At 36.5% G+C, this 57,671-nt stretch carries 45 protein-coding genes, 1 pseudogene and 3 riboswitches (2 of these 49 cut by a window edge); of the genes and pseudogenes, 8 read left to right on the forward strand and 38 right to left on the reverse strand.

The window, feature by feature from the left end; genetic code table 11:
• A protein-coding gene (gene nhaC, locus I2490_RS12410) for a Na+/H+ antiporter NhaC (protein ID WP_206460075.1) crosses the window boundary here: on the reverse strand, positions 1 to 155 show its 5' end (the start). 1,300 nt of this gene lie to the left of the window's left edge; only the first 155 of its 1,455 coding nucleotides appear in the window; it begins with the start codon at positions 153 to 155; its stop codon lies beyond the left edge, outside the window.
• Positions 156 to 545: 390 nt separating this feature from the next.
• Here nhaC and I2490_RS12415 point away from each other — a divergent pair, with 390 nt between their 5' ends.
• Positions 546 to 1,181: a GntR family transcriptional regulator gene (locus tag I2490_RS12415; protein WP_206460076.1), complete on the forward strand. Its 636-nt coding sequence runs from the start codon at positions 546 to 548 to the stop codon at positions 1,179 to 1,181.
• 91 nt (positions 1,182 to 1,272) lie between these two features.
• Here the strand turns inward: I2490_RS12415 and I2490_RS12420 are convergent, their stop codons facing one another.
• The 5 genes from I2490_RS12420 to speB all read right to left on the reverse strand — a co-directional run bounded on the left by I2490_RS12420 (position 1,273) and on the right by speB (position 7,127).
• Complete coding sequence (locus I2490_RS12420; RefSeq protein ID WP_206460077.1) at positions 1,273 to 2,772, reverse strand: trimethylamine methyltransferase family protein; 1,500 nt, start codon at positions 2,770 to 2,772, stop codon at positions 1,273 to 1,275.
• Positions 2,773 to 3,027: 255 nt separating this feature from the next.
• Complete coding sequence (locus I2490_RS12425; RefSeq protein WP_330634636.1) at positions 3,028 to 3,771, reverse strand: NAD-dependent protein deacylase; 744 nt, start codon at positions 3,769 to 3,771, stop codon at positions 3,028 to 3,030.
• Between the two features lie 77 nt (positions 3,772 to 3,848).
• A complete protein-coding gene (locus tag I2490_RS12430; RefSeq protein ID WP_206460079.1) occupies positions 3,849 to 4,616 on the reverse strand; it encodes a TIGR03915 family putative DNA repair protein in 768 nt (255 codons plus the stop codon).
• The gene (locus I2490_RS12435) at positions 4,600 to 6,039 is read right to left on the reverse strand and encodes a putative DNA modification/repair radical SAM protein (protein ID WP_330634637.1); all 1,440 of its coding nucleotides are present in this window, start codon (positions 6,037 to 6,039) and stop codon (positions 4,600 to 4,602) included. Before I2490_RS12435 ends, I2490_RS12430 begins: the two co-directional genes overlap by 17 nt.
• A gap of 161 nt (positions 6,040 to 6,200) precedes the next feature.
• On the reverse strand, positions 6,201 to 7,127 hold the full coding sequence (speB, locus tag I2490_RS12440; protein WP_206460080.1) for an agmatinase: 927 nt from the start codon (positions 7,125 to 7,127) through the stop codon (positions 6,201 to 6,203).
• A gap of 221 nt (positions 7,128 to 7,348) precedes the next feature.
• Here speB and I2490_RS12445 point away from each other — a divergent pair, with 221 nt between their 5' ends.
• Positions 7,349 to 8,242 (forward strand): GGDEF domain-containing response regulator, encoded by an 894-nt coding sequence (locus I2490_RS12445; RefSeq protein WP_206460081.1) that lies wholly within the window; start codon positions 7,349 to 7,351, stop codon positions 8,240 to 8,242.
• A 50-nt stretch (positions 8,243 to 8,292) separates the two neighbouring features.
• On the opposite strand, the gene I2490_RS12450 is transcribed toward I2490_RS12445, so the two are convergent.
• The 14 genes from I2490_RS12450 to I2490_RS12515 form a co-directional block, all read right to left on the reverse strand.
• On the reverse strand, positions 8,293 to 13,416 hold the full coding sequence (locus I2490_RS12450; protein ID WP_206460082.1) for an S-layer homology domain-containing protein: 5,124 nt from the start codon (positions 13,414 to 13,416) through the stop codon (positions 8,293 to 8,295).
• 107 nt (positions 13,417 to 13,523) lie between these two features.
• Positions 13,524 to 16,217, reverse strand: coding sequence for an energy-coupling factor transporter ATPase (locus tag I2490_RS17015; protein ID WP_330634639.1), 2,694 nt, complete (start codon positions 16,215 to 16,217; stop codon positions 13,524 to 13,526).
• On the reverse strand, positions 16,190 to 17,101 hold the full coding sequence (locus tag I2490_RS12460; protein ID WP_206460083.1) for an energy-coupling factor transporter transmembrane component T: 912 nt from the start codon (positions 17,099 to 17,101) through the stop codon (positions 16,190 to 16,192). The genes I2490_RS17015 and I2490_RS12460 overlap by 28 nt, the downstream gene beginning before the upstream one ends.
• Entirely contained in the window at positions 17,088 to 17,981 is an 894-nt protein-coding gene (locus I2490_RS12465) for a DUF4430 domain-containing protein (protein WP_245157179.1), read from the reverse strand. The genes I2490_RS12460 and I2490_RS12465 overlap by 14 nt, the downstream gene beginning before the upstream one ends.
• A 92-nt stretch (positions 17,982 to 18,073) precedes the next feature.
• Positions 18,074 to 19,729: an S-layer homology domain-containing protein gene (locus tag I2490_RS12470; protein ID WP_245157180.1), complete on the reverse strand. Its 1,656-nt coding sequence runs from the start codon at positions 19,727 to 19,729 to the stop codon at positions 18,074 to 18,076.
• A gap of 140 nt (positions 19,730 to 19,869) precedes the next feature.
• Positions 19,870 to 20,091: riboswitch (cobalamin riboswitch) on the reverse strand.
• Between the two features lie 132 nt (positions 20,092 to 20,223).
• Complete coding sequence (locus I2490_RS12475; protein ID WP_206460085.1) at positions 20,224 to 25,176, reverse strand: S-layer homology domain-containing protein; 4,953 nt, start codon at positions 25,174 to 25,176, stop codon at positions 20,224 to 20,226.
• 94 nt (positions 25,177 to 25,270) lie between these two features.
• Positions 25,271 to 25,993, reverse strand: a complete 723-nt coding sequence (locus I2490_RS12480) for an ECF transporter S component (RefSeq protein WP_330634671.1) — start codon at positions 25,991 to 25,993, stop codon at positions 25,271 to 25,273.
• Positions 25,986 to 27,689, reverse strand: a complete 1,704-nt coding sequence (locus tag I2490_RS12485) for an ABC transporter ATP-binding protein (RefSeq protein WP_206460086.1) — start codon at positions 27,687 to 27,689, stop codon at positions 25,986 to 25,988. The genes I2490_RS12480 and I2490_RS12485 overlap by 8 nt, the downstream gene beginning before the upstream one ends.
• Positions 27,662 to 28,543 carry an energy-coupling factor transporter transmembrane component T gene (locus tag I2490_RS12490; protein ID WP_206460087.1) on the reverse strand — a complete coding sequence of 294 codons (882 nt, stop codon included), beginning with the start codon at positions 28,541 to 28,543 and terminating at the stop codon, positions 27,662 to 27,664. The genes I2490_RS12485 and I2490_RS12490 overlap by 28 nt, the downstream gene beginning before the upstream one ends.
• Positions 28,540 to 29,100: a DUF4430 domain-containing protein gene (locus tag I2490_RS12495; protein ID WP_206460088.1), complete on the reverse strand. Its 561-nt coding sequence runs from the start codon at positions 29,098 to 29,100 to the stop codon at positions 28,540 to 28,542. The genes I2490_RS12490 and I2490_RS12495 overlap by 4 nt, the downstream gene beginning before the upstream one ends.
• Positions 29,097 to 31,016, reverse strand: coding sequence for a prenyltransferase/squalene oxidase repeat-containing protein (locus tag I2490_RS12500; RefSeq protein WP_206460089.1), 1,920 nt, complete (start codon positions 31,014 to 31,016; stop codon positions 29,097 to 29,099). The genes I2490_RS12495 and I2490_RS12500 overlap by 4 nt, the downstream gene beginning before the upstream one ends.
• 17 nt (positions 31,017 to 31,033) lie before the next feature.
• A complete protein-coding gene (locus I2490_RS12505) occupies positions 31,034 to 34,135 on the reverse strand; it encodes an S-layer homology domain-containing protein (RefSeq protein WP_206460090.1) in 3,102 nt (1,033 codons plus the stop codon).
• 148 nt (positions 34,136 to 34,283) lie between these two features.
• Positions 34,284 to 34,436 carry a DUF2292 domain-containing protein gene (locus tag I2490_RS12510; protein WP_206460091.1) on the reverse strand — a complete coding sequence of 51 codons (153 nt, stop codon included), beginning with the start codon at positions 34,434 to 34,436 and terminating at the stop codon, positions 34,284 to 34,286.
• A gap of 143 nt (positions 34,437 to 34,579) precedes the next feature.
• A riboswitch (cobalamin riboswitch) is annotated at positions 34,580 to 34,803 on the reverse strand.
• Between the two features lie 280 nt (positions 34,804 to 35,083).
• Positions 35,084 to 35,287: riboswitch (cobalamin riboswitch) on the reverse strand.
• Positions 35,288 to 35,301: 14 nt separating this feature from the next.
• Entirely contained in the window at positions 35,302 to 36,273 is a 972-nt protein-coding gene (locus tag I2490_RS12515; RefSeq protein ID WP_206460092.1) for a sugar phosphate isomerase/epimerase family protein, read from the reverse strand.
• A gap of 232 nt (positions 36,274 to 36,505) precedes the next feature.
• On the opposite strand from I2490_RS12515, the gene I2490_RS12520 reads away from it, so the two are divergent.
• Positions 36,506 to 37,837, forward strand: a complete 1,332-nt coding sequence (locus I2490_RS12520) for a prenyltransferase/squalene oxidase repeat-containing protein (protein ID WP_206460093.1) — start codon at positions 36,506 to 36,508, stop codon at positions 37,835 to 37,837.
• 140 nt (positions 37,838 to 37,977) lie between these two features.
• Complete coding sequence (locus I2490_RS12525) at positions 37,978 to 38,691, forward strand: SurA N-terminal domain-containing protein (protein ID WP_206460094.1); 714 nt, start codon at positions 37,978 to 37,980, stop codon at positions 38,689 to 38,691.
• Positions 38,692 to 38,779: 88 nt separating this feature from the next.
• Here the strand turns inward: I2490_RS12525 and I2490_RS12530 are convergent, their stop codons facing one another.
• From I2490_RS12530 to I2490_RS17025, 4 genes are read right to left on the reverse strand one after another with little or no spacing between them, the layout of a single operon-like run.
• Complete coding sequence (locus tag I2490_RS12530; protein WP_206460095.1) at positions 38,780 to 40,042, reverse strand: DUF2812 domain-containing protein; 1,263 nt, start codon at positions 40,040 to 40,042, stop codon at positions 38,780 to 38,782.
• Between the two features lie 17 nt (positions 40,043 to 40,059).
• Positions 40,060 to 40,551 (reverse strand): PadR family transcriptional regulator, encoded by a 492-nt coding sequence (locus I2490_RS17020; RefSeq protein WP_206460096.1) that lies wholly within the window; start codon positions 40,549 to 40,551, stop codon positions 40,060 to 40,062.
• Positions 40,520 to 41,815: a DUF2812 domain-containing protein gene (locus I2490_RS12540; RefSeq protein WP_206460097.1), complete on the reverse strand. Its 1,296-nt coding sequence runs from the start codon at positions 41,813 to 41,815 to the stop codon at positions 40,520 to 40,522. Before I2490_RS12540 ends, I2490_RS17020 begins: the two co-directional genes overlap by 32 nt.
• A 17-nt stretch (positions 41,816 to 41,832) precedes the next feature.
• Positions 41,833 to 42,333 (reverse strand): PadR family transcriptional regulator, encoded by a 501-nt coding sequence (locus I2490_RS17025; RefSeq protein ID WP_206460098.1) that lies wholly within the window; start codon positions 42,331 to 42,333, stop codon positions 41,833 to 41,835.
• Positions 42,334 to 42,521: 188 nt separating this feature from the next.
• Between I2490_RS17025 and I2490_RS12550 the strand changes: the two genes are divergently transcribed.
• Both I2490_RS12550 and ybaK read left to right on the forward strand, forming a co-directional pair.
• Complete coding sequence (locus I2490_RS12550) at positions 42,522 to 43,151, forward strand: superoxide dismutase (protein ID WP_206460099.1); 630 nt, start codon at positions 42,522 to 42,524, stop codon at positions 43,149 to 43,151.
• A gap of 70 nt (positions 43,152 to 43,221) precedes the next feature.
• A pseudogene (gene ybaK / locus I2490_RS12555) lies at positions 43,222 to 43,709 on the forward strand (Cys-tRNA(Pro) deacylase).
• Here ybaK and I2490_RS12560 read toward each other — a convergent pair.
• Positions 43,695 to 44,096, reverse strand: coding sequence for a metal-dependent transcriptional regulator (locus tag I2490_RS12560; RefSeq protein WP_206460100.1), 402 nt, complete (start codon positions 44,094 to 44,096; stop codon positions 43,695 to 43,697). The pseudogene ybaK and the gene I2490_RS12560 sit on opposite strands and share 15 nt — an antisense overlap.
• A 171-nt stretch (positions 44,097 to 44,267) precedes the next feature.
• On the opposite strand from I2490_RS12560, the gene I2490_RS12565 reads away from it, so the two are divergent.
• Positions 44,268 to 44,426, forward strand: a complete 159-nt coding sequence (locus tag I2490_RS12565; protein ID WP_206460101.1) for a FeoB-associated Cys-rich membrane protein — start codon at positions 44,268 to 44,270, stop codon at positions 44,424 to 44,426.
• 44 nt (positions 44,427 to 44,470) lie between these two features.
• Here I2490_RS12565 and I2490_RS12570 read toward each other — a convergent pair whose 3' ends face one another.
• The 12 genes from I2490_RS12570 to I2490_RS12625 form a co-directional block, all read right to left on the reverse strand.
• Complete coding sequence (locus tag I2490_RS12570; RefSeq protein WP_206460102.1) at positions 44,471 to 45,037, reverse strand: hydrolase; 567 nt, start codon at positions 45,035 to 45,037, stop codon at positions 44,471 to 44,473.
• Positions 45,038 to 45,259: 222 nt separating this feature from the next.
• Entirely contained in the window at positions 45,260 to 45,634 is a 375-nt protein-coding gene (locus I2490_RS12575; RefSeq protein ID WP_206460103.1) for a hypothetical protein, read from the reverse strand.
• 8 nt (positions 45,635 to 45,642) lie between these two features.
• The gene (locus I2490_RS12580) at positions 45,643 to 47,031 is read right to left on the reverse strand and encodes a citrate/2-methylcitrate synthase (protein ID WP_206460104.1); all 1,389 of its coding nucleotides are present in this window, start codon (positions 47,029 to 47,031) and stop codon (positions 45,643 to 45,645) included.
• A 64-nt stretch (positions 47,032 to 47,095) separates the two neighbouring features.
• The gene (locus I2490_RS12585; RefSeq protein ID WP_206460105.1) at positions 47,096 to 47,476 is read right to left on the reverse strand and encodes a RidA family protein; all 381 of its coding nucleotides are present in this window, start codon (positions 47,474 to 47,476) and stop codon (positions 47,096 to 47,098) included.
• 51 nt (positions 47,477 to 47,527) lie between these two features.
• Positions 47,528 to 49,561: an LTA synthase family protein gene (locus tag I2490_RS12590; protein ID WP_206460106.1), complete on the reverse strand. Its 2,034-nt coding sequence runs from the start codon at positions 49,559 to 49,561 to the stop codon at positions 47,528 to 47,530.
• Positions 49,562 to 49,585: 24 nt separating this feature from the next.
• Complete coding sequence (gene rsmA, locus I2490_RS12595; RefSeq protein WP_206460107.1) at positions 49,586 to 50,458, reverse strand: 16S rRNA (adenine(1518)-N(6)/adenine(1519)-N(6))-dimethyltransferase RsmA; 873 nt, start codon at positions 50,456 to 50,458, stop codon at positions 49,586 to 49,588.
• Positions 50,419 to 50,973, reverse strand: a complete 555-nt coding sequence (gene rnmV / locus I2490_RS12600) for a ribonuclease M5 (protein ID WP_206460108.1) — start codon at positions 50,971 to 50,973, stop codon at positions 50,419 to 50,421. Before rnmV ends, rsmA begins: the two co-directional genes overlap by 40 nt.
• Before the next feature lie 24 nt (positions 50,974 to 50,997).
• A complete protein-coding gene (locus I2490_RS12605) occupies positions 50,998 to 51,489 on the reverse strand; it encodes an FtsB family cell division protein (protein WP_206460109.1) in 492 nt (163 codons plus the stop codon).
• Positions 51,490 to 51,547: 58 nt separating this feature from the next.
• Positions 51,548 to 51,880 (reverse strand): spore cortex biosynthesis protein YabQ, encoded by a 333-nt coding sequence (gene yabQ / locus I2490_RS12610; RefSeq protein WP_206460110.1) that lies wholly within the window; start codon positions 51,878 to 51,880, stop codon positions 51,548 to 51,550.
• The gene (yabP, locus tag I2490_RS12615; RefSeq protein WP_206460111.1) at positions 51,877 to 52,155 is read right to left on the reverse strand and encodes a sporulation protein YabP; all 279 of its coding nucleotides are present in this window, start codon (positions 52,153 to 52,155) and stop codon (positions 51,877 to 51,879) included. Before yabP ends, yabQ begins: the two co-directional genes overlap by 4 nt.
• 50 nt (positions 52,156 to 52,205) lie before the next feature.
• Positions 52,206 to 54,032 (reverse strand): ATP-binding protein, encoded by a 1,827-nt coding sequence (locus I2490_RS12620; protein ID WP_206460112.1) that lies wholly within the window; start codon positions 54,030 to 54,032, stop codon positions 52,206 to 52,208.
• A 3-nt stretch (positions 54,033 to 54,035) separates the two neighbouring features.
• A complete protein-coding gene (locus I2490_RS12625) occupies positions 54,036 to 54,734 on the reverse strand; it encodes a response regulator (protein WP_206460113.1) in 699 nt (232 codons plus the stop codon).
• A gap of 145 nt (positions 54,735 to 54,879) precedes the next feature.
• Between I2490_RS12625 and I2490_RS12630 the strand changes: the two genes are divergently transcribed.
• Positions 54,880 to 56,067, forward strand: coding sequence for a S8 family peptidase (locus I2490_RS12630; RefSeq protein WP_206460114.1), 1,188 nt, complete (start codon positions 54,880 to 54,882; stop codon positions 56,065 to 56,067).
• Positions 56,068 to 56,167: 100 nt separating this feature from the next.
• Here the strand turns inward: I2490_RS12630 and I2490_RS12635 are convergent, their stop codons facing one another.
• A protein-coding gene (locus I2490_RS12635; RefSeq protein WP_206460115.1) for a peptidoglycan DD-metalloendopeptidase family protein crosses the window boundary here: on the reverse strand, positions 56,168 to 57,671 show its 3' portion. 662 nt of this gene lie beyond the right edge of the window; 1,504 of the gene's 2,166 nt are visible here — the last part of the coding sequence; its start codon lies off the right edge, out of view; its stop codon occupies positions 56,168 to 56,170.

The raw sequence follows: 57,671 nt of genomic DNA on the forward strand, positions 1-57,671 counted from the left end.
CACCCATTTAATGCACCTGCTGCTGCGGCTATAATTGCCGCCATTAGCAATGGCATATGGGACTCACCATAACTAAATACAATGGAGTAAATAATGACGCCTAGAGATAATACTACTACTAGAAATGTTTGCCACATAGGAATTTTTCTACCCATTTTTTGTCCTCCCAAAATAAAATAGTAAAAATAAGAAGATAACTTTGTTTATCGAGGCCCTACGATATAATCATTGTAACAAGGGAATACTAAAAAGTCAATGTATTCTGAAAATACATAAATACATAAATACATAAAATACAATAATACCATCCGACATAAAGATTCAAAATACAACAAAACCCCTAGGGACAGCATTCCTAAGGGCTTTGTTGTAATTGGGTAAATAGTAAACACATAGTATGGCAAATCTATGTTATTTGTTACTACAATTTTAAGTATATATGTATACATTGCATTCGTCAAGTCTTTTTAAAATTGTCTTATATTGCATCAATTTATCTTTTATGATATATTTATTAAAACAAACATATAAAAGGGGAACATATTATGGATTCATCCTTAAGAAATTTAGCGACTAAAATGATTCTGGAAAAAATACAGCGTGGCGATTTTGCAGCAGGCGATATCATTTCCGAATCTGAAATCTGTAAAATATTAAATATTAGTCGTACTCCTGCAAGAGAAGCTTTAATTGAACTTGTAGCAAATGGGGTCTTGGATAAAATCCCTAGAAAAGGATATCAAGTTGTTAACACCAGCCATAAACAAAAATTAGATGCCTATATTATCTTAGCGGATCTTGACGCCTTAGCAGGAAGACAAGCCTGTCCTATGATGACAGAGCAAGATATTCTTCACATGCAAGAGCTGGTTGACTTGATTGATATTGCAATTAAATATAAAAACTATGCTTCCTATTGCGAACTACAAGAAAAATTTCATCAAGTTTACATTAAACGTGCGGACAACCTATTGCTTTCTCGAATGTTAGATGAAATCAAGTCCAGTGTATTAAGATATACTTATTTTAGCGAAGATATTGACACACAGTTTGAAATATGCAGATGGATGAATGATGAACACAAAAAAATCATTGAGCTATTCCAAAGTGGTGATGCCGATGCTGTGAGTCAATACTTAGAATACACACATTGGGCGACCAAAGATTACGAGCTTATTTAATATTGATTCAAAAAAACAAGCACCTTTAGGTGCCTGTTTTTTTGATAGAAAATAAATAAACGAAGATGTACAGCAATGTTATTTGGCTGCCTTAAGCCTCATTGCACTTTGCAATCAGGTCTTCTGCAGTTTCCTTAGTCAATCCTGCCTCTAAACAAACTTCAATAAATGCTTTATCCAAACGTGAACTCTGCTCTTCGGATAATAGCATACCTGGAAGTTCTTTAATCTTAGCGACTTCATCTTTTGCTTTTTCAAAGATGGTTTTTCCGCCTTCCTTTTTCCAGCTTGCTCTTTCTTGATAGTTCATGACTAAGTTATCATAATTGTGTTCTTTCTTAAACCACTTTAACGTATGTTTTTCTTTCATATAATTTCCTGCAGGGCCAACCTTGCAAAGCAAATCATTTGCCAAAGTCTCATCATTGAAAGTGATTCCTTTTTCAAAATGTTTTAATGTTCCAATGTATTCAGCATCCATAACCAGCTTCTCTACACTCATTTCCGCAATAACATTCAATCCGCCTGCACCAGAAATATTATCAATTCCGAGTTGAAGTGCAATAAAACCACTTCTTGCCGTTTCACTACCCGCTTGATAATCGATTGCCTTAGAATCGGATAGTGCAGCATATGTATGTGTTGGAAGGCCGTAATATTTTCCCATTAGGGCATATCCGGCGGTTATCATATTTGATTCCATAGCAACCATTGGTGTGTACATAGTACGCATATTAAAAATACAAGGCGCCCCACCATAAGAAACTGCTGTACCAGGTCTGACAACCTGGGCTAAAATAAGTCCGGATAGAATTTCAACGGTATGCTGCAAAATGCAGCCTGCAATTGTAATAGGACCGGTTGCTCCTGCAATTTGAGCTGAAATTAATTCGATTGGAATATTTCTTTTTGCACAATCAATGATGTTTTGTGCACCAATATGCGACCAAGTCATCGGGGATGTAACGCAAATATCAAATATACTATATGGCTTTTCCATTACATTTTTTTCGTTTCCAAGCACTGATTCTAAAAGCTTAAAAGTACGAGGAACACCCAATGCATCGGTTGCTCCGCCAATAATTGGTTTATTGGAATATTTCATCTCAGTATAATACAAATATTGTGACCCTAAATCTCCAGGTGCTTCTTCACAAACAACAGAAGAAGATACGAAGTCAATTTGTGGTAAGTATTGTGCTACTTTTGAAATTAATTTTAAATCAGCCACGGTAGAAGGTCTAGCCGTTTCACCATCATCAGCTAACATAAGTCCAGAACAGCTTCCTGGATTAAATCTACTTTTAGAATCACCAAACTTACAATAATAGTTTCCATCTCTGTCATACAGATCAAAGGAACTAGGTGCTGATTCAATGCATCTTTCAATCAAATCTCTAGGGAATTTAACCTTTTGTGTCTCTCGATTAACAATGCAACCGGCTTCTTCAAGAATATCCAAGGCTTCATCGTATGCAAAGACAACCCCTGCATTTTCAAGAACACGAACAGCATTTTCATGCATCTGTTCAATTTCAGAATTCGATAATATTCTTAATTGCGGTAACGATTCAAATGTAAATTTACCCATAAATTTTCATATCCTCCTATATCGTTTATTGTATCCATATATATAAAATATACTTTAATCCAAACAAAGTCAAGCAAACAATTCAGAATACATAAAAAAATATTACAAAAACGTTGAAATTTTAATGTTTTAATATGTATTTTTTTGTTTTCTCTTTTTTACGTATACAGTATTCGTTAATTTTCATTGTTAAAGAATTTAAATCATTTCAAAAAACTAAAAAAGTGGCTTAGCCACTTTTTAATTTATATTATTTTAGTAGATCTCATCTACACAGGTACCCAAAACTTGTCCTATTGGCTCATGAATCACGAGAGTTGCTTGACGATCTTGGTCTGTGGTGGATTTATTAATCAATATTAAATTTTTTCCATTAAAGTAACGAATTAAACCAGCAGCAGGATATACTACCAAGGATGTCCCTCCAATGATTAAGGTATCCGCTTTTGAAATTGCACTCACTGCTCCATTGATACAGTCTTCATCAAGAGATTCTTCATAAAGCACTACATCCGGTTTTACAATCCCCCTACACTTTTCACAGATCGGTATCATATCTTCGCAATGTGATTCATTCATAATATAATGTAAAGGATAAGATGTATTGCACTTGCTGCAATAATTACGTAATACAGACCCATGAAGCTCATAAACTCTCTTGCTCCCCGCTAATTGATGCAATCCATCAATATTCTGAGTAACTACCGCTTTTAAAACTCCCTTTTCCTCTAATTTAGCCAAAGCATAATGTGCTTTATTTGGTTTCGCTTCTGAATAAATCAAATTATTCTTGTAATAATCATAAAAAGTATTTGTATTCTGTAAATAAAAAGTATGGCTTAACATTTCTTCAGGAGAATATCCATATTGCTGCCTTGTATGATACAATCCATTTTCTGATCGAAAATCAGGAACCCCGCTTTCAGTAGAAACTCCTGCCCCTCCAAAAAAAACAATATTTTTACTGTTCTTTATTATTTCTTTTAACTCGTCATACATTCCCATACTCCTTCCAACTTTCAAAAACATTTCTTTTATTTATTTTATCACCTTAATAGAAAAAGAAGCAAGAAACCTTAATGAAATTCCGTAAGATTTTTCCAATATCGTACGGGCATACATCTTTTTTGGCAAGCAGGATTTGTGCGTTCCAAAATTGCAATGGAATCAAAATATCTTTTCCATAAAGAACGGTACCCCAATTCATCCTCTGTAACGGTAAAACGAATATTACGGTTCAGATCCCCTAAATACCAATTACCATCTTGACAAAAAACAGCTTTTTCTCTTCTTAAATCATGCAAAATAAATGTTTCCATAGGCAAACGTTTTGCAAAATGATCTGCAATTAGCTCTAATATGTTATGATCCGGTTCGATTGGTGCATATAAAATCTGATGAGCTTTACTCTCTGAATTAGACCCCTCTTTGCTTTCTTCTATTGTAGAAAATCGTACCAGTCCTAATAATCTATGCTGTTCATTAGCAACCTTCTTTTCTATCTGCTGTACATTATAAACTTCGGATACCGAATGAAGAGAATCTATCATCCTTCCTTTTCGAAACCCTAATATCAAATAATGCAGAAGCTTGGTTTCCTTCTGCGGATCGTTAGAAAGAAAAGTTCGATAAACACGACGCAAGGAAGCATTTGATATTTTATTTTGAATGGCTTCATAGACTCGTTCTGCTTTTTCCGATTCGGTAGCAACTAAATAAAATGGATACAGCATTGACCTTTGATAATCCTCTTCTGGATAAATACCGTCAGCTTTTTCTTTATAATAATGAGCATACACGCAGCACAAAAACCCTTCAAAGCTGCCATCATACAAGTAATCCACGTTGTTCCTCCTTAGCTGCAGCAAGCAAGTGCGTACGCTCTGTACCAAACAAGGATAACTGTTCTTCTTTATTTGGTGGTAAAAGCCCGTATTTAATACGCTCTGCCGAAAGCATTTGCCCACGTATCTTTTCAGGAGCAATTTCTCCTTCACCATAATACCTTCCACAGCAAGTAATAAAAAACTTCGCTCGTTTTATAACCACACCGATTTTTTTTAAATCATCAAATTTCACTGCACTAAGCCGTCTCTGTCTCACAATTCGCATTGCTGATATATTTCCCACTCCCGGAATTCTTAACAATTCTTCCATAGAAGCCTTGTTGATTTCAATTGGGAACTGCTCAATGTGGCGAAGCGCCCAAGTAACTTTTGGATCCAATTCCAGATCAAAAAACGGGTTTTCTTCATCAAGCAACTCTTCTGCCGAAAATCCATAAAATCGAAGTAGCCAATCTGCTTGATAAAGTCGATGCTCTCTTAACAGAGGAGGTGGAGTTAGAAGTGCAGGAAGTTTTGAAGAAGAAACAACTGGAATGTAAGCAGAAAAATAGACACGCTTCATCTGAAACTTTTTATAAAGACTTTCTGACATTTTAATAATTTGCCGATCACTTTCCGGTGTTGCACCAATAATCATTTGTGTAGTTTGACCTGCCGGAGCAAAATTATATAGATCTCCTTTCTTATAAGGAAGAATTCCATACTTTGCTTCCTGCTCTCGTGTTGACACCGGAAGCTCTAAACCATTTAGCAGTAAATCTTCTCTTTGTTTTAACTTTGAAAATCGATTTCCGGCACCTTTTAAACTTTTCTGTTCTTCTAATGTATTAGTAATCTGCCTCATGGGATTTAAAATTCCTGCCGCTTTTTTTTGGGGGGCTAGTATTGCTAAACTTTCCTTCGTCGGTAGCTCAATGTTCACACTTAAGCGATCAGCTTGCAAGCCAATTTCTCTTACAAGTTCGGGCGATACTCCGGGAATGATTTTTGCATGGATGTAACCCGAAAACCCATATTTCTCTCTCAATAAAGAAAGTGCTTTTAAAATTCGTTCTGCTGTGTAATCCGGAGAATTCTCCACTGCAGAACTTAAAAACAACCCTTCAATGTAATTTCTTTTATAAAATTCTATGGTTAATTGGGCTAGTTCCTCCGGTTCAAATGATGCTCTTTCTACATCTGCAGAACGTCGATTTACACAATATTCGCAATCATAGACGCAACGATTGGAAAAAAGGATTTTTAACAAAGAAATGCATCTTCCATCTGCCGACCAAGAATGGCAAATCCCAGATACTGCAGCCGTCCCCATTTTTTTTGCTTTCGTTCGATCTGCTCCGCTGCTGGAACAAGAAACATCATACTTCGCACTGTCCGCTAAAATTTTTAATTTTTCTAACGTAACATCCATTCCCGGCATATTCCTTCTCCCTCTGCCTTTTTAGATTTTTGAAATCCTTTTCAAATTAAAAACATTGAATAATCAATAAAAAAACATTTGTTCTATTTATTATAACCAAAATAGAACAAATGTTCAATGTTTTCTATGATTTTTATTTCGTTTACTTTTTCTTTATAGTATTATTTAAGTTTTCCAATCTTTTTTGCTTGATGTCCCCAACATTCGGTTAAAAGTTTTCTTGCAGCAAACATAGAAGTGAGCGAAGGGTCCAATGGTGGTGCCACTTCAACAATATCGAACGCAATGATATTTAATTCCTCAAATAAAATTCGTAAAAGCTCAAGTGCATCTCTACTGGTAATCCCACCAAACTGCGGCGTTCCCGTACCGGCTGCATACGCAGGATCTAAGCTATCAATATCATAAGTAATATACACCTTATTATATTTAGACATTTTTTCTACGACATCCCTTGCAATTGCTTCCATTCCTTCATGATAGCAATCATATGCAGTTTTTACTTGAATCAAATTCTCTTTTTTAAATGCATATTCATCCGGTTCAATAGAACGAATTCCAATAAAGTATAAATTCTGAGTCCCTTCAATGTTAGAAAGTTCCAGAGCCCTTCTTTGAACCGAACCGTGCGATAATTTATCTCCACCCATATCGTCACATAAATCCATATGAGCATCAATATGAATAATTCCAAAAGGTTCTGAAATTGCATCGTTGATTCCTGCCTCTATTGGTATGGTTACAGAATGATCGCCGCCAATGGCAGTAAAGAAAATTCCCTTCTTCACCAAGTCAGTTACATATGATTGAATTTCCTGAAATAATACTTCACGATTTTCCTCTTTAAAATCGCCGGCATCGAATACGGATAATTCATCCATGTATTCCAATCGCTCTGTGCATGGTGTAGAAGTAAAAGTATTTTGCCGAAGCACACTTGGTCCCAAGCTTGCACCCGCACGATAACTTACACCTTGGTCAAATGGAATTCCAAAGAGAACGATGTCCACTTCTTCTTCCGCTTTGTTCGGTTGATTCAATCCACACCATGCTCTTGCATCATTTGCAAATTCATCTTTTACTCGCATTTGTTTCCACCTTTCCTTCCTTAGTAAAAACTTACAATAATATACAAATTGTTAAAACAATTTCATACCTTTAATAAAATTATAGCAAGTGTCGCATAAAAATGATATAATACATAAAATATTTTATAAACTTTATTTGATTTCCTCGGATAATTCGAATATGATTATAAATATTTTGATGCAAACCAATGTTGAGGAATTATAGAAAATGGTGAGATTAAATGGAAACAATTTTAGCAATTGATGATAGTGCATTTAATATACACACACTAACCTCTTTTTTGCAGAACGATTATCATATCATTTCAGCACAGTCTGGCAAAGAAGGGATTCAATTGGCAATGCAACATTTGCCGACTCTTATTTTGCTAGATATTGAAATGCCTGAAATGAACGGCTTTGAAGTATTAGAGGAATTACAAAAAAATGAAAGAGTGAATCGAATTCCAGTCATTTTTTTAACAGGGTTAGCCAATATAGAAACGGAAGAAAAAGCTTTACTCGCAGGCGCGGTTGACTATATTACTAAACCTTACAATCAAAATATTGTCAAAGCGAGAGTACGTACGCACGTAGATTCCTATTTATACCAAAAAACAATTGAAAACGAATTATTACTGGATGTCCTTACAGGCCTTCACAATCGAAGAAGCTATGAACGCTTTATGTTAGCCAAATGGAACGACGCGCTTGTAAATCAGACTCCGCTTTCCATAGCAATGATTGACATTGATTATTTTAAAAACGTAAATGATACCTATGGTCACCAAGAAGGAGACCGTATATTAAAGATGGTTTCTTCTACGATTCAATCTGCACTTCCTAAGTATAATAATTATGTAGCACGTTACGGCGGAGATGAATTTGTTATCATCTTGCCAAATGTATATGCAGAGGAAGCCGAGCAAATTGTAAACAAAGTATGCCAAAACGTTTTTAATCAATCTCTTCCAAATATACATTCTAAGGTTTGTGATATAGTAACGATTAGCATCGGAGGAGCAACAACTATCCCAAATGAATGTGAATACCTCCTAAACTTTATAAATTCTGCTGATGAAATGCTTTATAAAGCGAAAGCTTTTGGAAGAAATCAAGTGGTTTGGAAAAAATAAATTTTACAAAAACCCTCATACAATTGCATGAGGGTTTTCCTTTTTAGTAATCATTCTATATTATTTTTAATTAACGCAGAAATGATAACGGCACTTTCTGCTCTCGTTGCATTATCTTTTGGATTAAACGTTGTTGCCGTTTTCCCATTTATGATGCCTGACTTTTGTAACTGACTTACCGCAGTTTTTGCATAAGCTGCAATTTTTTGCTGGTCCGTAAACACAATCTCTTTTTTGACCACTGCTAATTCTCTTTTGATTACCTTACTCTGGTAATTTTGAATCATAACTGCCATATCTTGTCTTGTAATTTTAGCATTCGGTGCAAAATTCATTTTCCCGTCAATATCTTTTTGCCCTTTTACAACTTCGTTATCATAAGCCCATGCCACTGCTTTTGCATACCAATCTGTTGCTTTTACATCTTTAAATGTTTCAGCTGCTTTCGCCGCATCAATATTTTTTGGATTTTCCATTCCATATAATATCTGTGCGAATTCTGCGCGTGTTATATTGTCATTCGGTGCAAAAGTATTTACTCCCTTTCCACTAACTACTTCTCTGGCTGCTAAAAATGTAATGGGATTTTTTGCCCAATGTTTTTCAGCATCCTTAAATACAATTTTTTTATAACCAACAGCATAGTTTGAAAAATGATTCGTCAAGAAAGTTATCGTTTTTTTATTCTCATCATACTGACAATCTTTTATTATTTCCAGTTGCCCGTGATCATTAATATAATAAATAATGAGACTATTTAAATCTTCGCTTGCAGAAGCTTCATATGGCATCGATACCTGTATTTCTTCTTTAAAATCAGAAATTATTTTATCGCCTACCGACATATGAAAATCAAGGATTGGTCGGTTTCCGATTTCCTTTTCAAACTCTGCTTTTTCTGCCTTAGAAATTGTTTCGAGTTGAGCATAATCTACTTTTGCAACGGTCAATTTTAAATCACCATTTATATTCCTTGTAATATGAGAGAGGTTTTCCTTTGAAAGATTTAAATCTGCAATTGGTGTCTGCACCGTCAGCATATCTACATGCTTTTTTAATTCCAATAAGGATGTCTTTGGTAATTTCGTTTCTATACTTACGGCTTTTCGGTCTGTTTTTACTATAATTTGTACTTCTTTTCTTAAGTTCTTTTTCTTTTCAGCCGCTTTTATAATGGTATCAATCGCTTTGCTTATTTCCTCAGTCGAAATAGCAGCCGTTGCATGATTGTTTTTATCAATGCTTGCCTCGACTTCTGTTTTTCCAATTGCACTTCCCTTTTCCGTTTCTTCTATTATTCCTATGTTGTTTTTTCCACCTGCTGCTTCTACGGCTTTTTCATCCTTGGTCCAATCCTTCGTATAATAATATACAATGCTGTCTCCTTCTGACAGATCATATTTTGTCAGGCTAATTAGTGGTAATTCTTCATTTACCTTGTAAAGCCAACCGGAATTAGGACCTTTTGAAAATTCTTCTAATGTCGTTCCTGATTTATTAGTAATGGAAGATACGTAGCCACGACTTGCACCTTCATAGGTAAATCCCTTATCATCCAGCACTTTTGTAAATACATGGTATACGGTTGCATCCGATTTTACGGTAACCGGTGTCTTAGAAATCCAGGTTCCAGAATCAGATTTTAACGTAAAGTATACTTTAATTTCTTTTTCTCCGATTGGTTCAGATGGCTTTTCCTCTCCTCCACCAGCTTCTGTTGCGTATATTTCTGTTTTTTCTCCGGCGGAAAAATCATAAACATTAAATGGCTTATGTAAATCCATAACTTGTTTTGCCGCAACTAAGGCCATAAATCCTTGCTTTGTTGCATATAGATTATATTTGCCATCAAAAATAAATCCTTTTAAATCTTCCGTTTTATAATTTAAAAGACCATCTACTACACTTTGATTATTCTTGATAAAACGAGTATCTGTATAAGGGTTGATTCCAAGTTGTGCAAGAGCAATAATGACCATTGCATCACTTCCCACACCTCCGAAACTACCATTTTCACCTTGCTTTTCTGATATTTTTATCAGATTTTTATCGACTGCAATTTTTACATCTTCCCTATCATAATACGGAATCAGTCCTTGCAAAAGCATTGCCGGCCCATCTACACCCCAAGCCCAAGTGGATTCATCGTCTAGCATCTCCAGCATGTAGGCAATGTTTTCTTCAATGACGTTGCTTGCATCATAATTCCCTTGCGATAATGACAAAACCACATAAGGCGCAATCGTATTATAGTAACCTTGTTTTGCTTCTTCAACTGAAATTTGTTTTAATCCAGTTACCGTATTTATTTTGGCACGGTTAATTGTCCATAAACGAGTCGGATCATATCCCAAAGCATTCATAGAAAGAATGGTTGCGACATACGTGTTTGCATCTGTTGAAGCTTGATCTTTTAATTGAGTTAAATTGTAAATTGTTTTATTTACATAAGCCTGCTTTGCCTCTTTGGAAATTTCTGACTGACTCTCAGGAAATGCTCTTTTATAGGCTTGGAACGCAACAATGTTCCACCAGTCCGTCTCCGTTTCTTTCCAAAACCCAACATCTTTCGCTGCATAATCGTTTGCAATATTTGTTGCAAAATTATTTAAAAATACGACTTTATCACTTTTTACTACCTTAATTGAAAATGTTTTTTCAAAGGTCTGCACTCCTGCATAATTTTTAAATCTTGGACTCGTCAATGTTGCCGTTAACGTAACGTCTGTTTCCTCAAATTGCGGATATACTTCCAAACCATCCGTAATCACATTCGGATTGCTGCTTTTCCATATGATATTTGCTCCGATATGATGGTACTTCGATGCTTCTTGAAATTCTATACCACTCTCGCCTTTTACTGCCGCTTCTACTTTTTTTAGATTACTTTTCACGTTTTCTGCATCTACATTAATTTCTTTGATAACATCAAAAGTCAATGCATCTTGCACTTCTCTTAAAACAGTATTTTCCGCCTCTGCATCTTCTTCCGTAAAGGCTTTTACAATAGCAGGGAATCTCTTCTCTACATTACACCCAAGGTAAAAAAGTGTTAAAACGATATCCCCTGTCTGATCTGCATTTGTTCGTGTAATTTCCGCTCCGCTTGTTACTTCTTTGACACCCAAATTCTCGGAAGTCCACATAACTTGAATCTCTCGATATGCTTCTTTAAAGTTTTCATCCTCATCGACATAGTTCCAATTATACGGAATATCATTAATAGAATAGGTCAAATTGTTTAAATCAGCTTTTTCTTTTGTTCCCCGAACTGTAATATCATCCATCGAAAACAGTTGAATCGCCTCATTTAACAAATCATCCGCTTGTTGTTCTTCTTCTTCTGTAACAGCAGGGATCACAATTTGAAACGTTTTTTTCGTTTCACTTGGTACGGGCATTGGCCCTTTGGGCGCCATTCCATAATCCCAACTCGGACTCGGCTTAATTATTGCTGTCAATGTAACAGAAACATCTTTTTCTCCAACTGCTGGACGATAAATCGTTGTTTCATATGCTCCATTCACCGCATATTTTTCAATTTTCGTTACAGCAGGATGACTCGACTCCCATGTGGTTTCGGTATAACAGTTTAAAGGATCTTCCTTTGGTAAATAAATCATAGTTTTTATTTCATTTTGAGAAAGATTCTTTCCTTTCCATAAATCAAAGGTAAGCCAATTACCGCTTAATACTTCTTGTTTTGTAACAGCTCTTTTTGGCACTGTAACCGGAATTTTGTACTCTTTTTGCGTATCCCCAAGCGATAAAGTAAAACTTACTTCTTGATTCTCTATCGCTTCTTCACCGTAAACAATAGTTCCATCTTCTTGAATTTGCGTTTGGAGTAATGGGTCACAAGTACCTGCAACTTGAATATCAAGATTTTGTTTTCTTACTTTTTCTTCGATAAAATCAATAATATTTGTATCTTGTTTTACTTCACCGTTCCATTCCACAACTTCAATGGAATCAGGAAGGTTTGTAATCACAGCATTTAACGTATCTTGAATTTCTTGTTCTGAGTACGCTTTAATTGTTACGGAAAATACTTTTTCCTCAAAATATTCTCCATAAGAAACGGTTGCCGTAAGTTGCACTGTTTTGTCTTCTGTAAACGAACGTTTTACAGATCCATCTTTTAAAATCACAGAAGAATCCGAGCAAGACCATCGAATAAACGTTTCCCCGCTTTGACCCGTTTGAATTAAATTCAGCGGTTCTTTGATTTGATTCAGCGCTTCGTTTCCTCCCTTTATTCCATCAAAGGTAAGTGCCTCTTTATCTGCTGCAACGCACTGTTGCTTTTCGTCATCAGACAACCCTTCTTCTACTATGACTTTACAGTTAGAAGGGATTAAAATTTCACCTTCCTTTAACGCAGATAAGTAATACGTTCCTGCTTTTTCAAAGGACAAAACAGCTTGCCCATTTTTGTCGGTAACAATGCCTTTACTGTTATCAGAAGGAATATTGTGAGAAGTTTCATTTCCGATAAGAATTGTTGCATCTTCCAATGGAATGTCTGCGGATGCCCCGCTCATCATTCCGCCTTTCCAATCAGAGGTTGTTATTACATTATGCTTAAGTGTGACAGAAAACATTTGGTCTTCTTTCACATTCATTTCCGTCTCACAAAATCTTGTATATAAATCTGTGAGAAAATCCTTATAAATGGTACCTTCGATTTGATCACCATCTTTGACCTCAGCAGTTGTATCCATAACCATCATGCCGTTATTAAAATATCCGATATTATAGGTATTTTGTCCCCAAAATTTACTGAAAGATGTTCCATTGTATTCACAAGCAGAAAGCCCGTCTTCATGGTAAAGTTCATGTGCTTTTTGTAAAACATCAGCGACTGTGGATCCTTTTTCCACTTCCATCGGTACACAAATTAGGCCTGTAGCTCCATCGCATCCAAGTTTAAATTCTCCTTCCACACTGATGGTTACCAAAACTTCTACGGTCTCTGCCAACTCTCCTGTCGGTGCTTCTAAGTTTTGTTGATTGCTTTCTTCTTCTGTTTCCTCTTCGACACTTATAACTTCTGCCGCGGGATCTGTAAGTACTTCCTCTGCAGCAAAGGTAATTCCCGGAATCGATGTCATAATAAGCATCAACATTAAAATGAATGCTGTCACTCGCCTAAATCGTTTTCTTGTCTTCATTTTTTATTTTCCTCCTTGCCCTTAATGTTAAAATTGTTTGTCCATTATTTCTAAAACAGTTGATACTATTTTTCTATGACTCCATACGTCGTAAAACACATTTTTCGTCAAGTCGCTTCTCTCACCTTTAATTGCACAGGATGTTCTTCTTCAATCAATCCGTATTTCACTTTGATACGATCTAATTTTTCAAGCATCGGTTGTGAGCAAACATATAAGAAAAATACAGTTGATGTTGCATGCACCAAGTCGCAAGGAATTCCTCGCAAATATGCTAATAATATCATTTCCATTGTTGGATTTGGTTGGTGCATAATCACAGAAGCCGGATTTAAAATGCCTCCATATATGAAGAATGTCGCAAATCCACCAAATACACAAAGTGCTTTCTTATTTCGTTTTAACCAATTTTTTTGAAATAGAAATCCTGTTAAAAATCCAATGATTCCAAATCCAAACATTTGCCAAGGTGTCCAAGGTCCCTGCCCGAAAAATATATTGGACGCAAAGCCAGTAACCGCTCCAACAAGAAATCCCGTTTCTGCTCCGAATGCAACGCCAGCAATCATGACGACGGCAACAACTGGTTTGAAATGAGGCAGCATGAAAAACGCCCCTCTTCCCGCAACGCCAATTGCGCACAGAACCGAAATGACAATCAGTTCTTTTGCTTGCGGTTTTCGATCTTCAAATATCATTAAAAACGGAAGCATTGTTTCCAAAATAATTAACATGGAGATAAAATAATACTTGCGATCATTCAAATAATACACACCGATAAAGATCGTCAAAGGAATCCAAAGTAAAATAATTAAAGAGGCTAATAACGTTCTCTTTGAAATTTTCGGTTTAGCATTCAAACAAGTGACCACGCTGCTTTCTCGTTTTTGCTTTAAAAGTCCTTTCTCTTTTTCCTTCTTCTCCTTTAAAAAGTTTTTCTTCTTTCCAAAATCTACAATTGGATTTATGTTTTTCGTTTCCGAATCAACATTTTCTACTGTCTCATATTCCAAACCCTCTATGGATTCTCCGTTACAAACTGCAATTACATCACTTGCCGTAATTGCGTTCGGTATCAAATGTCTTGCCATACGATTTGCTTCAGTTGTATAAAAATTATTCCCTTTAAAGAATTCTCTCGGAGTTCCTTCTGTTACGATACCTCCATCAAAGAACATCGCACATCGCTCTGCGTAATTTGCACAAAATTCCACATCATGACTTACCATAATAATAGTAATGCCTTTTTCTTTTAGTCCTTCTAAAATCAAAGCAAAACGTTTTTTATAGTCGGCGTCCAAGCCTTTTGTTGGTTCATCAAGTAATAATATTTCCGGCTCCAACAGTAAAATTTTTGCCAATGCTACCCGTTGTTGTTCTCCACCCGACAAATCATATGGGTGTTGTTGCAATAAATCCTTTAAGTCGCAAAGAGAAATTACAGTATCTACTTTTCGTTTTTTCTCTTCTTTAGACATCTTGAATGCACGAAGCATTTCATATAAGTCCAACTCCACTGTTTTTTTCACAAACAAAGTCTGTGGGTTTTGTGGCAAGACGCCGAGCAGCCCTTGAAATTTTTCTTCATCTGTGATCTCACTTAACAAACGACCTTGGATTTTTACGGTTCCCCGATACGGACGATAAATGCCTGCGATTAAAGATAACGTTGTACTTTTTCCGGTTCCATTTCCGCCAAGCAAAGCAAAAAATTCTCCTTTTTTTACTTTCAGATCTACACCCTTTATAACATCTGGTAAATCTTTTTCATATTTAAACCATGCCTCATTAATTTCAATTGCATAGTCATCTTCCTTCTTTTCTTTTTTTATAGATTTCAATGTTTGTTCTAAGGATTGCTTTCCTTCTAAATCGAAAAATTTGGTTTGTTTTGAATGGTCAATTGGTGAATCATTTTCCTTCAAATCTATTTGTACTGCATTGTTTTGTTGGTTTTTATGATTATTGGATTGTTGAAAAAAGGATGTTAACCATTCCCGTCCTTCTCTTACGGTAATCGGACAATGCAAGGTATTTTTAACATTTGCATACACTTGCATCGGAATGGGCATTGCAGAAAACATTTTATCATGGCTTTCTGCAAGACTTTGTCCTACTTCTTTCGGTATCCCATCGGCAATGATTCCTCCCTGCTCCATTACGATTAAGCGATCGCTAATCGGTAGTACCTGCTCCAAACGATGCTCCGTCATAATTACCGTTGTTCCCAACTCACGATTAATCTTTCCGACGGTTGCCAAGAAATCCGAGGCTGCAATCGGATCTAACTGGCTTGTCGGTTCATCCAAAATTAAGACCGATGGCTGCATTGCCATAATTGCCGCTAAATTCAAAAGCTGTTTTTGCCCTCCGGATAATTCCGATACATTTCTGTAAAACCAACCTTGAATTCCGAAAAAGGAAGCCATCTCGGCGACACGTAATCGAATGGTCTTTGTATCATATCCCAAACTTTCCAATCCAAATGCCAATTCGTGCCAAACTTTATCGGTTACAATCTGATTATCCGGTGATTGCAATACAAATCCAATTTTTTCACTTTGCTCTCTTAAATCCATTTCCTCCAAAGGTTTCCCCTGAAACAAAATCTCCCCTGTCTTTTCGCCATGAGATGCCAATGATGGTTTTAGTTGACGTAGTAATGTCGTCTTTCCACAACCGGAGGCTCCACATAATGTAACAAACTGTCCAGGTTGAATGCTTAAACAAATATCCTTTAAAACCTGACGCTCTTGATTCGGATAAGAGAAATTTAACTGTTTAATTGTGTAGCTTTCCATTGTCTATTCTCCTTTACGTCAATCACAATCGGTACTATGCAAAGTGCAAAATACACAGCATAAGAAAACAGAAAAAAAATGGTAGATGGATTTCCTTTTACGGTTGGATAATATCTAAAATAATAGACTTTCATTAACCCACAAGCTAAAACGAATATCCCCAAAATACCAATATAAAGCAATGCTTTTTTATCTCTTCGATCGAATCGATAAATGGAAAATGCCGTTCTTCCCGGAAGTCCATATCCTCTGCTTTTCATACTTTCTGCCGTTTCAATTGCATTTTCCAATGCCCAAGTAATCATAATCGATAAAATCGTAATGCCGTTCTTCGCTTTTTGTATCCAAGAACCGTTTGATAAGTCTCTTCCGATACACTTTTGGGCGTAAGATATTTTTTTAATTTGTGCTTTAAATCGTGGTACAAACCGTAACACCATTGATAATATCAATGACAATGCCGGAATCACCCTGCCAAACAAATAAATAAATTTATCGGATGTCATTACTTCGTTATAGCAGGAAAACCAACAAATTACCGCTGAAAGCATCGTTGCTGCCGCAATTCCGTATAAAATCGATTCCAATGTCAATGGATTTCCATTTGAAAAATAAATTAAAATAGTTTGTCCTTCATGATTAAAAGCGGGATTTAAAATCGCTGTTACTATTAGCATAGGTGCTAAAAATCCGAAATTAAAAAGAATTGCTTTTTTCCCTTTTAAATAAATCGAATAGGTAAACGCAGCCACCAAGGAAATTCCCAGACATACGGGATGCATAAACACCATGGAAAATCCTAATACAAATGCGAAATACAAAAAGTTTACTAACGGATGATAAGAAGAAAAGGCATCCACATGACATTCCTTACTTTTGCTCATAGAAACCGTCTCCTACATCACGTCCCAGATCACAGGTATACACCCATACAATCACATCTTTGTCTTTAATCTGATACCGGCTGCATCCGTAATTCGGGAACCAATCATTAACTTTATACATCCAGCCGGATAATTCTCCGCAATCAAATTCATAAAGATTATGAATTCCTTCAATGTATGCCGAATTATAAATCGGTGTATTTTCAAATTCCATATGTATTTTATTCTTTTTCGTTTCTCGACGAAGCAAATTAAATACACTTTCCCCTTCATAGAAGGTCACTTTCGTCGGTGGCAAAATTACGCCGTCTTTTGGTACCAATTCCACTTTCTCCGGATCCAAATCATCCATATTGTCGAGGATGGTATCACAGACAATCGATATCGTACATGTCTTTGCGTTTTTTGTGATAATCGCCTCTTGTGGTTCTATTGGATGCGGTTTTCCTTCCGGAATCGGGTCAGTTAAATATTTGTCTTTTTCTCCTTTGCTTTCTTCGTCTATTCCTTGCAAACTCAAATGTTTATCACCTTGGTCACTTTCAGATTTGCCCTGCTTTGTTTCGCTTTCTTCACTTTCTGCTTTTTTCAAACCCGATTTTTCTGTTTCGCTTTGAGCTTCTGATTGATTATTCACTTTTTCGTCTTTTTTACTATCGCTGCTCTGTGATGTTTTTTCTATATCTTCTACACTAGAATTCTCGTCCTCGCTTTTTTCTAAATCCGTGATATTTTCACCATTTTCAGTTTCCTCTACCGAATAAGCGGGTTCGGAGTCCGCTTTTCCACCTTTGGCGTAATCACCGCCCCAAAAGAATGTTACGACAAGTAAAATACAAATAATCCCAATCCCCAGCCATTTATAATTCATTCTTTTCATTCTGCCATCTCCTCATATCATAAGTTCCCCGCTAAAAATAAGCAGTTACTTATTCATCGGTCTTTCTTCTTTATGCCATGTTTCAAAACTTGTTATAATAATTCGGATGCATTCAACATGCGATAAAGCATTTCTGCAATTTCGCAGCGTTTTACTGAAGTTTTCGGTGAAATTTCAATGGCACTCTGATCTATAATATTTTTTTGATAGCAAAATGCACATGCATCAGATGCCCAATCGGACACTTCCACATAATCCGTAAATTGTGATAATACATCTCTCTTTGATAAGGTATCAATTGTTGTATCCATTCCGCAAAGTTTTGCCGCTCTTGCAATCATACATGCCGCTTCTTCTTTTGTAATAGTACCGTTAGGATGAAATGTTTTTTCGGAAGTTCCGCTTACAATTCCGTTTTTATAAGCACTAGCTACATAATCATAAAACCACTGATTCTTTTTCACATCCTCAAAGTTTATGTCACTGCCATCCTTTAATCCCAATGCTTGTACCATAATAGTCGCAAATTCGGCACGACTCATTGTTGCATCCGGTACAAAATTGTCTTTTGTTTTCCCGTTGATAATTCCACGTTCCGCTAATGCTTCGATTGCTTCCTGGTTTTTATGATCCTTAATATCTTTAAAAGTTTTTTCTTCGAATGAAATTTCTTTTATCTTTACTTCGTTATTTACGTTTGAATCTTTTTCATCTTTATTTATTTCTTCTTTTGTAAATGCTTTAACATCATTCATTCGATACAAACTGTTTTTTCCATCAATAGCACGTTGAATGGATACCAAGGCATAAAACCCCTGTTCTGTAGCCATTTGATTTATATTTGAATCTTTCTTTGTATGTTGAAACCCCTTATTGTTCGTATAATAAGACAGCAAATTGTCCTGTAATGTATTCCCATTTTTGATAAAACGTTCATCATCTAATGAAACGCCCAATTCCGTTAACGCTACAATAACTTGAACGACACTTTCAGAATTTGATTCTCCCCAAGAATCATATCCTCCGCTATTATCCTGCATGTTTGATAAACAAAGTAAAGCTTTTTCGGTTGCCTCTTTTACTTTTGCTTTATCCTGATATTTAGCCAATGCCTGTAAGACCATGCCAGTCATATCCGGATCCGCCGTTAGGTCCATTAATTGTGCATCATCTGTTCCACCGGTTAAGGAAAAACCCCCATCCGAAAGCTGTCTGGCTAAAATCTCTTCAATGTATTTTTCTCTGGTTGCTTGTACTGCTGCTTTCTTATTTTCCGGCATCAGATAATTTTTACTGTCTAAGGCAATCAATGCCCAAACTGGACCATTAATTCCCTGCCAAATGGTCTTTTCATAATCGCCCAAAGGAGTAAGCAAGTTGTATCCAGCTACATTTCTTGGATCGTAGCCGATTGCAGTCAGCGCTAAAATCAAACGTGAATAGTCCGTATATTTTTTTTCATGCAATACACCATTGCATTCCTTAACATACTCCTCCACCTGTGTATAGTAATTGTCAAAGTAACTCTTTGGTACATCACACCCACTTCGTGCAAGACCTAAGATTGCCCATTCCCCACCAATGGAACCCACTTGCCGGTTCTTAACTGTTTCGTAAATGTAGTGCGCAGTATTATTTAATGCTTGCTTATGAATTGTATGATCCGTTGCAAACACACTAACTGCATTTCCCATTATCATGGTTACTACCAAGAATATAATCAATAATGACTTATTCCTCTGCTTCATTTCCATTCTCCTTTTCTTTTTTCGCAAAAAAATAAAAACTGCAGCATTTCTGCCACAGCCGTATTTCTGCGTTATTTGTACACTGAAAAAAGCGTCCTCTAAAATGGTAGACTTCGCCCGTCTTTCTCCAATTACCCGTGGATGTACTCGTATTTTATGTAGGTCTTCTGGCTTACGCTTCTGGAGTAATTCTCCTACATCTTCACTTACCTTCCCAGTTTCCCAGTGGCAAAACACAATATCTAAAGCAAAGATTCCACGATTACAGCGGCGGGACCGCGCAGGATTTTAACCTGCTTCCCTCTTAGCTGTCTACGAAATTTTTCTAATAAAATAACGTAAACAGACATAAAATTTCTGTATTAATTTTTACTACATTCTACCAACCACTTATTTTATTGTCAAGAACAACTTCCAAAAGGTTTTATATTTCTTATTACATAAAAACCCCTATGGACATTTAAATTCCATAGGGGTTTAAATAAATAATTAATTTAATTTTTTATTAATTTAGCAATCATTGTTGCAGCTTCCGCTCTTGTCGCATTACTCTTTGGTGCAAACTTGTAGGTACTGTCTGCTTGTTTTATTCCGCTAATAATACCTGCCTTCTGCATGGAGGTTACTGCTTCCTTTGCATAGCCTGCAATTGCACTTGCATCTGCAAAGTTTATTTCTTGATTGCTTGCAGTTAGTTCTTTCTTTGCTACCTTGTTTTGATAGTTTAGTATCATCACTGCCATATCCTGACGAGTAATCTTTGCATTTGGTGCAAAATTCATACTGCCGTCTGCATTTGTCGCGCCTGCTACTACACCTTGTTCTGATGCCCAAGCCACTGCATTTGCATACCAATCGGTTGATTTTACATCCTTGAATTTTCCCGAAATGCTACTTGCATCTGTATTGATTGTGCTGTCTGATGCTTTTGCCATTCCATAAAGAATCTGTGTAAACTCAGCTCTAGTAATGTTAGAATTTGGCTCAAAGGTTGTTGCTGTTTTTCCTTTTAGAATGCCCTTATTTACCAAGGTCATTATACTTTCAGCGTACCACTCCTTGTTTCTTACGTCACGGAATTGTGTTCCAGTTGCAACTTCTTCTTTATATCCAATCGCATAGTAGGAGAAATGATTGGTACGGAACTGGACTCTTTTCTTTCTGCTGTCATAAGTACAATCCTTCATTTGTGTTTTCTTTCCGTTGTCATCAATATAATACACACAGACATTTGCAGCTTTTTCATTTTTCTCCAAAGTATATGGTAAGGATACGAAAATCTCTCCTCCTTTGAAGTTTGTAATTTGTTTTCCGTTAGAAACCATCTTTAAGTCATACACTGGTCTTGTCAGCTCCGTTAATTCTTTCAATATTGCATTCGCTTTGCTATCAACCACTTCTACACTGACTTTTACTTCACTTCCTTGTGCATCTTTACCAATTGATTCCAATGCTTTCTGATCAAACGTCAAGTCTGCCATAGGAGTAGCTAAAGTTAACTGTGCTTTTTCTGCATTGGCTACTTCTTTCACTGATTTGACTGGCAAGCTGGCTTCCACAGCCTTTGCTTTACTACCTGCCTTTACCTCTACTCTAACTTCAGAAAATGTGTTCTTTCCTTCTTTTTTTGCCGCTTCTAGCGATTTATTTAAAGAAGTTGTAATGTCTTTTTCACTTACTGTTGCAGTTGCTTTTCCGTCTTTGTTTGTCTCTGCTTCTGTTTTAGTTGTAGTGGTTGCAGTTGGTTTTCCATCTGCATTTTTATTAATCTCTGCTTTATTTGTATTTGATGTTGTGACAGTACTTCCACCTCCACTGGAAGAGCCCCCTCCAGAATTCTTTTTCGTTACTGTAATCGCTTGTTCTGCGGTTTTATCTTTATAGGTAACGATGACTTTTGTGTCGCCTTTTGCTAACACGCTCTTATCAACTGTCCAGCCGGTTACAACTTCTGTTGTCTTATCATTATACTGTGCTGTAACTTCCATTCCAGCTACATTGAAGGTTTCTCCTTCTTTGTACGTTACCTTATCCGGCGCTTTGCTGATTGTGATTCCGGTTAAGGTCTTTTCTGTCGGAGGAATGCCAGTTGATGAGTTTTTAATTGCCATTAAATAACAAGAATCATTTTTATAGTAAAGAGTTCCATCATTATCGCAAACCAAACTGCAAATACAGTATTGCTCTAAATCTCCTTTTGGTACAAACAAATGGCCTCCCTTAGTGTTTACTATAGCAGCACCGTTTTCATCCAACTGTTCTGTTTTTTCCACTTCAATGACATAAATGCCACCAGGTTTATAATTGTATGTAGCATAGACATAAACTTTGTTTGTATCCTTTGCATAAGCAGTAGACAGTAAAGCACTTGTCTGTACATATCCCGGAATATCTGCCGTTCCTACAACAGTCATCGGGTTTGTTGTTACATCTATGATCTTATAGCTATGTCCTTTATCTGAAAATTGAGCTGGACCGGAAACACCCAGATAAGCAAGTCCGTTATAAACCAATGGTGTTCCTGTACACATTCCGCCTAAATCCAAGTATTTGATCGTACTCTCATCAAACGTTCCATCATTGTTTACCTTTACGGTATAGAACCATCCGCCTTTGGTGGAAAAATAAATGCGATCTGTCTCTTTATCATAAGAAACGGTAGAGCGTATATCTCCTTTAATTCCTGTAATGGTATCTAATACTTCTCCTGTTAATGGGTCGCAGGAATATAAAACTGCATTTTCGATATAACTGCCTTCCGAAGATCCATCATCAGAACCGAAAATTACATAATTATCCGTCGCATAAGCCCCCGCCCAGTAAAAGCCACCTTTATGATTTATCTTCCATGTGCATAACTTTGTTTCATCAGTCTTAGACGGATCTTCATCCGTTACCGATAAGCAAAAATAGTTTCCTATTTTATCTTCTTTGTTCCATGTGCCGCCATAAATATATCCATTGTTGTACGCTGTTGGGCAAAGTGTCTGACCGCCAATTTTTTCACTCACCCAAAGTGATTCAAGGGTATCTGCACGTAATGCCTGAATTCGACCGTATCCTACCGGAACAAACAGCATCCCCTCTGCATAGGTAATCGGATTCATTGCAAATCCCACATTATTTACCATTTCTTCACTTACTGCTAACTGTTCACCGGTTTCTTTATCTAAACGATAAACTTTCTTCCCTGCAGCCATGTATAGATCATTATTTAAAACAATTGGTGGTGTAGGTGCAGCAGACCAGCCTGATCCATATTTTTTACTCCATTTTAAAACGGCCTCATTTGCGGTAATTGGTGTTTTTGCCTCTGTAACACCCATATTGGCATCGTTTCCTCTAAAATTCACCCAGTCACCGCTATAAGGTGGCAATGGATTTGCAGGAGCAGGTGCATTAGAAAGTGTTACTTCTATATCTCCTGCTTTTGTTAACGTTCCAGTCTGTCCCACATATCCATTTTTCGTAATCGTATAAGTATACGTATCTCCTTCTAATAGATTGCTAAAACTTCCGTCGTTATTTCTTTCAATTCCTTCCCCTACAGAATCATACAAACATACAATTGCATCTTGCGGTGTTACGTTAAAGTTAATATTATAAGATTCTACCCAATTTAATTTAACTGTATAATGCTTGGTTAATGCAGCTTCACCTTCACTATAGGTTACGGCAATATCTATAGAGTCCTTACCATCTATATTAACGTCTGAAGATTCCCCTCCATTGTAGGTAACTGTATAACTGTCACTTTGTTTTTCTGCATTAACTTGAATTGTTTTAATACTATTAGCTACAGAAATATTATACTCTGCAGTTGCTGCATTAAAGTTTTTATCTAAATATAATTCCTTTGAACCATTTTTTAAAGACAAACCCTTTAAGGTTGGGTAAGAGTCAACAGCAAAGATATACGTAGTATTATTTTGTGTGTCTTTTGATGTAACAACCAAAGAAAATTGGTTTTTCCCTGCTTTAAGGCAATTTGCCCAGTTTGTTCCTTCATAAGCAGTATTTGATTTTAATACCTTTTCTCCTCCATCATAAACCACTTTTATGGTAGCTTCGTCTTGCTCTGCCAATGGTGTAAATCGTAACTGTCTCGTCGTATCAAGCATAGCTGGCAATGAATATTGGTAGTTTGTTGGTGAAAACACTACTCGATTCGGATAGCTTTCATTCGCTGCACCAAGTACAGCAGAAGCTTCCATATCACTATATCCTCCTGTAAATATAAGCAGTGAAGCAAGCCCTGACCCTTGATGTACTTGAATACTTTGCTCAGTATTTTTTCCCTCGTAAGTTACTGTAACTGCCACATCATCTTTGCTTAGAATGGATTTATCAACTGACCAGCCAGTCACCACTTTAGAGGTGTTATCACTGTAGTAAGCCGTAACTTCCATTCCGGTCGAATCAAATGTTTCTCCCACATTATAGCTGGTTTTATCCGGTGCTTTAGTAACGGCAATGTGATCTAGAATTGGATCTTGTGTACCAGGATCTATATTTTTATCAACAATTTTTAATGTATATGTTTTTTCATCTGTAGGTGGATTTCCAGCATACTCTGCAAAACTGCATTTTAGACGTATTTCATCTCCATCGGAAACTGGAATTTCCTGCATTACTTTATATTCTTTATCATTACGATCCAAATACTTTAATATAGCCCAGCTATTTACACGCATTCCACGTAGCTTTATGGAATGAACTCCTTCATTTAACTGAAGTTCATACTCATAAGTATCTGTCTCAAATCCCGGCGAAAGCGTTCCGCCATCTACAAAGATATCTTTTAATGCTGCCGTCTGATTATCCCAACTGCATCCGATATCTTTTCCCAAAGAACATGTATTCTGCCAACGAACATAATCTCCACTTTCTACTTTAAATGCAGAGGTACTCATATTGATAAACCAATCATTATGAGTGATCATCCAACCGCTTCCGCTTCCGGAACAAAATTCGCCGAAACTTTCAACGAATTTCCCTGCTATAGTAGTAAAATTGTTGATACAAGCTAAATAAAAACCATCATCTATCTTACCAGTATTTTCATATTCAATGCCAAGATGATTTAAAAGAGCCACAGTCGCATGCGAAATACGCATATCTTCATCTGATACATACACTCGAGTTTCCGGAATGAGAACCTGTAACGGCTCGGGAAAATCCACATCTTGGCTTTCACGAATTCCGTAATCCTCAAAACTTATTGTGATATACCCGAGTCCCTTATCTTCTCCGACATACTCTCCTATATACTCTCCCGAAGGAATGTCACCTTTATAATTGGAATACATTCCTGCTTCAATTAATTCTTGTTGGCTTACACCAGTTCCATCTTTGTAATCTGCATAAGAGATTGTTCCCAGTCCCCCAAAAATAGATAACAGCATCGCCACGGTTAAAATCCATGCTAAAAACTTTGTTTTCTTCATTTGTATTTCCTTTCTTTACGCATATTGTTTCTATCTTTATCGCCAAGGGTAACCCCAAAAGCGTTAAGAGAATATCACACTTCCGGTGTTCCGGTCAGTTTAAACCATATTTTTTCTTTACACGTTCCAACTTCTTCCCAATGGGCTTCGTTAACACCAATAAGAAAATTACGTTAGATACTGCATAAACTGCCATAAACGGTAGGGAGGAAAGAACTGCTGCTTGATATCGTAAAAGGTTGAAATTACCATCCATTGAAAGCACCGTCCATATATCCATCATCAGTGAAAAAGCCACTCCGGCAATGATACCATAAATAGCAAGCTGCCACTTTTTCTCCAACCATCCATTTTTCGCTAGAAGTCCAGCAATAAAGCCCAGAAATCCCCAAACAAACATTTGAAATGGAGTCCAGGGGCCTTGTCCGAAAAGGATATTGGATACCACTGCGGATAAAGACCCAGTTAAAAACCCTGCTTGCGGCCCAAAATATATGGCAGTAATTACAGTAATCGCCGTTACCGGTTTAAACCCCGGAATGGGCGCAAAAATAAAACGTCCTACGACAGAGATTGCTGTCATAACTGCAATTAAAATCATTTCTGTTGGCTTTGGATTCCTCTTTTCAAACGATAAGAAAAAAGGAATGCAAGATAAAAAAGCAATTAATATTGATATTAAGTTATATTTTCTATCATTAAAAAGGCTAACACCGATTGCAATTATTAAAGGGATTGCCACTAAAATGATTAAATAGCCAAAAACCTTTCCTTCTCTATCTTTCTTATGCTCCAAATAAGGCTCTATATTATGCACCAAGTTGATTGCTCCTTTCTTTTAATCCATTTTCAAGACAAAGAGCAACTACATCTTCACAGGTTACTGCATTCTCAAACATATGCCTAGATATCCGACTTGCTGCCGTAGTATAAAAAGTATTGGAGGCAAAAAATGTGTTTGGTTCATCCACAGAAACTACTTCCCCATCAAAAAACATTGCACATCGATCTGCACACAAGGCAGCAAATTCCACATCATGTGTGACAATAATAACGGTAATGCCTTGCTCTTTTAGATCTGTTAAAATCGTTCGTAAAACTTGTTTGGAATATGCGTCAATCCCTTTAGTCGGCTCATCCAACAATAGGATTTTGGGTTTTAAGAGCAACATCTTTGCCAATGCTGCTTTTTGCTGCTCCCCGCCGCTTAAATCATACGGATGCTTTTGTACTAAATGTGAAATTCCAAGCTTTTCAATAATATCTGCTATAAATTTTTTTCCCTCATCTTTGTTATAATTCATGGCCTTGCATACTTCATTCAAATCTTCTTCTACAGTCGATTTTACAAAGGCAGACTGTGGATTTTGAGGTAGTAGCGCAATGTTATGGCGATATAATTCAATCCCCTTATATTCTTTAATATTTTTCCCTTGTATTTCTACCTTGCCACGGTAAGCTCTTGCTTGTCCGGAAATTACTTTTAATGTTGTCGTTTTACCGGTTCCATTCCCACCCAAAATACAAAAGGTTTCTCCGGAATATACCTCTAAATCGACGCCGCGCAATACATCCGGCAAATCTCTTTCGTAACGAAACCAAGCTTCTTTTAACCTTACAATCGCCTCTCCATTTTCTTCTGCTTTTCTTTTTACTACGTTAAGACGAGCTCTGTCTTTTTTAAAATTCCTGGAAAGAAAACCCCTTCCGTCTCTTACCGTTAATGGACAAGCATCGTCAACATTTAATTGATTATAAATCCGAACAGCACTTGGCAGTCCCATAAGCATTTGATGTTCCTGGCTGACACACTTTAATTCTTGCCCTACATTCTCAGGTGTATCACAGAGAATTACACGACCTTGTTCCATAACGACTACCTTATCGGCTATCGGAAAAACATCCTCCAATCGATGTTCAACAAGAAGAATCGTCAATCCAAGTTCTTTATTAAGTTTTTGTAAAGTAGCAATAAACTCCGAAGCTCCAATCGGGTCCAGTTGACTGGTAGGCTCATCCAAAATAAGTACTTTCGGATGCATCACCATAATCGAAGCTAAGTTTAGCAATTGCTTCTGCCCTCCGGATAAATCAGCGGTTTGATTCCGAAACCAAGTCTGAATGCCGAAAAAGCTGGCCATTTCACCGACTCTTCTCCGAATTTCTGGTGTTGATATTCCCATATTTTCAAGACCAAATGCCAATTCATGCCATACCTTATCCATAACAATTTGGCTTTCCGGATTTTGCATAACATATCCAATTTCACAAGCTGCCGTTCTGTCTTCTAAATTGGAAAGCTTCGTTCCATCGTAAAGAATGGTTCCGCTTTGCTCACCTGCCGGAGCAATTTCTCGTTTTAACAAACGAAGTAAGGTTGTTTTTCCACATCCGGATTGCCCACAAATAACTATAAATTCTCCTTGTTCAACTGTAAGGTCAACACCTTTTAAAGCTTTTTCTTTCTCATCCGGATACGTAAATTCTAAATTTTTGATATGTAATAATTCCATTTTCTATTTTCCTCAACTTCAACTACAAAAGGAATGAATAATAGGGTCAATAATGTTATATAGGTAATAATAGCCAATGGACTGATTTGAATACGAGACATTCTTGGATAAAAGGAATAATCCAATACGCCCATATTGTTTCCAATCAATGCAGTAATAAGTAGCGCTAAAATGACTGAAAGCATGATTCCATCTCTTAAGGTAAATCGAAAGAGTGAAAAATTCGTTCGTCCAGAAAGACCATATCCCCTTGCACGCATGGAAGCGGCTGTATCTACTGCATTTTCAAGAGACCATGTAATCATTGCCGAGAAAATACGAAATCCGCTTAAAACACGATCTACAATACTTTTTGTTGCATAAATGCCCATTGTTTTTTGTACCGTACTGATATGTTTAATCTGTTTTATAAACAAAGGTACGAATCGAATTGCCATGGAAATAACCAAGCTTAACTTTGGAATTACCTTTCCAAATAGATAAATGAATTTATCTGATGTCATTATTAAATTGTAACAACGGCACCAATACATGACAGAAACGATCATACCTCCAATGGCTGCTCCATAAAGCATTGCCTCTAAAGTCACCGGTTGGTCGTTTAAAAAAAATAATGGAGTCACACCATTATGACTGAATAATGGATTCGTCACCGAAATCAGGAAAAACATCGGAATATAAAACGCAAAACTCGCGAATACAATCTGCTTATTTTCCAGTTGAATCGCAAATCCAAAAGCTCCTAAAAATGAAATCAGAAGAAGCAATGGGTTCATTGTAAACATGGTAATCCCTATCACACCTATGAAATAAACCAATAATACACTGGGATGATACGTTGCAAATAATTTCATTCTTCTTCCCACTCTCCTCCCATCCAAATGCAGCCTACATCTCTTCCTAAATCACAGGTGTAAACCCATTCGATGATATCTCCGTCCTTTAACTCATACTTACTACATCCATAATTCGGAAAAACACCGTTGACACGATACATCCAGCCGCTTAAAGGTCCACATGAAAATTCATATAAGTAATGAATGCCCTGAATGTACACACTCCCATAACTGTTCATATTTGCCCCTTGGTATTCCATTTGGATTTTATTATAACGAACTGCACGATCAGTTATATCAAATGCCGTATCTCCCTCACGGAGCACATACGCTGTTTCTGGCAAAATTACACCATCCTGTGGTACAAACTCATCAGACTGCAGTTCTGGTACAAGGTCATTCCAATTGTCTAAAATCGTATCACAGCGTATGCTGATGGTTACGGTTTTTGAATCCGGCGTAATATCATCAATGTGTGTCATATAATATTCATCTACAGTCTGAAATTTTGTTCCCGATAGAATAAGAGCAATGGCAAGAACAATAAAACCCAAAGCTAACAGGTCTTTTTTCATGCTCCTTTACCCTCTTTCTTTTCTTTTTCTTCATATTCCTTCTCAAGTGCCAGCATTTCATTTAGTTTACGATTCTTTCGTTTTTTAATATGTTTTATAACAAATACTGCCGCAACAATCGAAAGAAGACCTAATACAATTGTAATAACTACCGCTCGAACCAAATTATCGACTTGTGTCTCCGTTTTTACGACATCATCCCAACGTAAAATTTTCTTCTGATCGTAAGGACTCAGCTTTTTATACCGATTTACAATACTATGTACAACACTCCAATCCGATAACGATATTTTCTCAAATGGATAAAGCTTTTCTTTAACATCTTTATTTATGTTGTCTATTTCTTTTTGAATGTCTAAAATTTCTTTCTTGGCATTTAAAAGCTGATCCATATATTCTTTCTTCTTATCAAAGTCCTCTGATTTTTCCAGCTTATCAATCAGTTTAATAACATCCACATACTGTTCTGTGGTCAAGTCCTTTGGAAGTGCTTTCACTTTTCGTTTATCCGTATCTGTAAAATACAATAAAACGCTTTCTTCTTCCTCTTCTTCTTTCTCTGCTTCCTCCTTTGCGGCTGTTTCTACAGATTCTTCTTTTATTTCTATCCCACCGTTTTCTGCTGCTTTAGAAAGCTTATAATAGTTGAAAACATAGCATTGTTCACTTTCCGGTATTGCTTCGTACTTTTTCATAAGTTCGGCAATTTTCGCCGTTGTTGGGGTATTTCCCAAATTATTAATCTCTTTTTTTAGAGCATTAATTTGATTTTTAAGACCAGGACTTTGTTCCGGCCGAAAATCATATAAGGTTCGCATCCCTTTAGCTTGCCGCCAAATTGCAGTTAACGTATATAAAGTTTGTTCACTGGCCATTGTGTTGGACTCTGTCGGCAAGGAAGTCGGATTGTCCTGGTCATACGTATAAGAGTGAACAAATCCGCCGTCTTCCATGCGATAGAGCATAATGCCATTAAGGAGGCTGTTTCCGTTTTTAATAAAACGGCCGTCAGTTTGTATATCAATACCAAGGGAACACAATGCAACTGCAACCTGAGCTGTACTTTCAACATTTTTAGTTCCCCAGCTATTGTAATCTCCACTATTGAGCTGCATTTTGGATAAACAGTTTACCGATTCATCGATGACTTGTCTTATCTTTTTTGTTACCGTTTTTCCGGTAGTCTTATTTTTATAAGTATATTCTTTTTCGCTATTATAATATGGAGCTAAGGATTGCACTGCCATTGCTGTAATATCTGGATCAGAAACATTCCCATATAACGCAAAACCCCCATCCGTAAGTTGTTGTCGTATGATTTCTTCAATGATGGAATCTCTACTGTCATGCGCACCCTCCGGTACAGGATACCGTTTTGAATCCAGTGCAATCAGTCCCCAAATCCAACCATTGATTCCTTGCTTTCCTAAAGATGTGGTTTTACCTCTGTTATAAGTTCCATCTGCAATTAGGTTGATATTGTTACCATTTGCATCAACTCCGGCCTTCGTGGGATCACCACCGGAAGCCAAAATAGCTAAAGATATTCGCTGCCATTCCGTAGCCTTTGCAGCACTCAGCTTCACACTCGTTTTATATCGATCCTGCACTTTTTCTCGTATCACGGCAAGATACCCGGCATAATCATCGGAATAGCCAAAACGTCCCATCCCTACCTGATACCAATCACCCGGGGTAGTACCTGCCAATTCCAAGTAAGCATCATTGATTAGCGGGCCTTCCAAAGTAGAACCATTGTCTAATTTTTTCCAATTAATAATTCCTTTTATTGTTTGTTCCAGTTCTGCTATGCTATATATCTTATTGGCTGCCGCATGTACCGGCAGAGGCATTACTGTACCAACCATAACTGTACATAAAAGTGCAGCTACAGTTTTTTTTATAAATTGCTTCAAATTCTCACCCTTTTCTTCTAAAGTGCTTTATCTACTTCGGACTGATCCGCATCTAAGGAAGTCAATGTACTTTTTACTTTAGCAGATACAGAACTGTATCCTCTTTTTGCAACCTTTCGTAACAATTCTGTCTTATCTGCTACAGGATAAAAGTTACTGCCATAGGTTCCCATTGCATCGGCTCCACCAATGTCTCTTCCATAGCCCCATACTGTGAACTGTACACGTACGACATCGCCATCTTGAAGATACGTATCCGAGAAACCTACATTCGGAAAGACATCATTGACGGAATACATCCAGCCAGACATGCTTGTATAATCAAATTCCCCTAATGAATCCGGATCTTTACGTTGCTCAATTTCAGCTTCATCTTTTTCTAGCACTGCTTTTAAACACTCTGGGGTATTGGTAAGATCCATAGGAACTATACCGTCAACTCCTTTAATATGTGCCAAATAAAATGCCTTTTCTGGTTTTCCGGTGTATTCATAATCAAATCCATATTGATCTAAAACTCTTAATAGTGCCTGCGCCGAATTTTCACCCTCAAAAATTTCCACTTCCATTGGTTCAATCAAATACTCGGCTCCCAATGTTAAAAGTTCTACCGTAAACACTGCATGCCCTACGGATTCTCCTTCTGCCACTGCTATGTGATACAACGTATACGTCTTTTTCGTGGTTTCTCCGTCTGCAGTCGCACTGACAACAACGATATTAGTTCCTTCCGCTAATTCCAACGTAAAACTGGTTTTTACCTTATCATCCCAATTATACGGCACTTCTTCCTCATTAAGCGTTACCTTACAGTCAATTTTTTTGTCATTAACATCTTTCGCGAATACATCAAAGGTAATCTTGGTCGGTTTAATAGTTTTTCCATCTACTAAGGTTGTATCAATTCTCGGTGCTGTCGGTGAAATGCTTTCATCTACCTTTCCGGAGGAAGAAACCTTTGGTTTTTCACCTGCACTTTTTATCGTAGCACCGGCTGCCACTAATTTTTTCCCTGCATATACTTGAGAAACACCTTCTGCAGCTGTTACTTCCGTTCCATTGGTCTTTATTTTTACATTGCTTGCTTCTACCGAAACAGCATCTAATTTGCCGGTTCCTTCTACCAAAAATCCTTCAGCGGCAACCGCCATTTCTAATACTTCTCCGGAAACATCAAACTTGCTATTCTTTGCAGTTGCTTTGACTTCTGTTTTTTGAATATGTGACATAGAATCCACATTTACATTTGCTTTGACCGCATTTACCTCAAGTGCATCTACCTTTGCACCCTCGAAACGAACGGAAACCGAATTATCTACGATGACTTTATTCAGCTTTCCTGCCAAAGAAACTTTGTCTTTACCACCCTTTACAATTACAGCTTCAACGACGCCATCCTCCTCTGCTACCAAACGCACAGAACCGAATACTTTCTTCATTTCTACCGTTTTTAGTGTTGATTTTCCACTAACGTGAATGGAAGCATCTCCGCCACCTCTTACGATAATTCTTCCGATTACATTCACATTTTCCAAAATAACGTCATGCTCACCAACGCCATCTCCAATCAGAAGGTCTCCTTGTACTGTCATATTTTTCAAATGTGTATTACCACCATTAACAAGCAATATTCCTTTTACATCTTCGGAAAATTCCCCATAATTTACGAGAGATGGAATTGCTTTATTTAAAATGGTTACAATTTCCGCTCTAGTTATTTTATCCTTTGCGTTTACTTTACCTTCGAAGCCACTAATCAATCCTTTATTAATAAAAGCATTCATAGACCCTTTTGCCCACTCGCTTATTTGATTTTGATCTTTAAATGATACTTTACACGCATCTTGTTCCTCTATCTCCAAAGCTTTGCAAAGCATATAAACAGCTTCTTCTCTGGAAATTCTTTCTTCCGGATGGACTTCGCTTCCTGATGCATGCAGTACTCCAGCTGCGTCTGCTTCTAATATAGCGTCTTTATAATAAACACCATCTTTTAAATCCGTAAACTTCTTTTCTGATTTTGCACTGTAACCCATCAAGTTACCTAAAATAACAGCCATGTCTCCGCGCTTAATATTTGCATTCGGCTGGAATTTTCCCTCAAATCCTTTTACAATGCCGATATTACTCCAACGTTCTATGGCTTCTTTCGCCCAATGATTTGTAGTATCCTTAAAAACTACATCCGTTGCAACTACTTCAAAAATACTCAATTGATCAGCTTTAAACGTGATTTGATGGGAATCTGCATTATAGGAAATATCCTTTAATATTGTACGTTTATTTAATTGTTTATCATCCGTATAAACATCAACTCGGTCTCCATCTACACCAAACTCAGTTGCATAAATAATTTCTAATGTTGCACAACCACCATTTAAATCCGTGATTTTTTTCCCATTGTCTACTGCTATATAAGTAAAGTGACTTTCATTCCATTGAGAAAAAGAAAAGCTGATAGTATAATCACTATCTTTCACTAAATACTTTAATGCTTCCTCGTCAAAAGAAATATTTACAGTTTTTGTTTTGATCTTAAAATAAGGATCTTTTTTCTCTAATACGCTTCGTAAAAATTGCTTTGGTACATTCACAATTACATCTTGCGTACCAGAAGAAGCAACGTCAATTACTACTCCAACGCTTGTAACTTCATCTCCACACATTTCATGTAGTGGTACATCTAACGCTTTAAAGAAAGTATCTATATCTACTTCTTTTATTGTTATATCTTTTGTTCCTCTTCTTATGTTTACTGTGGGGTCTAAGGTTCCAACTACATTACTGGTGAAACGATATTTTCCTTCTTCTCCGGTTCTTTTTCGACAATGCTCTATAGAAATGCCATCCGAATGATTATCGTAAGAACCATTCTCTACTTTAATAATTTCATCTGTCTTGTTATTTTTTATATACTCTGTAATTACAATATCCGCATAGCCAGCACCCGTTTGTTTTTTAGTAACAGTGGTAGTAGTAATATCTCCCTCCGTCTTTGTTTTTGAGGTTCGAATGACACCGCTTTCCTTTGCAGCATAGGTAGTAGGTACTGCTCCTAAAACTAATATCATTGCAACAAATAAACTCAAACATTTTTTAAATCCAAATCTTCTTTTCACCTTTCCGTCTCTCCTTTCACATATTATGCGCAATAAAAAAAGCTTCCATCCTGTTAACTACATTTCCCCTCATAGTAAACAAAATATGAAGCCTCCGGTTTTCCGGTCAGCTATGTATTTTTAATTTAACCCCTTTTATGTATTTCCATTAAAGTTTGATGCTTTTTCGCACATCTTCTACCCGGATGGGTTTCCCTTCATTAATTATGACACGTAATTCACCATATTTAATTTCACGGATTAAAGCCAGAAGCTTAACCTCCTCTTTTTGGGTTACTGTCAAATCTAAAGGTCGTTCCATTTAAAGCCCTCCTTTCTTGCCTTATAACAAAATAAAAAAGCTGTGACATCTCTGCCACAGCCGTATTTCTGTAAAAATCTGTACACTGAAAAACAAAGTAACTTTATCATCTGCTTACTCTTTTTTCCTCCAATTACCCGTGGAATGTACTTTAATTTTATGTAGGTCTTCTGGCTTACGTTTTCGAAAAAATGTTTCCTTTATCCTTGCTTACCTTCCCAACTTTTCCAATGGTAAATTACAATGTAATTTATATGCAAAGATTTCACGATTACAGCGGCGGGACCGCGCAGGATTCAAACCTGCTTCCCTCTTAGCTATCTAAAATCAATAAGCTTCTAGATAGACATAAAATCTATATTAAATTGTTATATTATTATTTTTATGTCTCATAACCTTTTTATTTTCTCGTTTTTACCAACCATCCGTTATATGAAAGAAAAGGAGCAGGAGAATCTTAGATATAGCCGCAAGTTCTATACCCTTAACACTCCTGCGGATGAAAAGGCAATGTTTAACACCTCATATAGACTAACGGTATATTTTAAGCTAAAATTAAAAACAAAAAAACTGTGGCACAAATGCCACAGCCCGTATTTTCTGTGTATCAATTAATCTAATTCGCTATATGACCAAAATTTCCCGTTGGTACAGCATTCTTTTATGCAGGTCTTCTGGTTTACGTTTATAGAGAATTCTCTTACGCCCTTGCTTACCTTCCCAGTTTCCCAGTGGCGAACTTTATCGTTCTAAAGCAAAGACTCCACGATTACAGCGGCGGGACCACACAGGATTCTAACCTGTTTCCCTTGCACAAAAGTCTTTTATGAAGTTAAGTTAATATTATCAGCAAACGAGTTAAGCGTCAACCCCTTTCCAAAAATAATTTACTTTGCTTTTTTAAAACGCATTCTCTTTGTTCACGATTTGGAGCCATTAACTCATGAACTACATATTTAGGATCTAATTTCTCAATAACTTGTTTTGCTTTTAAACAACTAGTCGGTTGATGCGTGTCAATATTACCCAGAAGCTCATAAACTTGCTTAAATCTCTTGTAATAATCCTTTTCAAGCTCTGGTATCTGCTTTAATGCTTTCTTAGTAAATTCTCCGGTTACGGATTGATGCAAATGCACCCCTTTAACATATTGGATCAAGTCTCCATGAAGCTCCAACATTTTTTCTATATAAGACCATGCTTCCTCTTCCGATTTTAATTCAAGATTACTGCACATAAGATGTCCGGTATCCAGCATAATGCCCTTGTTCTTATAGTGGATTCGCTCTAAAAGACGTGCTGTCATCTTCGGATCGGTCATCGTAAGACCCGGCCACCACAAGTTTTCCATCAGAAATGTAAATTGATACTCTTTCTCATCTAATAATTGGTTGATTAAATCTGCCGAGGCATCGATGACCTCTTCGTCAGTATGTATATGTTGATGTGTAAACACACCTTTAATTGTCACATCGGAAATATGGAATACAACATATTCCGCTTTCATCTTTTCAGCATGCGCTAAATCCTTTTTAAAATTTTCCAAAAGTACGCTGTGTTCTTTTCCACCATAAAAGCCTTCCCATACGTCACGACTTCCAAATTCAGAATACAGAGCATCTTCATTCTTATTCCAAAAATCAATCCAAAAGGGATAAAAAGACATGTGAAGTCCTTTAACCATATCCGGTAATATAATGGATCGATCATCATTTCCACAACATATAATTTCTAAGCCTTTGCACCCATATTCTTCATAAGAATCCTTTAAATCTTTTGCATTCTTGTACTCTGCCAAAATTTCATTGTAGCTGGGTATATATAATATTTGTTCCATTTCCTTCCCTCCTACCATTCTTATCCATTATATTTTTGTATATTTGAAATGTCAATCCTTGAACTTTTATTTCAATTTTCGTCGACTTTTGATTGCTTTATAACCTGGCACCCTTATTGCAAATAAGCCTAAAATGTGATAGTTTTATTATAGGGATAAATCATTCCATGCTTACAGCAAGAATGTTTGTAATACATAATAAAAGTACGTAGCATTCATAGGAGGAATAAAAATGAGAAAAAAAATAATTTGGAAGAAAAGTCTAGCATTCTGTCTGATACTCTGTTTATTGCTGAGTACACTCAGTGGATGTAGCTTTGAAAAAGAAGAGCAGCAATCGGAAGCCCTCATTGCTTTAGAGGGTGCCGTTAATTATTATAAAACACAGAATAATTTAAATAATTGGGAAGAATTGGTTGCTCTTTGTGCAGCAAATCAAGCAGATGGAATCGGCATTGGTTGGAGTTTCCTCAACCTTCCAAAAACACCAAAAGTAAATGAATATGCCTCCTCCTATATCGGAGTAATTTTAAGTGATACCATCAAGGGAGAAGGAGATCCAATCAGCTTAGCGAAAAAATTGTCAGAAACACAAAACGAAGAAAGTGGTTCCTTTGACTCGATATACATCAACCAACACGTATGGGCTATGATTACTTTAAACGTTGCAATCAGCAAAGACGGTTATGATTATGATAAGGCAGTCTCTTACCTTCTTTCCTACCAGGCAGAGGACGGAGGATTTGCTTACGGTCAAAATCTTGCCGAAGGTAATGTTGATTTAACCGGAATAGCCTGCATTGCATTGGCTCCATATTATGAAAAACATAAAAAAGATCCTACAATGAAAAAAATTATTCAATTCTTTAAAGATAAACAATTGGAAACCGGTGGTTTTGAAAATGGTGATGTAGAAAACCCTTGCACCATTGCTGCAGCCATTTGGGGTCTTTCTGCCTTTGAGCAACCCCTACCGGCTACCGATGAAGGTTTGACTCCATTCGAAGCCTTAGTTGCTTTTCAAAACGAAGACGGCAGCTTCCGAATGAAAAAAGATGGTGAGCACAAGTTTGATAATCTCGCTACCAGACAGTCTACGATTGCTTTGTGTGATATTGTAAATGATATCAATACTTATCTATTACTTGCTTCCGATGCAGAAACCTATCGCATTGAGCATATTTCAGGACCCGCTATCACCTTGACCATTGATTACCCAGAAGGAAGTGGGCAACAAGACGTTCATGGACCATTTACCATTGAGGAAGGATCAACCGTTTTGGATGCAATCGTATTATATGGAAAAATTACAGAAACTCCAATAGAACATAAATCCGGTAATCTTAAAAGTATTAATGGTTTTTCTGAAGAACCAAGTGAACCTATAGAAACACCGAATGATCCACCAAAAAATTCGGTAGGCTGGAATTTTACAGTAAATGATCAAATACCTGAAAATAATGCAAAAAATACGGTTTTAAAAGAAGGAGACCTTTTAACTTGGACTTTTATTCCTTCTTCCCCTCTGGAAGCACAAGAAGAAGAAAATACAACAGTCCAATAGCTTTCAGTAAATCACCATTTACTCTTCATGAAATTAACATGAATGACCTTTACAATGAAACATACATGGTAAAGGTCATTTTTTATATTATCATAAACAAAACCGGTAAACTGGTTTTTAAATAAAGGAGAATTCAACAAATGAAAATCAGAAGGTATCAACCATTAAAATGGGTTGCCCTTTTTACACTCTTGGGTATCGTTTGCCTTCTTGGAACAGTAGCCTGTAAAGTAAATCAACAAAATCAATATGAAATGGAACCTGCATTTTTAAAAATTGGAGAAAAGAAGATTTTTATACACTATGTTGTGAAAATAGATGGAAAAGAAGTACCTCTAGAAGAATATCGCTATCACTTTTTAAATATGAAAGATACAACAGAAAATGAGGATAAAACTTATTTTTCAAATGACAATGATGGCAGCTTACACCGTCGTTTGAAATCTGATACATTGACGGCATTAAAGGAAGTCTACGCCATCGAAAAGCTTGCAAAAGAGAACCATTTAACTCTTTCCCAACAAGAAGAGGAAAAAATCGATTCCGATATAGAGAATCAAGTTACCTCTTTAGGCAGTGTTTCTGCTTATAAAAAAGCTCTGCAGGAAAGCTATATGACCAATGATATCTATCGAAAAATATGGAAAACAACCTTCTATTACGAAAAACTGTATCAACATTATTTTTCTTCCGATGACAAAACCACAGATTACGAAACCTTGGAGCAGCCAAGCGAAGAAGAGATTACAGAAAACGAAATTAAACTACAGGCAATGATTTCAAAAACAGCAGATTCCTTAATCGTAGAATATGGACCGGAATATGATTTGATTTCAATTGATACCCTGTTTTAAATTTGCACGCTTTCCTTCTTTAAATATAGATACACACTTCAAAAAATCCCCGAACACTAGGTTCGAGGATTTTTTCCTATCTATTCACTTAAAGCAACTCATCACTTAAAACACAAATCTTATTTCCATTTCTGAGCAAGATTCTTGCACGCTGTGGATAATAAATTCCCTTTTCATAGTCTCCGTATTTTTTTATTTCTGCATCGTTCAATGCTCGATATAACGGCAACTTCATCTCTTTTCCTTCATATTGAACTGTGTAGGAAGGTTTTGTACGTCGAATTTCCTGATCAATCATAACCCACATTCTATCTGCTGTTTGTTTGGTTCTTGCTTGCATTTCACAAGTTCCGCTTGGATACTGGATAGAATAAAAATCATTATTCTTTTCAATATGACTCATAAAAAAATTACTGTTTTCAAATACTTCTTTTCTTGCATCCATACAAAAATAAATTCCGATTGAAAGTAACAATATCATTACGAAAACAGCAAAACAATATCCTTTCTTATGCAAGCCGCTAATCTTTCTTTCTTTCGGCCAATCTGATTCTTTCAACGAAAATCGTAGCCCTGTTCCGATAAGAGATCCAACTGTCCAAGCCCCTACAAAGCCCCATTCAAAATCTCCTAATACGATACCCAAAACAAGTGAAAGCCAACCTCCCCCAATTAAAATAATATACACAAGCTTAAGCACCGTTGCATATTTTTTTATTCGATTGAGTGTATCTAATGTAACAGACTTTGTTGTTTTGTCAGAATAAAAACGATAGAAATGATACATTCGATTTAATAGCATAATAATACTTCCGATAAAGCAAACAAAGCCTATACCGACGATTGCCTGAATACTATAAGAGGATAAATAAAATTGGGTCCAAAGATATATAACATTATCTTCTATTTTATATCCCAATAAAAAGAGTGCCAGAAAATAAAGAAACATTAGGATACTGTTTCGTAAGTCTTTTTTTCTTATCCGCTGCTCATCTTCCCTTTTTATCTCCCAATCCGTTTGCAATGGAATCGGATTTTTTCCATCTGAGGCACGAAATATTTTATATTCATCCCACTGCCAGCAAATTTTCCATCCGGAATCTTCACATACATCCAAATAAGGCTGTATCTCTATGTACTGCTTTGGTCGAAAAACATCAACATCATATCTCGCTTCCTGTGGTTCCACTTTTTGATATCGAGCAACCGGAAGGAAACACCCCAATGAACAAAACCGATACCCCTTTTTCTCTCTTTCCTCAAGATATGGTGCAATGTATTTATAATCCTGTTTGAAAAATGGCCAAAATCGCCAGCAATATTTCTTTTTTCTTTTTTGATTCTCCAACATACCAATATCTACCCCTTCTATGTCGTCAATAGTCCTTTCCCAAGTGCATCCCGAAAGCTTTTTCTTTTTGGTTCCGAGCTTATTTTCTTCTTTTTCTTTTCCAGCTGCCCTGGTATGTCTTCCATCGCTCCTTCTTCGGTTTCAGCTACAAGCTCTTCTTGCTTCATACCATCCCGATTAATCGGTGGCAACGTGCCATCCTCATTAAAAAAGAACTTTCCATCTTTTACTAATTGATGCAATCGCGTATACTCTCGCGTTAAGACCTCTTCTCCAAGCTCCGTTAAGCAATACATCTTTCTTCTTTCCACCTCGCGAGTCTGCAGGATAATTCCTTCCTTCTCAAAGCGGGATAACAATGCATATAGAGTTCCAGCACCGACCGCCACACGACCGTCTGTAAGCTCTGTAATGCTTTGCATAATAGCATAGCCATGCCGTTCCTTTGTTAATGCCAATAGCACATAGTACATCGGCTCAGTTAGAGTTTTTAATTGTTCTCTCGCCATTTTTAGCTTCCTCTCCTAAATGTTTTTCATTTGTTATACAAAAATTATTTCCTTTTCTTAATAATATCCTACCATTATCCGGATACAATATGCCCGTATCATAATCGCCATATAGCTTAACTTGATCTTTCTTCATAATTTTTCTAGTAAGCAAAGGAATCTCCTCTGTATTATTATTTCCGAATTTTTCCTCTAGCCTGCGTTCAAATTCACGTATTTCTTTATCTATTAAAATCCACATTTTATCTGCTGTCTGTTTTGTTCTCGTTTCAAACATACAAGTCCCTCCATACCAAAGAGATGAAAAATTATCATCTTCTGTAATTTTTGTCATATAAAAATTTCCAGTTGGTAAGGATTCCTTATTTAACTTTAAACACAAATATCCTCCCAAAGAAAATAAAATAGAAAGTGACATAACAACCAACAAATATTTTTTTGTATGTACCCCTTTCATTCTTACTTCTCCTGCCCATTGAGATTCCTTTAATGTAATGCTCGTAATGATTACTATACTTATTCCGATAATCCATCCAAGAATAAGGCCCCCATCCATATCTCTCGTAGTCACTGCAAATAAAACACAACCCCAAACACTTCCAATTATTAAACAATTCGCTATTTTAAAAAAAGAAACCCATTTTTTTCTTTCACAAAGCATATCATTTGGGTTAAAATATTTCTCTGATTTTTCATTACTGTAAAAGTTATATAATCGCCAAAGTCGATTTAACAACACACAAAAACTGCCAATGATCCCTATTCCAATTAAAAACTGACCATCATAGGATTCAAGGTAAAACTCTGGCCAACTCCAATCTCTTGCAATACTAAAGAAAATATAGCAAAACCATATAAAAACAAAAATACTGTTTCGTACATTTCGTTTCACTATTTGTTTTTCCTGTTCCCGTTTCATCTCCCAATCCGACTGCAGCGGAATCGGATTTTTTCCATCAATACCACGAAATATTTTATATTCATCCCACTGCCAGCAAATTTCCCATCCGGAATCTTCGCATACATCCAAATACGGTTGTATTTCTATGTATTCTTTCGGACGAAAAATATCTACATCATATTTTGCTTCCTGCGGCTCCACTTTTTGGTATCGAGCCACCGGTAGCAAACACCCTAATGAACAAAACCGATACCCCTTTTTTTCTCTTTCTTCAAGATATGATGCAATGTATTTATAATCCTGTTTAAAAAACGGCCAGAAACGCCAGCAATATTTCTTTTTTCTTTCTCGATTCTCTAACATACCATTTTCTACCCCTTCTATGTTGTTAATAGTCCTTTACCAAGTGCATTCCGAAAGCTTTTTCTTTTTGGTGCGGAACTTATTTTTTTCTGTTTCTCTTCCGGCAGCTCTGGTATGCCTTCCATCACCTGTTTATCCGTCTCAGTCGCACGATCCGTTTCTTCTTTAATCTTCATTCCATCCCGATCAATCGGTGGCAGCGTACCATCTTTATTAAAAAAGAATCGTCCGTCTTTTAATAATTGATTCAGTCGAGTATACTCGCGCGTTAACACCTCTTCCCCCAACTCGGTTAAACAATACATCTTTCTTCGTTCCACCTCACGAGTCTGTGCAACAATCCCTTCTTTTTCAAAACGGGATAGCAAGGCATATAAGGTTCCTGCACCAACCGAAACACGCCCCTCTGTAAGCTCTGTAATGCTTTGCATAATACCATAGCCATGCCGTTCCTTCGTCAATGCCAATAGTACATAATACATCGGCTCGGTTAGAGTTTTTAATTGCTCTCTCGCCACTTTTTTCCCCTTTCACTATTTTAATTTCTATAATTCACTAGTATATCGATATTAGATATAGCTATAATCAATATATTAACCTGTTTTTTATTTTTGTCAACCCTTATTTATTTGAAACATATTTAATAAACTGCTATAATATGGTTAAACTAATGTATAATTACTTATTTTGAGAGGAGAAGATCGATATGAACGAACATTACAAATTTGAGGTAAAACCACTGCCTTATGCGTATGATTCACTTGAGCCTCACATTGGAAGAAATACACTTTGCTTCCACCATGACAAACACTTGCAATCCTATGTAGATAACTTAAATAAAGCATTAGCCGATGAACCTACTTATCAAGATTGGTCATTGGAAGAATTGATTATACGTCAGGATGAACTGCCGGAAAGCATTCGAACTGCGGTTCGAAACAATGCAGGCGGTGTATATAACCATATTTTATATTTTGATGGTATGGCACCAGCAAATACTACAAAGCCATGTGGTAATTTAAAAGGTAAAATTGAGCAAACCTTTGGGTCTTTAGAAAACTTTGAAAGTAAATTAAAAGAAGCTGCTCTTTCCCAATTTGGATCTGGCTGGGCTTATCTGGTAACTGATAAAGACGGTAATCTCAGCATTGTAAAAACAGCAAATCAAGATACTCCGCTTACCTTAGACTTGTGCCCAATTTTAACAGTAGATGTTTGGGAACACGCATATTACTTGGATTACCAAAACCGACGTCCTGATTATTATAATAATTGGTTCTATGTTATTAACTGGGATGAGGCTGAAAGAAAATATAATAATTGTTTACAAAAATAAATAAAAACAAAAAGATAGAAACGCATTTTGTTTCTATCTTTTTTCAATCATTCATAATCTAGGAGGTATCATGGCAAAAACTGCTACAATAAAGACAAATGCACTTCGCTTATTAGATGCAAAAAAAATTCAACATCAAACATATACCTACGATGCTCCTGAAGGATTCTTAGATGGAGTTTCTGTGGCCAAAGCCACAGGACAAAATCAGGATCAAGTGTTTAAGACATTAGTTACACAAGGAACCAGCAAGCAACATTATGTTTGTGTTATTCCGGTTGCTTGTGAATTGGATTTAAAAAAATCTGCAAAGTATTTTGGAGAAAAAAAATCGAGATGATTCCTGCAAAAGACATTACAAATGTTACCGGCTACATTAAGGGTGGGTGTTCTCCCGTTGGTATGAAAAAGCTTTTTCAAACGGCAATCGATAAAAAAGCCGCTGCTTTCGATACCATTATCGTCAGCGGCGGCCGTGTTGGTCTGCAAATGGAATTATCCGTTCAATCTCTTTGTGAACTAACAAAAGCTCAACTAGTTGATTTAACGGTTGAATAATTCCTCATCATCAAAAGAAGCAGCGGTTTCCAGCCAAAGTTTCATTTGAGAAAAAGTCTCTTCACTAATAATGTGTTCAATTCGGCAGGCATCCTGCTCTGCCGTTTCTTGAGTTACTTCTAATGCTTCTATTAAAAATTGTGCAATTAGTCGATGTTTTTCATAAACACCCTTAGCTCTTTCTCTTCCTTTCTCTGTCAATACAATATTTCCTCCGCTTTCCACTGTAATATACTCTTCACGCTTCAAAATACTCATAGCACGGCTAATGCTTGCTTTTGTAAAATCTAATTTATTCGCAATATCTACAGAACGTACCGTACCTTTTTCTTTTTCAAGCAACAAAATTGTCTCTAAATAATTTTCACCGGACTCTTGTAATTTCATAGCTTCCTCCTATTCGAAGTAAAGTGTTTGTAGGTATTAGTTTATCATATTAAGCAATATTTTTCATTCTTTTTTACTCAAAAACTTTTATAAAACAGATTGACAAATCCCAAGCAAAACTCTATACTATAATTAGTTAGCAATAGCTAACCAAAAAGAAAGGAGTCGCTTATGACAGATTATATCATTGGTGCAATAGTTATTTTACTTTTGGTTTTTGCCATTCGTAAAACCATAAAAATAAAGAAAAGCGGAGGATGTTCCGGATGTTCAAACTGTGCTGCTTCCTCTTTCTGCAATCAAAAACAAGAAAAAAAGGATAAATCGTAAAATAAAAAGACTGTGTAATCAGTCTTTTTATTTATATTGGTTATTTATAAATTCATTTCCGGATTTAAGCTTCTCATAGCCAGTATAGTCTTTTGAATCAACTCATCCAATTCCCACCCAAGCATCTCAGTTCCTTGGGTAATTACTTCTCTTGAGCAGCCTGCTGCAAAATTTAACGTCTTGAATTTCTTTTTTACAGACTTCAACTCCAAATCATCTACACTTTTCGATGGACGCATAACTGCCACTGCTCCTATCAATCCTGTTAATTCATCGGTTGCAAATAATATTTTTTCCATTGTGTTTTGTGGTTTGATATCTACGGTCAATCCATATCCATGACTACATGTTGCATGAATAATCTCATCATCAAGATCCAGTTCTGACATCAGACTTTGTTGCTTAATGCAATGCTCATCTGGGTATTGTTCAAAGTCCAAATCATGAAGCATCCCTACCACTTTCCAAAATTCCACTCTGCTTGGATCGTACTCCTTTGCAAAATAACCCATAACGCCCGATACAATTTCTCCATGCTTTAAATGAAATGGATCCTCATTATATTTCTTCAGAATCTCTTTCGCTTCTTCTACTGTCGGTATATAGCTCATTTTTTCTCCTCCTTGCCTGTCCAATGATTTGTATTTATCTACGATACAATACTTTATATTAAAAATAGATAACGCCAACTGTCACAGCATTCGACAGCTGGCGTTATCCGTTTTCCTCAACCTGCATTTTCTGGTGGACTCACCTCTTTCTTTCTTGTTTGTAGTTTTATTATAACAAAGAAAAATTCATTTGCAAGTGTTTTCTGAAAATTCTATTAATTTTTATCGGAAAGCCAGTGCTAAAAATACACCGGTTAATGTCCATGATAAATAAGTAAATTGCGATAAATAGTTTGCAATCCATGGAAATGGGAGCAACGGAAGTAATAAGTACAGTAACGGTGCGATTGCAATCACCAAGAAAATAAAAATTGGAAATAAATACACATATTTATTCTTAGTGAACCGCATGGAAACCATACTCCCTGCTGCAATTCCAATGACAAGATAGACCATATACATTGCAATCGAGGAAACAAACCTTAAATTACCTGATGCATTTGCATATATGGCAAGCTGCTTGCTCAACCAGGTGCCAAAAACCATGAGAAAAACAATCAGCAGAGTTCTCACAATTAACTTCATTGCATTTGGCATGAATTCGGTCATCCTTTCGTTTTAATTCGTCTATTCATTGGTACATACTCGTTACGTGGACAAACATTCATATATGCAGGTCGAATAATTTTACCTGCATTGATTAGTTCTTCAACACGATGCGCACTCCATCCAGAAATACGCGCAATCGCAAAAATAGGAGTATAAAGCTCAAGCGGCAAATCCAGCATACTGTATACAAAGCCGCTATAAAAATCAATGTTTGCACTAACGCCCTTATACATCTTTCTCTCTTCAGAAATGACCTCTCCTGCCAGTTTTTCAACCAAAGAGTAAAGACGAAATTCTTCCATTCTTCCTTTTTCTTTCGATAGATTTTCAACAAATTTTTTGAAGATGTTTGCTCTTGGATCCGATAAGGAATAAATTGCATGCCCCATACCATAAATCAATCCAGCCTTGTCAAAGGCTTTTTTATGAAGCAATGCACGCAAATAACGCTCTACTTCCTCCTCATCTGTCCAATCCTTCAACGTTTTTTTCATATCTGCAAACATTTGTACTACTTTTATGTTTGCTCCGCCATGCTTCGGTCCTTTGAGTGAACCCAAAGAAGCAGCAACGACCGAATATGTATCGGTTCCGGAAGAAGAAATAACATGCGTTGTAAATGTAGAGTTATTACCTCCACCATGTTCTGCATGAAGTACTAATGCCAAGTCTAAAATGCGAGCTTCTAATTCGGTGTATTTTGAATCTGCTCTAAGCAAATGTAAAATATTTTCCGCAGTAGAAAGCTCTGGCTTTGGTGTATGGATGAATAAACTATCCCCATCAAAATAATGTTTATAAGCTTGATAGCCATAAACGGAAAGAAGCGGGAATAACGAAATCATCAAAAGACATTGACGAAGAACATTTGGTATCGAAATGTCATTGGCTTTTGTATCATACGCATATAACGTCAATACACTTCTGGCTAAGGTGTTCATCATATCCGAACTTGGTGCCTTCATAATAATATCTCGCACAAAACTCGTCGGTAAGGTACGATACTGTGCTAGTAAAGTTCGAAAATTGTCTAATTCTTCTTTCGTAGGCAGGGTTCCGAAAAGCAAGAGATAAGTTGTTTCTTCAAAACCAAAACGTTTATCGTTAATAAAGCCTTGTACTAACTCATCAATACTAATGCCACGATAAAATAATTGCCCATCACATGGCACTTTCTCTCCATCAATAATTTTTGAAGCTTCGATTTCCGAAATTTCCGTGAGACCCGTTAACACTCCGTTCCCATTTAAATCACGAAGTCCACGATTCACTTTATATTTACTATATAGTTCTGCCTCTATGGAACTATTACTCCTGCAAAGATCCGATAAATCCAAAAGCTCCTGTGTAATTTTTGAATAAGACTCATCCAACGTATTAAACATACAATTCCCCCTTTCTTTTTCCCCTTTTATGTCTATTTGCTTTTAATTCGAAATATATTGCAGCTTATAGTTCTGCGATAACCTCGATTTCTACAAGCGCATCTTTCGGCAAGCGAGCAACTTCCACTGCTGATCTGGATGGATAAGCACCTTCGGTAAAGAATGAACCATACACAGCATTCATTGCTGCAAAATCATCCATATTCTTAATAAACACGGTTGTCTTTATCACCTTGTCCATAGAGCTTCCGGCTTCTTCTAAAATAGCTTTAATGTTTGATAAAGACTGCTTTGCCTGCTCTTCAATTCCTCCCGCAACAATGGCTCCAGTTTCCGGATCTAGCGGAATTTGTCCAGAAGTAAAAATCAGGTTTCCAAAAATATTACCCTGTGCATAAGGTCCGATCGCTGCCGGTGCTTTTTTCGTAGCAATTGCTTTTTTCATTTTTCTTTTCTCCTTTTCTATCTAATATATTAATTTATTTTTATAAACTATTTATTCAGTCGTACTTAATACTGTACTATATTTCTCTACCTGACTAATTTTTAATTTACTTAAATTAGAAATATCAGTTCCATCCGGCACACGTAATGTTTTGGTATCTAAATACGTAGTATCAATCAATTCTCCATCTATCGTCAATACACTGTATGGTGTGAAATTTTCTCCTTTAATGTAAACATGATTTTCAATTGTAAAAGCATCTGTAATACGAATATTTTTAATACCCATGCGCATATCAATCCGTTCATAAGGAACATCCCCATTATAAACATATTGCTTGCCATATAGCATATCATACTGCAATGCCTTTAGATCGAGTAAATAACTTGCCTTACCTTGTTGCGTTTGATGGAATTTTGTTAAAACACCATTATTAATTCCAAGACGCCCAAGTACCGTCGCAGAGAGTTGATACGATTTTAAATCCGTATCAATTTTTCTCATTCGGAAGTTACTCCAAATGACATATTCCGTTTCATAAACATCACCATTTTTTAAAATTTCATTCGAAATTTCTAAGCTAGGTAAGTGATCTCCATATAATACTAATACCACATCCTCGTCGTATTCAGATAAAGTATCAGTCAATTCTTTAATAAACTGATCCATTTCATAAATCTGGTTGACATAATATTCATAAGCATAGGCATCTGCTTTGTTTTCAATTCCTCCAACTGTAATGGTTGGATCATTGTATACTTTTTTTCCTGGGTACTTACCATGACCTTGAACCGAAACGGTAAAAACCAGATCCTTTTGCTCTGTAGAATTAAGAGCCGTCATAATTTCTTCCGTCAGAACTTTATCCTTAGCCCATTTTCTAGGATTCATTTCAGCGTTAGCCATGTATTCCAATGACGTAAAGCTATCAAAGCCCAAGTTTGGATAAACCTCATTTCTCCCATAAAAAACCCCTCGATGGTTATGAATTGCATGAGTCGAATAACCAAGCTCTTTCAAGTTATATGCAATTGTTTCCGTTGTATGATCCTTTAGTACCGTTTTATATGGATATTCTCCCGGTCCAAAGAATCGAACACGCATTCCAGAGAGAACTTCCAGTTCAGTATTAGCGGTTCCAGCTCCAATGGAAGGTACCATTAAGTAACCTGTGCTGTATTTTTTTTGCAAAGCATGAAAATTTGGAATAGGATCTTCTGATACTTCTAATCCCTTTATCAAAGTAGGGTCAAAAAAGGATTCTAATTGTACTATAACAATATTAGGAGTACGTTTTTCCTGAGAAAGCAAGCCTGACGTTGATGTGGCTGTATCTTGCTGCCCTTCTTGAAGAATTTGCGCCATTTTCTCTTTTGAATACTCAGAAGGAAGGCCTACACCGGTATTTAACCATGTATTTATAAAACAATAGGGAAAGCCGTAATCATCATACGCATATCCTAAATTCCCAAAAACAGTCGACAACCAATTTTGTCGAAGACCAAGCTGCGTGGAACCAGTCAAGCTAAGTACTACAATCAAAATAACAAAAACACTTTTTTTCAAGCTATAGTTTTTGCATTTCGGTGCAAATAAGAATAATAAAAGATACAGTATCAAAAGTAATATAATTCCTGCGCCAAGTCCCATCAATTCCATGTTAGAAAAATAGTTTGGCAATACCCCTAACCCTGTCTCCATCAGTGATAAGTCTGCGACCGTAAAGGGAGTCATTCGAAAACTTAGAATCACACCATTTGTCGTACCTAATATGAGCCAAATCGAAGAAACGACAAAATATAAAAACACCCTTCGTTTCACTAAAAGTCCTATAGAAAGTGTGGCTAAAATAATTAAGCCATTATAAAGAAACGCAAACGGATTCTCCTGTATAAAAAGAATCAAACCTTTCAGCGATCCTCGGCTCACAGTTTCAATGTACAAATCCAACACTAAGGCAAGAAAAATACAGTTAATAATTCCATAATTTAAATGTTTATTATAAAAATCCCGAATAGGAAAAATAAATTTTTCGTCATATTTTTTTAAATATTTCTCATAGTAATTGTTTAAAAATTTTTTCATTTGTAATTTGCATCCTCCAGCAATTTATTTTTTTGCAATAATATTAGACAAGCTGGCAAATTCTTCAATGCTTAAGGTTTCAGCTCTTCGGATTGGGTCAATTCCTGCTTCCGTTAACGCTTTTGAAATTTCTTCCTTTGTTTTTCCCATAACACCTGTTAAAGAATTTAACAGTGTTTTTCTTCTTTGACCAAATCCATTTTTTACAACAGCGAAAAACACTGATTCACTCGTTAACTTTACGGCTTTTTCTTTTCGTAAATCCAATCGAATGACGGCAGAATCTACCTTCGGCTGAGGAACAAATACCTCTTTAGGCACAGAAGCTACCGAAGCTACTGTACAGTAATATTGTACAGCAACGGAAAGTGCACCGTATGCTTTTGTTCCAGGTCCAGACTTAATTCGATCTGCTACTTCTTTTTGCATCATAATGGTAATGCTGTCCACTGGAACTGCATCCTCTAATAATTTCATAATGATTGGCGTCGTTATATAATATGGTAAATTCCCAATTACCTTAACTCCAGTTCTCGGTTTTCCATTAATCTCTTTATATTGCTCAAGCACTTTAATTAAGTCAGTTTTTAAAATATCTGCATGCAGAATAGAAATATTATTATATTCTGCTAATGTTTCTTCTAAAATAGGAATCAAATGGCTATCGATTTCCACTGCCACAACTTTTCCTGCATAAGAGGCTGCTGCTGCAGTCAAAACACCTATTCCAGGACCAATTTCAACGACTAAATCATCCTGCCCGATTGCTGAACCCTCAATGATTTTATTTACAATGTTTGCATCTGTTAAAAAATTCTGTCCCAAACTTTTCGATAAACGAAAGCCATGCTTTTCTTTTATTTTTCGAATGGTATTTGGTGAATAGAGCTTGTCCATGCTTCTTCAAATTCCTCTCTGGTAATCCCATAATGATTCAGCCGACTAAGGAATACTTTTGTATTCCCATAGCCAATGCCTAGTTTTCTTCCAATAAAATCACGCCTCGAAGCGGCATCTTCTGCACCTGCAAGACCATATTCAAATAGATCTTGTACAAAAAAAATGGGTTCTGCCTTTTTCGAAGTACATCTTACTTTTTTTAGTGCTTCTCTTATGTTTTCCACAGATGCATTTTCAATGCCTATATCTCCGTCTTTTTTGGCTTCTTCTTTAGATAAATAAGCGTGTTTCGCATTTGGGAATCGCTCAGATAATCGTTTTCGGATTGTCTCTCCCGCATGGTCTGGATCCGTAAAAATAATAATTCCTGTATTTTGATATGCTTTTTCAATTAATGCAAAGGTACTTTGACGAATACCAAACCCATGAGTTGCAATCGTTTCTGCTTCTACCGCACGTTTTACAGCACTTTCATCATCTCGACCTTCTACCACAATCACTTCGTGGATCATGTTATGTCCAATTCCTCTCTATTATTACTGCGGTACAACACTTTTACTAGTATTGTCCTTGTTTTCTTCTTCACTGTCCTGTTTATCTTCTTCATTATCGTTTTCCGGTACAATGTAAATCTTTTCTCCAGGTTTAATCATACGGAGCTGTGTTCTAGCTTGTTCTTCAATGTATTCTTCACTGTTGACTTGCAGCAACTGCTCTTCCAATCTGGCTTGTTCTTTTAAAAGTGCTTCTTGTCTTTCCAATTCCACTTGTTCCGCAGCACTTAATGAAACCAAATTATATACAGTTAGCCCCATAAGCACCGCAATAAGAAAGAAAGCCGCAGTATAAACTAGACGATGGCGAACTATTTTAATTGCACGCCGTTCTGATACATTCGGGGTCTTTTCTTTTGCTTTCTTTTTTTCATAAGCGTCTTTTCGTTTTTGGTTACGTTGCCGGCGCACTTCTTCAATGTCTATAATCTGACTGCTTTCTTTAAAAGCGCGGCTTCTTCTTTTTTTCGCCATGTGCTTCACCCAGTCTTTCGGAAAAATAAAAATGCAATATTAATCTTTTTTATTGCTTTCATATTTTAGCTTTAGATTTTATTATACCATAAAGCTGACAAATAAAAGTTGAAAATTTTTTACTTACACAAAATCTCCACAAACACATACCACAAAAAAGTGCAATAAAGCTATGGATACTTAATTGACCATAGCAGCAATAATATAAAAATGCACAGGTTATAATAGAAGCAAAAATCCAAAAAATAATCTCTAATATTGTTTTTATAAATCTATTCTTTGCTCTTTTTCCTTTATAAATCTCTAACAATTGATAAAAAAACATGACTGTCATTCCCGCATAAAACATAACAAAAATATCAAACACTTGCCTATTTATAAGCGGATTCATTTCAGCATCCTTTCTAGCCAATTCTTATCTTGTTTTTCTTTTTTTTCTGTATATGCCATAGAGTGAAAGAAGCCATTTACCACTACTTTACCTTCTTCTAAATCTAAGCTTTGAATATGTAAATGATTCCCTTTTAATTGCATCCCGCCTTGATCAATATCTAGCAAAACAGTATCCTCATTAAAATTCGCTACATCCTTTACACCAGTAACAACCATTCTTTCTCGATTCTCCATATAAATACTATGTGATCTCTTTCCCTTAATGTCCTCCATAAAAAACACCTCCTTGCCATACACTTTATGACAAGGAGGTATCTTTTATGTTATTCAATGTTTCGTTGCCCTCGAATTGGTGCCAAAGGAAGGATAATGGTCGCCTTAGTACCCTTTCCCTCTTGACTCTCAATTTCTATAGTGCCTCCATGCTCCTCTACAATCTGCCTAGAAATAGAAAGCCCCAATCCGGTACCTCCCATTGCTCTTGATCTTGCTTTATCAACTCGATAAAAACGTTCAAAAATACGAGGAATTTCAGATTCTGCCATACCGATACCATTATCGGTTACAATTACTTTTGCTTGTCCATCCGTCCTCATCGCATCAATATCAATGCGTCCGCCTTCTTGTGTATATTTGATGGCATTACTTAAAATATTTAGCAACACCTGCTCAATGCGATCTTTATCTATGGTAACCATAATTTTTTGTTCACCATCAAAAATGCAATTTAGATGTTGCTCTTTTTGTATCGCCGTCATTTCTACCTTTGTGACAACAGCACGTAAGAGCCAAATAAGATTGCTATCTTTTTTATGCCATTTTTCCTGTTTATAGTCTAATCTAGATAACTGCAGTAAATCTTTTACCAAACGATTCATTCGGTCGGCTTCCGTATCAATAATATTTAAAAAGTTTCTAGCCACTTCTGTATCTTCAATCGTTCCATCCATTAATGTCTCAGTATAGCTTTTAATGGTTGTTAATGGTGTTTTCAATTCATGAGACACGTTTGCAACAAAGTCCGTTTGCATATTTTCAAGTTTTTGTCGTTCCGTAATGTCTTGCAAAATAATTATAATTCCAACATCTTCTTCATTTTCATCTCGGAAACGATCATATCGAACTGCAAACGCCGAAGCACCATAATTAAAAATTTCCTGTCCACTTCCTTCTTTGCAATTCTCTTTTAGATTTTCTAAATCAAATATTTTACTATATTTCCGTAAAATATCATTACAATTTTTCACTTCTAATTCCGGATCCGTTAACCCAAGCATTTGCCTTGCGGCCGGATTGGCATGAATAATTCTTCCGGAAAGGTCTATTGCAATTAACCCATCCGCCATATAATGCAAGATAGTTTCTAATTTGCTTTTTTCATTTGAAATTTCTGATAGTGTAATATTTAACTTTTCCCTTAGAAGATTAAACATCTCTGCCAATCTTCCAATTTCATCGTCAGACATAACACTAACTTCTTGACTAAAATCTCCTTGTGCCATTTTTTCTGCTTTTTCGGTTACATCGTTAATCGGAACAGTAATACTCTTTGCAATAAAAAAGCCAAGCACCACCGTTACCAGTAAGGCAAGCACCATAGCACGAATAAAAATCAATTTGGATTGTGTCAAGAAATCAAAAACATTTGATAGGTCGGCTCGTATGTAAACCGTACCTATAATATTCTCTTGCTCACCAATCGGAAATGCAATGCTTTTAATTGGTATGTTTGATAAGTTAACTCCATCCGCTTCCGCCTGCTTTCCACCTATCATCGCAGTCGTAAGAAGTGTGGTGTTAAGCAACTCTGCTGCATTTTTTCCAATAATATTTTTATTAGTAGAAGCAATGATTGTAAAATTGGTATCTACAATGGACATTTCCTCTTGAAAACTATTTTTCCATCCCTGATCCAAAGTTGTTTGAATTTCTGCACTATGACTTGATAAATTATCATATACTTCAAAAGAAGTAAGTAAGCCACTGTCTTTTACAGTTTTTGTTAAATTATCTCGAATAGAGTTTAGTTGATAAACCTCCAACTGATTTACAATGAAAACAGAAACAATTGTCATTGCTATAAAAACCAACAAAAAGTAAATCAGAACAATTCTCCATCGTATGCTGTTCCATCTCTTAGTCCCAAGCATCCTTTACGGCCTCCTAAAGTAGTATCCGATTCCCCTTTTTGTCATAATATATTTTGGGTCGCTGGAATCATCTTCCAGCTTTTCTCTTAATCTTCGAACCGTTACATCTACAGTACGAATATCGCCGTAGTATTCATATCCCCAAACTTCTTCTAATAATTGCTCCCTGGAAAACACTTTATTTTCACGCTCAGCTAAATATTTTAAAAGTTCAAACTCTCGAAGCGTAAGCTCTAAAGGCACCTCATTTTTACGTACCTCATAACGATTTAAATCAATCGCTAAATTTCCAAATTCTTGCACATTAGCTGGTGCATCCTGTAAATCAGATACAAAATCCATTCTTCGCATATTGGCTTTGATCCGTGCAATCAGTTCACGCATACCGAAAGGCTTTGTAATATAATCATCTGCCCCAAGCTCCAAACCCAGAACTTTATCAACCTCTTCTTCTTTTGCCGTCAACATCAAAATTGGAACAGTACTTGTTTCCCGTATTTTTTTGCATACAAGAAACCCATCCATAATCGGCAGCATAACATCCAGTAAAATCAAATCTGGATTCATAGAAAGTGCCTTTGTCAACCCTTCCTGACCATCATAGGCTGTTTCTACCTGAAACCCTTCTTTGGCTAAATTAAATTTTATAATATCAGAAATGGATTTTTCATCTTCAATGATTAAAACCTTCTTCGTCTCCATTCTTTTCCTCCTTAACCAAATCCCCTTAATTTATAGTACAAATTATTTATATTATAGCAAATAATCAATTCTCAGTCAAAAAAATAAGCAAAGCGGATTACTTCTACATATTATAAATCAAATTTAGAAATTGGAGTTGAATTTTATGCAAATACATCCGCGACTCGTCGCAAAACTGTCTGCTTCAAAGCAGACTCTTTTTCCCGTTATTATATATTCGAAAAAAACCATTTATGAAATCCGCGACTATATTTCCAGTAACTATGGTCCTATTAAGTATGAACTACCTTTTATCAATGCGGTTTCTGTAGAGCTTCCTGCTGATCAAATTGATACTTTATCAAAAAATCAATCCATTCGTCTTATTTCTGATGACCCTTTGGTTTCAAAAATAGGAGGAATGAAAATGAACTCGTTACTTAATCATCCCAACATTCATTTCAAAACAGCTTACGACAATCATCAATTACCAAAACACGAAACCATCTATGATAAAAAACGAGGCCAAAAAGTAGGTATTGCTATCATTGATACAGGAATTGCTCCACACTATGATCTTATATATCCTCACAATCGCATTGTAGCATTTAAAGATTTTATTGAACATCGAACGACACCTTATGATGATGATGGTCATGGTACTCACGTTGCAGGTATTGCCGCAGGAAATGGTTTTGTATCACAGAAATTTGTTGGCACTGCCCCCTGTTCAGATCTCATTTCCATCAAGGCTTTAAATGGGGAAGGCAATGGTACCACATCGGATATTTTAGCTGCAATGCAATGGGTTATAAATAACCGACGTTTATATGGCATTCGAGTCATTAATCTTTCCTTAGGTGTTTCCACAGACTCATCTTATGAGGAAGATCCTTTAATTAAAGGAGCAAATGCTGCAGTCCGCCATGGTCTTACGGTAGTCGCTGCTGCCGGAAACAACGGCCCAGATCGTTGTACCATAAATTCTCCGGCTACCAGTCCCTATGTTATTACTGTGGGTGCTGCTGATTTTGCATCCGCTCCCTCGGTTGCACCTTTTTCCAGCCGTGGCCCTACACCTGCCGGTGTGGTAAAGCCAGATTTACTTGCGCCAGGCGTTGATATCGTTTCATTAGATGCTACCAACCCAAAAGGCTACGTAATGCAGTCCGGAACATCAATGGCAGCTCCTGTAGTAAGTGGAGCTGCAGCATGTCTCTATGCTCTCTATCCAAATCTAACACCTATGGAAGTAAAACGTATCCTAATGCGTAATACTTTACCTTTGCGTCGTACTTCATCTAATGCGCAAGGGCGTGGTATTCTAAACTATGAAGTTTTTTTTGAACTTTAATAACACTTACAAATGTATAGGAAACAAGATTCCTTATTATTTAAAAAGCGGCAACAAACCAAACTTTGATTTTTGCCGCTTTTATTCTTTATTAAATATTCTATTTTAAATAATTTAATGGGTTTTTCGGTGTTCCATTGACATGAACTTCAAAATGAACATGTGGCCCAGTACTTCTACCTGTATTTCCTACATTTGCAATATGCTGGCCCTGATACACTTTATCGCCTTTTTTTACGAATAATTTACTACAATGTGCATAGTACGTTTCACGTCCACCACCATGGCTAATAATAACCAAATATCCATATGATCCTTTATATCCTGCAAACTTAACCGTTCCGCCATCGGCTGCAGTGATTCTAGTACCTGTCGAACAAGCCAAATCGATACCATAATGTGTTCTGCCCCACCGTCTTCCAAATTTAGATGTCAATCTAGCACCTCTTACCGGATATCGATAAGTACCGGTTCCGATTAGCTTCGGTGTCGCTTTGGTTCCTACCAATACAACTTGATTCACTGGCTGACTTAAAACCTCACTGCTCAATACCGTTCGGCTAACCTCTTTCCCGTTATGCCGTACAATTTGAGCAACAACGGTTTGTTGTCCATTGCTTCCCATTGATCTTACAGTTTGCTGACCTTTATATAAGGTTGTTGTATTTTCATAAGTAATTTCATATGGAATTGGTAAATTATATCCGGCCGTCTCTACTGTTTCTACCGTTAATACTGGGCAGTCCTGATTTAAGTACAGTTCTTGCCCAATTTTCAATTTATCCGGCTGTACTGTCGGATTAGATGCAACTAATTCACTTTGCTTCATTTTATAAAAAGCGGCAATCTCAGAAAATGTTTCACCTGATTGCACAACATGGACCTGCTTTTCAACCGCTCCTGTTAACATATAATCGAGTGCTTCTGCCGAATTTTGTATTTTACCCAATTTTGTATGTACCGGTTTTATTTCAACTTTCTGTGCAAAACCTACTTTATCATATGTGACTCCGTCCATAGGCGGTGCAAAGTAATCTTTTACTTGCTGTAAAATTTGACTGGCTGTCTTTTTATTTTGTAATATTGTTTTTTGCTGGCCTCCTACATAAATACCATAGGCAGTTACCTTTATATCTTTCATATAAGTCAAAGTATTAAGGATATCTTCTGTACTGTCCAGCTTAAGCCCAAATCCCATAACACGATGGAAGCTGATATCATTTTCTTTATCAATTTCAATTTGTGCATCATAAGAATCCGCTAATTTTGTCCCAATGACGTCAATGGTTTTATAGACCTCTTGTTGATCCTTAACAATTCCCAATACTTTTCCATTGTAACTGTATTCATAGGCACTGATTTGTCCGATGAGCAAACAAACTAAAAGTACTCCGGTTACAATACCAGCAAAGCTCTTTATAAGCAATGCCTTATGGTGTTCTGCATAATCTTCAACGCGTTCCAGCCAATGGAAAAATTCATACATCCACATTTCCATTTTAATGGACCATTGATCCGCACTGTAATCCACGCGATTAACCAATTTAGCAGCCTTGTCAGCTACCTTTACTTCTCTTTCGGAAAATAAATCATAAAAACGAGCA

Source organism: Anaerovorax sp. IOR16, from assembly GCF_017168145.1.
Taxonomy (GTDB): domain Bacteria; phylum Bacillota; class Clostridia; order Peptostreptococcales; family Anaerovoracaceae; genus IOR16.

Excerpts from the sequence above, each read along its gene's own strand:
- I2490_RS12495 (WP_206460088.1), bottom strand. The coding sequence starts at position 29,100 with ATGAAAAAAGACCTGTTAGCTTTGGGTTTTATTGTTCTTGCCATTGCT.
- speB (WP_206460080.1), bottom strand. The coding sequence starts at position 7,127 with ATGCGAGTAAAAGATGAATTTGCAAATGATGCAAGAGCATGGTGTGGA.
- I2490_RS12630 (WP_206460114.1), top strand. The coding sequence starts at position 54,880 with ATGCAAATACATCCGCGACTCGTCGCAAAACTGTCTGCTTCAAAGCAG.
- I2490_RS12450 (WP_206460082.1), bottom strand. The coding sequence starts at position 13,416 with ATGAAGACAAGAAAACGATTTAGGCGAGTGACAGCATTCATTTTAATG.
- I2490_RS12465 (WP_245157179.1), bottom strand. The coding sequence starts at position 17,981 with ATGAAAAGAATGAATTATAAATGGCTGGGGATTGGGATTATTTGTATT.
- I2490_RS12435 (WP_330634637.1), bottom strand. The coding sequence starts at position 6,039 with ATGCCGGGAATGGATGTTACGTTAGAAAAATTAAAAATTTTAGCGGAC.
- I2490_RS12445 (WP_206460081.1), top strand. The coding sequence starts at position 7,349 with ATGGAAACAATTTTAGCAATTGATGATAGTGCATTTAATATACACACA.
- I2490_RS12580 (WP_206460104.1), bottom strand. The coding sequence starts at position 47,031 with ATGTTTAATACGTTGGATGAGTCTTATTCAAAAATTACACAGGAGCTT.
- I2490_RS12530 (WP_206460095.1), bottom strand. The coding sequence starts at position 40,042 with ATGTTGGAGAATCAAAAAAGAAAAAAGAAATATTGCTGGCGATTTTGG.
- I2490_RS12485 (WP_206460086.1), bottom strand. The coding sequence starts at position 27,689 with ATGGAATTATTACATATCAAAAATTTAGAATTTACGTATCCGGATGAG.
- I2490_RS12460 (WP_206460083.1), bottom strand. The coding sequence starts at position 17,101 with ATGAGCAAAAGTAAGGAATGTCATGTGGATGCCTTTTCTTCTTATCAT.
- I2490_RS12490 (WP_206460087.1), bottom strand. The coding sequence starts at position 28,543 with ATGAAATTATTTGCAACGTATCATCCCAGTGTATTATTGGTTTATTTC.
- yabP (WP_206460111.1), bottom strand. The coding sequence starts at position 52,155 with ATGGAGGACATTAAGGGAAAGAGATCACATAGTATTTATATGGAGAAT.
- I2490_RS12515 (WP_206460092.1), bottom strand. The coding sequence starts at position 36,273 with ATGGAACAAATATTATATATACCCAGCTACAATGAAATTTTGGCAGAG.
- I2490_RS12570 (WP_206460102.1), bottom strand. The coding sequence starts at position 45,037 with ATGAGCTATATACCGACAGTAGAAGAAGCGAAAGAGATTCTGAAGAAA.
- I2490_RS17020 (WP_206460096.1), bottom strand. The coding sequence starts at position 40,551 with ATGGCGAGAGAACAATTAAAAACTCTAACTGAGCCGATGTACTATGTG.
- I2490_RS12565 (WP_206460101.1), top strand. The coding sequence starts at position 44,268 with ATGACAGATTATATCATTGGTGCAATAGTTATTTTACTTTTGGTTTTT.
- rnmV (WP_206460108.1), bottom strand. The coding sequence starts at position 50,973 with ATGATCCACGAAGTGATTGTGGTAGAAGGTCGAGATGATGAAAGTGCT.
- I2490_RS12540 (WP_206460097.1), bottom strand. The coding sequence starts at position 41,815 with ATGTTAGAGAATCGAGAAAGAAAAAAGAAATATTGCTGGCGTTTCTGG.
- I2490_RS12420 (WP_206460077.1), bottom strand. The coding sequence starts at position 2,772 with ATGGGTAAATTTACATTTGAATCGTTACCGCAATTAAGAATATTATCG.
- I2490_RS12475 (WP_206460085.1), bottom strand. The coding sequence starts at position 25,176 with ATGAAGAAAACAAAGTTTTTAGCATGGATTTTAACCGTGGCGATGCTG.
- I2490_RS12625 (WP_206460113.1), bottom strand. The coding sequence starts at position 54,734 with ATGGAGACGAAGAAGGTTTTAATCATTGAAGATGAAAAATCCATTTCT.
- I2490_RS12620 (WP_206460112.1), bottom strand. The coding sequence starts at position 54,032 with ATGCTTGGGACTAAGAGATGGAACAGCATACGATGGAGAATTGTTCTG.
- I2490_RS12585 (WP_206460105.1), bottom strand. The coding sequence starts at position 47,476 with ATGAAAAAAGCAATTGCTACGAAAAAAGCACCGGCAGCGATCGGACCT.
- I2490_RS12605 (WP_206460109.1), bottom strand. The coding sequence starts at position 51,489 with ATGGCGAAAAAAAGAAGAAGCCGCGCTTTTAAAGAAAGCAGTCAGATT.
- I2490_RS12575 (WP_206460103.1), bottom strand. The coding sequence starts at position 45,634 with ATGCCAAATGCAATGAAGTTAATTGTGAGAACTCTGCTGATTGTTTTT.
- I2490_RS12525 (WP_206460094.1), top strand. The coding sequence starts at position 37,978 with ATGAAAATCAGAAGGTATCAACCATTAAAATGGGTTGCCCTTTTTACA.
- I2490_RS12550 (WP_206460099.1), top strand. The coding sequence starts at position 42,522 with ATGAACGAACATTACAAATTTGAGGTAAAACCACTGCCTTATGCGTAT.
- I2490_RS12425 (WP_330634636.1), bottom strand. The coding sequence starts at position 3,771 with ATGTATGACGAGTTAAAAGAAATAATAAAGAACAGTAAAAATATTGTT.
- rsmA (WP_206460107.1), bottom strand. The coding sequence starts at position 50,458 with ATGGACAAGCTCTATTCACCAAATACCATTCGAAAAATAAAAGAAAAG.
- I2490_RS17015 (WP_330634639.1), bottom strand. The coding sequence starts at position 16,217 with ATGGAAAGCTACACAATTAAACAGTTAAATTTCTCTTATCCGAATCAA.
- I2490_RS12470 (WP_245157180.1), bottom strand. The coding sequence starts at position 19,729 with ATGAAGCAGAGGAATAAGTCATTATTGATTATATTCTTGGTAGTAACC.
- I2490_RS12510 (WP_206460091.1), bottom strand. The coding sequence starts at position 34,436 with ATGGAACGACCTTTAGATTTGACAGTAACCCAAAAAGAGGAGGTTAAG.
- I2490_RS12520 (WP_206460093.1), top strand. The coding sequence starts at position 36,506 with ATGAGAAAAAAAATAATTTGGAAGAAAAGTCTAGCATTCTGTCTGATA.
- I2490_RS12560 (WP_206460100.1), bottom strand. The coding sequence starts at position 44,096 with ATGAAATTACAAGAGTCCGGTGAAAATTATTTAGAGACAATTTTGTTG.
- yabQ (WP_206460110.1), bottom strand. The coding sequence starts at position 51,880 with ATGAATCCGCTTATAAATAGGCAAGTGTTTGATATTTTTGTTATGTTT.
- I2490_RS12590 (WP_206460106.1), bottom strand. The coding sequence starts at position 49,561 with ATGAAAAAATTTTTAAACAATTACTATGAGAAATATTTAAAAAAATAT.
- I2490_RS12415 (WP_206460076.1), top strand. The coding sequence starts at position 546 with ATGGATTCATCCTTAAGAAATTTAGCGACTAAAATGATTCTGGAAAAA.